Annotated in this window: 53 protein-coding genes and 2 pseudogenes (1 of these 55 cut by a window edge); 34 read left to right on the top strand and 21 right to left on the bottom strand. The window is 39.6% G+C overall.

The window, feature by feature from the left end:
• From ppiD to bolA, 7 genes are all read right to left on the bottom strand, one after another.
• A protein-coding gene (gene ppiD, locus HMPREF3129_RS15185; RefSeq protein ID WP_004247230.1) for a peptidylprolyl isomerase crosses the window boundary here: on the bottom strand, nucleotides 1-1220 show its 5' portion. The gene continues 658 nt to the left of window position 1, outside the view; only the first 1220 of its 1878 coding nucleotides appear in the window; it begins with the start codon at nucleotides 1218-1220; the stop codon falls past the left edge of the window.
• Between the two features lie 467 nt (nucleotides 1221-1687).
• Nucleotides 1688-1963, bottom strand: coding sequence for a nucleoid-associated protein HU-beta (gene hupB, locus HMPREF3129_RS15180; protein ID WP_004247229.1), 276 nt, complete (start codon nucleotides 1961-1963; stop codon nucleotides 1688-1690).
• A gap of 221 nt (nucleotides 1964-2184) precedes the next feature.
• The gene (gene lon / locus HMPREF3129_RS15175; RefSeq protein ID WP_004245086.1) at nucleotides 2185-4539 is read right to left on the bottom strand and encodes an endopeptidase La; all 2355 of its coding nucleotides are present in this window, start codon (nucleotides 4537-4539) and stop codon (nucleotides 2185-2187) included.
• 257 nt (nucleotides 4540-4796) lie between these two features.
• Nucleotides 4797-6068 carry an ATP-dependent protease ATP-binding subunit ClpX gene (clpX, locus tag HMPREF3129_RS15170; RefSeq protein WP_004245087.1) on the bottom strand — a complete coding sequence of 424 codons (1272 nt, stop codon included), beginning with the start codon at nucleotides 6066-6068 and terminating at the stop codon, nucleotides 4797-4799.
• Nucleotides 6069-6212: 144 nt separating this feature from the next.
• Nucleotides 6213-6836 (bottom strand): ATP-dependent Clp endopeptidase proteolytic subunit ClpP, encoded by a 624-nt coding sequence (gene clpP, locus HMPREF3129_RS15165; RefSeq protein ID WP_004245088.1) that lies wholly within the window; start codon nucleotides 6834-6836, stop codon nucleotides 6213-6215.
• A gap of 256 nt (nucleotides 6837-7092) precedes the next feature.
• Entirely contained in the window at nucleotides 7093-8397 is a 1305-nt protein-coding gene (gene tig / locus HMPREF3129_RS15160) for a trigger factor (protein ID WP_004245089.1), read from the bottom strand.
• Nucleotides 8398-8719: 322 nt separating this feature from the next.
• The gene (gene bolA, locus HMPREF3129_RS15155) at nucleotides 8720-9034 is read right to left on the bottom strand and encodes a transcriptional regulator BolA (RefSeq protein WP_004245090.1); all 315 of its coding nucleotides are present in this window, start codon (nucleotides 9032-9034) and stop codon (nucleotides 8720-8722) included.
• 330 nt (nucleotides 9035-9364) lie between these two features.
• On the opposite strand from bolA, the gene HMPREF3129_RS15150 reads away from it, so the two are divergent.
• Together HMPREF3129_RS15150 and ampG are read left to right on the top strand one after the other, a co-directional pair.
• A complete protein-coding gene (locus HMPREF3129_RS15150) occupies nucleotides 9365-9943 on the top strand; it encodes a YajG family lipoprotein (protein WP_036919782.1) in 579 nt (192 codons plus the stop codon).
• Nucleotides 9944-10000: 57 nt separating this feature from the next.
• Complete coding sequence (gene ampG, locus HMPREF3129_RS15145; RefSeq protein WP_036919780.1) at nucleotides 10001-11521, top strand: muropeptide MFS transporter AmpG; 1521 nt, start codon at nucleotides 10001-10003, stop codon at nucleotides 11519-11521.
• Between the two features lie 99 nt (nucleotides 11522-11620).
• Here ampG and dbpA read toward each other — a convergent pair whose 3' ends face one another.
• The gene (gene dbpA / locus HMPREF3129_RS15140) at nucleotides 11621-12994 is read right to left on the bottom strand and encodes an ATP-dependent RNA helicase DbpA (protein ID WP_012367479.1); all 1374 of its coding nucleotides are present in this window, start codon (nucleotides 12992-12994) and stop codon (nucleotides 11621-11623) included.
• 355 nt (nucleotides 12995-13349) lie between these two features.
• Here dbpA and HMPREF3129_RS15135 point away from each other — a divergent pair.
• The 7 genes and pseudogenes from HMPREF3129_RS15135 to HMPREF3129_RS15105 all read left to right on the top strand — a co-directional run bounded on the left by HMPREF3129_RS15135 (nucleotide 13350) and on the right by HMPREF3129_RS15105 (nucleotide 20927).
• Nucleotides 13350-14110: pseudogene (locus HMPREF3129_RS15135) on the top strand (nucleoside-specific channel-forming Tsx family protein).
• Between the two features lie 496 nt (nucleotides 14111-14606).
• On the top strand, nucleotides 14607-15557 hold the full coding sequence (cyoA, locus tag HMPREF3129_RS15130; RefSeq protein WP_004245101.1) for a cytochrome o ubiquinol oxidase subunit II: 951 nt from the start codon (nucleotides 14607-14609) through the stop codon (nucleotides 15555-15557).
• Nucleotides 15558-15561: 4 nt separating this feature from the next.
• A complete protein-coding gene (cyoB, locus tag HMPREF3129_RS15125) occupies nucleotides 15562-17544 on the top strand; it encodes a cytochrome o ubiquinol oxidase subunit I (protein WP_004247222.1) in 1983 nt (660 codons plus the stop codon).
• Entirely contained in the window at nucleotides 17544-18155 is a 612-nt protein-coding gene (locus tag HMPREF3129_RS15120) for a cytochrome o ubiquinol oxidase subunit III (protein WP_004245104.1), read from the top strand. The genes cyoB and HMPREF3129_RS15120 overlap by 1 nt, the downstream gene beginning before the upstream one ends.
• Nucleotides 18155-18487, top strand: coding sequence for a cytochrome o ubiquinol oxidase subunit IV (locus HMPREF3129_RS15115; protein ID WP_004245105.1), 333 nt, complete (start codon nucleotides 18155-18157; stop codon nucleotides 18485-18487). The genes HMPREF3129_RS15120 and HMPREF3129_RS15115 overlap by 1 nt, the downstream gene beginning before the upstream one ends.
• 11 nt (nucleotides 18488-18498) lie before the next feature.
• A complete protein-coding gene (gene cyoE, locus HMPREF3129_RS15110) occupies nucleotides 18499-19383 on the top strand; it encodes a heme o synthase (RefSeq protein WP_004247221.1) in 885 nt (294 codons plus the stop codon).
• Between the two features lie 173 nt (nucleotides 19384-19556).
• On the top strand, nucleotides 19557-20927 hold the full coding sequence (locus tag HMPREF3129_RS15105; protein ID WP_036919778.1) for an MFS transporter: 1371 nt from the start codon (nucleotides 19557-19559) through the stop codon (nucleotides 20925-20927).
• A gap of 63 nt (nucleotides 20928-20990) precedes the next feature.
• Here the strand turns inward: HMPREF3129_RS15105 and HMPREF3129_RS15100 are convergent, their stop codons facing one another.
• Nucleotides 20991-21482: a YajQ family cyclic di-GMP-binding protein gene (locus tag HMPREF3129_RS15100; RefSeq protein ID WP_004245110.1), complete on the bottom strand. Its 492-nt coding sequence runs from the start codon at nucleotides 21480-21482 to the stop codon at nucleotides 20991-20993.
• A gap of 256 nt (nucleotides 21483-21738) precedes the next feature.
• Here HMPREF3129_RS15100 and panE point away from each other — a divergent pair, with 256 nt between their 5' ends.
• The 4 genes from panE (at nucleotide 21739) to HMPREF3129_RS15080 (ending at nucleotide 24383) form a co-directional block, all read left to right on the top strand.
• Nucleotides 21739-22659, top strand: coding sequence for a 2-dehydropantoate 2-reductase (panE, locus tag HMPREF3129_RS15095; protein ID WP_004247218.1), 921 nt, complete (start codon nucleotides 21739-21741; stop codon nucleotides 22657-22659).
• Nucleotides 22628-23245 (top strand): protein deglycase YajL, encoded by a 618-nt coding sequence (gene yajL / locus HMPREF3129_RS15090; RefSeq protein ID WP_004252560.1) that lies wholly within the window; start codon nucleotides 22628-22630, stop codon nucleotides 23243-23245. The genes panE and yajL overlap by 32 nt, the downstream gene beginning before the upstream one ends.
• 170 nt (nucleotides 23246-23415) lie before the next feature.
• Nucleotides 23416-23997 carry a hypothetical protein gene (locus tag HMPREF3129_RS15085; protein ID WP_004245114.1) on the top strand — a complete coding sequence of 194 codons (582 nt, stop codon included), beginning with the start codon at nucleotides 23416-23418 and terminating at the stop codon, nucleotides 23995-23997.
• Nucleotides 23998-24002: 5 nt separating this feature from the next.
• A complete protein-coding gene (locus tag HMPREF3129_RS15080) occupies nucleotides 24003-24383 on the top strand; it encodes a type II toxin-antitoxin system YafO family toxin (protein ID WP_036919776.1) in 381 nt (126 codons plus the stop codon).
• 106 nt (nucleotides 24384-24489) lie between these two features.
• Here HMPREF3129_RS15080 and thiI read toward each other — a convergent pair whose 3' ends face one another.
• Nucleotides 24490-25941: a tRNA uracil 4-sulfurtransferase ThiI gene (gene thiI / locus HMPREF3129_RS15075; RefSeq protein WP_004245118.1), complete on the bottom strand. Its 1452-nt coding sequence runs from the start codon at nucleotides 25939-25941 to the stop codon at nucleotides 24490-24492.
• A 199-nt stretch (nucleotides 25942-26140) separates the two neighbouring features.
• On the opposite strand from thiI, the gene xseB reads away from it, so the two are divergent.
• The 12 genes and pseudogenes from xseB to HMPREF3129_RS15020 all read left to right on the top strand — a co-directional run bounded on the left by xseB (nucleotide 26141) and on the right by HMPREF3129_RS15020 (nucleotide 36985).
• On the top strand, nucleotides 26141-26404 hold the full coding sequence (gene xseB, locus HMPREF3129_RS18570) for an exodeoxyribonuclease VII small subunit (RefSeq protein ID WP_004247215.1): 264 nt from the start codon (nucleotides 26141-26143) through the stop codon (nucleotides 26402-26404).
• Nucleotides 26405-27328 carry a (2E,6E)-farnesyl diphosphate synthase gene (gene ispA, locus HMPREF3129_RS15065; protein WP_036919774.1) on the top strand — a complete coding sequence of 308 codons (924 nt, stop codon included), beginning with the start codon at nucleotides 26405-26407 and terminating at the stop codon, nucleotides 27326-27328.
• Between the two features lie 66 nt (nucleotides 27329-27394).
• On the top strand, nucleotides 27395-29269 hold the full coding sequence (gene dxs / locus HMPREF3129_RS15060) for a 1-deoxy-D-xylulose-5-phosphate synthase (RefSeq protein WP_036919772.1): 1875 nt from the start codon (nucleotides 27395-27397) through the stop codon (nucleotides 29267-29269).
• A 340-nt stretch (nucleotides 29270-29609) separates the two neighbouring features.
• Nucleotides 29610-30029 (top strand): D-ribose pyranase, encoded by a 420-nt coding sequence (gene rbsD, locus HMPREF3129_RS15055; RefSeq protein WP_004245122.1) that lies wholly within the window; start codon nucleotides 29610-29612, stop codon nucleotides 30027-30029.
• 7 nt (nucleotides 30030-30036) lie between these two features.
• Nucleotides 30037-31545, top strand: coding sequence for a ribose ABC transporter ATP-binding protein RbsA (gene rbsA, locus HMPREF3129_RS15050; protein ID WP_036908360.1), 1509 nt, complete (start codon nucleotides 30037-30039; stop codon nucleotides 31543-31545).
• Nucleotide 31546: 1 nt separating this feature from the next.
• A complete protein-coding gene (rbsC, locus tag HMPREF3129_RS15045) occupies nucleotides 31547-32512 on the top strand; it encodes a ribose ABC transporter permease (protein ID WP_004245124.1) in 966 nt (321 codons plus the stop codon).
• 39 nt (nucleotides 32513-32551) lie between these two features.
• On the top strand, nucleotides 32552-33442 hold the full coding sequence (gene rbsB, locus HMPREF3129_RS15040; protein ID WP_070487114.1) for a ribose ABC transporter substrate-binding protein RbsB: 891 nt from the start codon (nucleotides 32552-32554) through the stop codon (nucleotides 33440-33442).
• A 76-nt stretch (nucleotides 33443-33518) separates the two neighbouring features.
• Nucleotides 33519-34445 carry a ribokinase gene (gene rbsK / locus HMPREF3129_RS15035; protein WP_036919770.1) on the top strand — a complete coding sequence of 309 codons (927 nt, stop codon included), beginning with the start codon at nucleotides 33519-33521 and terminating at the stop codon, nucleotides 34443-34445.
• A 4-nt stretch (nucleotides 34446-34449) separates the two neighbouring features.
• Nucleotides 34450-35457: a ribose operon transcriptional repressor RbsR gene (rbsR, locus tag HMPREF3129_RS15030; RefSeq protein ID WP_012367471.1), complete on the top strand. Its 1008-nt coding sequence runs from the start codon at nucleotides 34450-34452 to the stop codon at nucleotides 35455-35457.
• A gap of 102 nt (nucleotides 35458-35559) precedes the next feature.
• Nucleotides 35560-35802, top strand: a complete 243-nt coding sequence (gene vapB / locus HMPREF3129_RS15025; RefSeq protein ID WP_004247212.1) for a type II toxin-antitoxin system VapB family antitoxin — start codon at nucleotides 35560-35562, stop codon at nucleotides 35800-35802.
• Nucleotides 35795-36221: pseudogene (gene vapC / locus HMPREF3129_RS18425) on the top strand (type II toxin-antitoxin system tRNA(fMet)-specific endonuclease VapC). The gene vapB and the pseudogene vapC overlap by 8 nt, the downstream one beginning before the upstream one ends.
• Nucleotides 36222-36649: 428 nt before the next feature.
• A complete protein-coding gene (locus HMPREF3129_RS15020) occupies nucleotides 36650-36985 on the top strand; it encodes a zinc ribbon domain-containing protein YjdM (protein WP_004245134.1) in 336 nt (111 codons plus the stop codon).
• Nucleotides 36986-37070: 85 nt separating this feature from the next.
• Here HMPREF3129_RS15020 and thiL read toward each other — a convergent pair whose 3' ends face one another.
• The 10 genes from thiL to queA form a co-directional block, all read right to left on the bottom strand.
• Entirely contained in the window at nucleotides 37071-38051 is a 981-nt protein-coding gene (gene thiL, locus HMPREF3129_RS15015; RefSeq protein WP_036919768.1) for a thiamine-phosphate kinase, read from the bottom strand.
• A gap of 93 nt (nucleotides 38052-38144) precedes the next feature.
• On the bottom strand, nucleotides 38145-38558 hold the full coding sequence (gene nusB / locus HMPREF3129_RS15010; RefSeq protein WP_004245136.1) for a transcription antitermination factor NusB: 414 nt from the start codon (nucleotides 38556-38558) through the stop codon (nucleotides 38145-38147).
• Between the two features lie 28 nt (nucleotides 38559-38586).
• Nucleotides 38587-39057 (bottom strand): 6,7-dimethyl-8-ribityllumazine synthase, encoded by a 471-nt coding sequence (gene ribH, locus HMPREF3129_RS15005; RefSeq protein WP_004245137.1) that lies wholly within the window; start codon nucleotides 39055-39057, stop codon nucleotides 38587-38589.
• Between the two features lie 212 nt (nucleotides 39058-39269).
• Nucleotides 39270-40427 carry a bifunctional diaminohydroxyphosphoribosylaminopyrimidine deaminase/5-amino-6-(5-phosphoribosylamino)uracil reductase RibD gene (gene ribD / locus HMPREF3129_RS15000; RefSeq protein WP_052124581.1) on the bottom strand — a complete coding sequence of 386 codons (1158 nt, stop codon included), beginning with the start codon at nucleotides 40425-40427 and terminating at the stop codon, nucleotides 39270-39272.
• A 48-nt stretch (nucleotides 40428-40475) separates the two neighbouring features.
• Entirely contained in the window at nucleotides 40476-40925 is a 450-nt protein-coding gene (gene nrdR, locus HMPREF3129_RS14995) for a transcriptional regulator NrdR (RefSeq protein WP_004245139.1), read from the bottom strand.
• Between the two features lie 118 nt (nucleotides 40926-41043).
• The gene (gene secF, locus HMPREF3129_RS14990; RefSeq protein WP_004247209.1) at nucleotides 41044-42012 is read right to left on the bottom strand and encodes a protein translocase subunit SecF; all 969 of its coding nucleotides are present in this window, start codon (nucleotides 42010-42012) and stop codon (nucleotides 41044-41046) included.
• A gap of 10 nt (nucleotides 42013-42022) precedes the next feature.
• Nucleotides 42023-43870, bottom strand: coding sequence for a protein translocase subunit SecD (gene secD / locus HMPREF3129_RS14985; protein ID WP_012367466.1), 1848 nt, complete (start codon nucleotides 43868-43870; stop codon nucleotides 42023-42025).
• Between the two features lie 32 nt (nucleotides 43871-43902).
• Nucleotides 43903-44238, bottom strand: a complete 336-nt coding sequence (gene yajC, locus HMPREF3129_RS14980) for a preprotein translocase subunit YajC (RefSeq protein ID WP_004245142.1) — start codon at nucleotides 44236-44238, stop codon at nucleotides 43903-43905.
• An 86-nt stretch (nucleotides 44239-44324) separates the two neighbouring features.
• Nucleotides 44325-45467 carry a tRNA guanosine(34) transglycosylase Tgt gene (gene tgt / locus HMPREF3129_RS14975; RefSeq protein ID WP_004245143.1) on the bottom strand — a complete coding sequence of 381 codons (1143 nt, stop codon included), beginning with the start codon at nucleotides 45465-45467 and terminating at the stop codon, nucleotides 44325-44327.
• 181 nt (nucleotides 45468-45648) lie between these two features.
• Nucleotides 45649-46722, bottom strand: coding sequence for a tRNA preQ1(34) S-adenosylmethionine ribosyltransferase-isomerase QueA (queA, locus tag HMPREF3129_RS14970; RefSeq protein ID WP_004252586.1), 1074 nt, complete (start codon nucleotides 46720-46722; stop codon nucleotides 45649-45651).
• Between the two features lie 107 nt (nucleotides 46723-46829).
• Here queA and HMPREF3129_RS14965 point away from each other — a divergent pair, with 107 nt between their 5' ends.
• The 9 genes from HMPREF3129_RS14965 to ydhT all read left to right on the top strand — a co-directional run bounded on the left by HMPREF3129_RS14965 (nucleotide 46830) and on the right by ydhT (nucleotide 57201).
• A complete protein-coding gene (locus HMPREF3129_RS14965; protein ID WP_036920158.1) occupies nucleotides 46830-47417 on the top strand; it encodes an acyl carrier protein phosphodiesterase in 588 nt (195 codons plus the stop codon).
• 473 nt (nucleotides 47418-47890) lie between these two features.
• Nucleotides 47891-48493, top strand: a complete 603-nt coding sequence (locus HMPREF3129_RS14960; protein WP_004247207.1) for a peroxiredoxin C — start codon at nucleotides 47891-47893, stop codon at nucleotides 48491-48493.
• A gap of 302 nt (nucleotides 48494-48795) precedes the next feature.
• Nucleotides 48796-50556 carry a gamma-glutamyltransferase gene (gene ggt, locus HMPREF3129_RS14955; protein ID WP_036919766.1) on the top strand — a complete coding sequence of 587 codons (1761 nt, stop codon included), beginning with the start codon at nucleotides 48796-48798 and terminating at the stop codon, nucleotides 50554-50556.
• 614 nt (nucleotides 50557-51170) lie between these two features.
• The gene (locus tag HMPREF3129_RS14950; RefSeq protein WP_004245149.1) at nucleotides 51171-51800 is read left to right on the top strand and encodes a ferredoxin-like protein; all 630 of its coding nucleotides are present in this window, start codon (nucleotides 51171-51173) and stop codon (nucleotides 51798-51800) included.
• Nucleotides 51801-51852: 52 nt separating this feature from the next.
• Nucleotides 51853-53955 (top strand): aldehyde ferredoxin oxidoreductase, encoded by a 2103-nt coding sequence (locus tag HMPREF3129_RS14945; RefSeq protein WP_017827756.1) that lies wholly within the window; start codon nucleotides 51853-51855, stop codon nucleotides 53953-53955.
• 18 nt (nucleotides 53956-53973) lie between these two features.
• Nucleotides 53974-54687 (top strand): YdhW family putative oxidoreductase system protein, encoded by a 714-nt coding sequence (locus tag HMPREF3129_RS14940; RefSeq protein ID WP_230506972.1) that lies wholly within the window; start codon nucleotides 53974-53976, stop codon nucleotides 54685-54687.
• Nucleotides 54688-54753: 66 nt separating this feature from the next.
• Entirely contained in the window at nucleotides 54754-55425 is a 672-nt protein-coding gene (locus tag HMPREF3129_RS14935; protein WP_036919762.1) for a 4Fe-4S dicluster domain-containing protein, read from the top strand.
• Nucleotides 55422-56219, top strand: a complete 798-nt coding sequence (gene phsC, locus HMPREF3129_RS14930) for a thiosulfate reductase cytochrome B subunit (RefSeq protein ID WP_004245153.1) — start codon at nucleotides 55422-55424, stop codon at nucleotides 56217-56219. The genes HMPREF3129_RS14935 and phsC overlap by 4 nt, the downstream gene beginning before the upstream one ends.
• Nucleotides 56220-56226: 7 nt before the next feature.
• Nucleotides 56227-57201, top strand: coding sequence for a protein YdhT (gene ydhT, locus HMPREF3129_RS14925; protein WP_017628261.1), 975 nt, complete (start codon nucleotides 56227-56229; stop codon nucleotides 57199-57201).
• Between the two features lie 171 nt (nucleotides 57202-57372).
• Here the strand turns inward: ydhT and HMPREF3129_RS19035 are convergent.
• A partial coding sequence (locus HMPREF3129_RS19035) for a DUF943 family protein (RefSeq protein WP_254668259.1) occupies nucleotides 57373-57671 on the bottom strand: 299 nt, incomplete at its 5' end.

The raw sequence follows: 57671 nt of genomic DNA, 5'->3' as shown, positions 1-57671 counted from the left end.
GCTGTCGCTAGCGTGTCGTTATCATTTGAAGCGGCTTGACTCACTTTTTGCTGCAATGCGAAGAAATCATCAATGGCTTTGTTTTCACGCATTTTTACTAATAAGTCAGCTTTAATGTCATCAAAAGGTTTTACCACCGAAGGTTTAATATCATCAAGACGGAAAATAGCATAACCGTTGCTGATTTTAACTGGCTGTGAAATTTGCCCCTTCTCAGTCAAACTCGCATTTGCTAATTCTGGTAGCTCTTGACCAATAGTGATCCAGCCTAATGAACCATCTTGTTTAGCAGAAAAAGTATCAATGGATTTTTCTTTTACTAAGGTGACGAAGTCAGCGCCATTTTTCAACGCATCTTCAGCTTCTTTCGCAGCGGTTTCATCTGCTAAGACAAGTAGACTGTATTTTTTTTGTCCGGGAACAGTAAATTCACTGATATTACTATCGTAATAAGCTTTAACTTCATCATCTGAAATAGTGATGTTGCTTAAATCTTTTTGGGCTTCTAACTGAATATAGCTCACTTTAACTTGTGCTGGAGCGATAAACATAGAGGTATTTTGGTCATAAAAGGCTTTTAATTCTTCATCTGATACCGTCTCTTTTTCAAGGAATGGCTGAATATCTAATGAAGCGAGACGCACATTACGGCTTTGTAGCATTAAGCCGGCAAAGTCTTTAACTTCGCTCTCTAAAGCAAAGTCAGTGCCTTGAATAGAATAACGTAATTGTTGATTAATCAGATTTTGACGAATTCCTTCAGCAAAGGCATCCGCGTCAATATTATTCGCCGTTAATAACTCAACGTATTTTTTGTTATCAAATTTACCATCAGTTTGGAAATAAGGTAGCGCAAAAATCGCGTCTCTGATTTGCTGGTCGCCAGCAGAAATACCTAACTCTTGAGCAAATTGATCCAGCAAAGCTTGGTTAATCAGCACATTCAATGCTTGTTGGCGGATCATTTTTTGTCCCTCATCTGATGATGCGAGGGAAGCAAAATTGTCACCCATGTCTTTTTGTAGTTGTGCTCGGCGTTGTTGATAAGCTTGCTCTAACTGAGCACGACTTATTTTATAACCGTTAACTTCAGCGGCATCATTAACACCAGAACTAAAGAGATATCCGCCCACACCAGTTAGGACGAAAGAGAGGATGATCACAGCTAATAGTATCTTAATAAAAGGATTATTAGCAGTTGAACGAATGTTGTCCATCATAACGAGACTAGGCTCCGTTTGGTGAAAAAATTATTTTTTATTGGTGTTACACGACTATTTTGAGCACAGCTAATTTAACATGCTCATCGCTGGCTTAATATCAAAATGTCGCAACACGCGACAATCCTTAGAAATAGCCAATCCCGTATAAAATTTGAGTCTTAACACACATCTTACAGATACAAAATAAACAGCTCTAATTGACTCATTGGTCAGTTAAGTCTTTAGCTAACCATGAGATGCTTTCATGTTGTCTATTTCAGTTATAGAACAACGCGCTATTCTATCAAATGACTACTTTAGTTTCACGTCTTATCACCAGAGAATACTCGGTTTAATCCCCTTTTCTGTGGTAAAAAAGAAAAGCGCATCCTTTAAAGATGCGCTTTATTTCTTAATCGATTCGTTTTCTGTTTATCCATAACGTCAACCCAATAACACATTAGGCAGAAAAACGATTTACTCAATTATTGATTTACTGCGTCTTTTAGACCTTTACCCGCACGGAATGCAGGCACTTTGGCCGCAGCAATTTGAATTTCTTTACCTGTTTGTGGATTACGGCCAGTACGTGCTGCGCGATCACGTACGGTAAATGTACCGAAGCCCACTAATGCAACGTCATCACCTTTTTGTAAAGATTCAGTGATTGAAGCTACCATTGCATCTACAACACGACCCGCTGCCGCTTTAGTGATATCTGCATTCGCAGCAATTTTGTCGATCAGTTGAGTTTTATTCACGCTTTTCATCCCCATAATTTATGCGTTATTTTTTACCATTAATGGCAAATTTTGCAAACGTCGTTATATCAAGCCTTTTTATATATAGCAAGACTGATAAAACAGGACTATTAATTAATAAACCCCATTAAATTAACGACACAAAAAAAGACTGGCAAGCTTTTATTGCTTATCCAGCCTTTTTTTTAGTGAAATATTATGATTCACATCACGATTTAGTGTTATTTGTTAGTCACTACTTCGATGCCAAATGGCGATTTCTCTAGGGCTAACGTTAAAACTTCCTCAATTGTTTTCACTGGGTGAATATCCAGATCAGCAACAATGTTTTCAGGAATTTCTTCTAAATCACGTTTATTTTCATCAGGGATAAGAACTGTCTTAATTCCGCCACGATGTGCCGCAAGTAACTTTTCTTTTAATCCACCGATTGGCAATACTTGACCACGTAAGGTAATTTCTCCCGTCATTGCAACATCTGAACGAACTGGATTACCCGTTAAACTGGAAACCAACGCGGTACACATTGCAATACCCGCACTTGGACCATCTTTTGGCGTCGCGCCTTCTGGTACGTGTACATGAATATCACGTTTTTCATAGAAGTCGCCATTAATGCCCAGTTTGTCAGCTCGAGCACGAACCACAGTCATCGCTGCTTGAATCGACTCTTGCATAACTTCACCTAACGAGCCAGTGAAGGTCAGTTTACCTTTACCCGGTACACTTGCCGTTTCAATCGTCAGTAGGTCACCACCAACTTCTGTCCAAGCAAGCCCTGTTACCATACCAATACGATTTTCTGTATCAGCACGACCATAATCGACTTTACGTACACCTAAATAATCTTTCAGATTATTTTCATCGATTTCAATATGCTTGATAGTACTATCCATCAGCAGTTGTTTAACCGCTTTACGACATAATTTAGAAATTTCACGCTCTAAGCTACGTACACCCGCTTCACGCGTATAATAGCGAATAATGCCCATAATCGCGCTATCGTGGATTGTTAGCTCATTCTCTTTCAGTGCATTACGTTCAATCTGTTTTGGTAACAGATGCTGTTTTGCAATGTTGAGTTTTTCATCTTCGGTATAACCCGATAAGCGGATCACTTCCATACGATCGAGTAATGGCGCCGGAATGTTCATGGAGTTAGATGTCGCCACAAACATAACATCGGATAAGTCGTAGTCCACTTCAAGATAGTGGTCATTAAAGGCGATATTTTGTTCTGGATCTAACACCTCTAATAGTGCTGAAGCTGGATCACCGCGCATATCTGATGACATCTTGTCGATTTCATCTAATAAAAATAGCGGGTTTTTAACGCCAACTTTGGCCATTTTTTGGATTAACTTACCAGGCATCGACCCAATGTAAGTACGACGGTGACCACGGATTTCAGCTTCATCACGTACCCCACCTAATGCCATACGCACATATTTACGCCCTGTCGCTTTCGCGATAGATTGACCTAGCGACGTTTTACCTACCCCAGGAGGCCCTACCAAACACAGGATTGGCCCTTTAATTTTGCTGACACGAGACTGAACCGCGAGATATTCAAGAATACGCTCTTTCACACGTTCTAAGCCATAATGATCCGTATCAAGTACTTCCTGCGCTTTCACTAAGTCTTTTTTCACTTTGCTACGGCTATTCCAAGGAACTTGTACCATCCAATCAATATAGCTACGGACTACTGTTGCCTCAGCAGACATTGGCGACATCATTTTTAATTTCTGAAGTTCAGCTTCTGTCTTTTCTCTCGCCTCTTTGGGCATTTTCGCCGCTTCAATTTTGCGTTTTAACGACTCCATTTCATCAGGTGCATCATCCATCTCACCTAATTCTTTTTGGATCGCTTTCATCTGCTCATTGAGGTAGTACTCACGCTGGCTTTTTTCCATCTGCTTTTTAACGCGGTTACGAATGCGTTTTTCAACTTGCAGCAGATCGATTTCTGATTCCATCATCGCCATTAAATACTCTAGGCGTTCTGTTACATCAGACATTTCAAGCACAGCTTGCTTATCTTTTAATTTCAAAGGCATATGCGAAGCAATGGTATCAGCTAACTTCGCAGATTCTTCAATCGCATGCAATGAGGCTAATACCTCTGGCGGAATTTTTTTATTCAGCTTGATATAACCTTCAAACTGATTGATCGCCGTGCGATTTAGTACCTCTTGTTCACGCTCATCAACAACGGGCGTGTCTAGATATTCCGCTTTAGCTTGGAAATACTCACCATTATCAGATAATGTGGTAATTTTTGCGCGGCGAATACCTTCAACAAGCACTTTTACGGTTCCGTCAGGCAGTTTCAGCATCTGTAAAACAGAAGCCACTGTCCCCACAGAAAAAAGATCATTAACACCTGGTTCGTCAGTAGATGCATCTTTCTGCGCAACCAGCATAATTTGTTTGTTGTCGTTCATCGCAGCTTCTAAGCAATGAATAGATTTTTCACGACCAACAAACAACGGGATCACCATATGTGGATATACAACGACATCACGTAATGGCAATACAGGTATTTCAATACGTTCTGGACGCTCAGGATTCATAGAGCTCTCTCTTCGTTTTTAGCTTAACGCTTTTACAGGTAATTTTATTCGCATCTCACCAAATAAAATTAATTCTACGGATTGTCAAAATATATAAGGGCAGTTTTCCGACATTCAATAGCATTCCCTATTAAAAAAACAAAATGAGGGAAAATTCCCTCATTTTTATTGCGTTGGCACGCGTTATCCTATTTTTTTGCCCTAAAAGGGAGAAAATAGATAATATCAGACAAGAGGTATTGCTGATTTTCGCTATATTATTCACCCGATGCCTGATTTTCAGGTTGACTATATATAATCAGCGGTTCAGATTTCCCATTGATTACATTTTCATCAATAACCACTTTCTCTGCATTTTCAAATGAAGGAAGATCGTACATTGTATCAAGTAATGCAGCTTCTACAATGGAACGTAAACCACGCGCCCCTGTCTTACGCGACATCGCTTTTTTAGCAATCGCGGTTAAAGCATCTTTACGGAACTCTAAATCTACACCTTCTAATTTAAACAATGCTTGATACTGTTTAGTCAGGGCATTTTTAGGCTCTTGCAGAATTTGAATTAACGCATCTTCATTGAGCTCACCTAATGTTGCAACAACAGGCAAACGACCAATAAATTCAGGGATCAGACCAAATTTAATCAGATCTTCTGGTTCAACTTGCGCTAATAACTCCCCTTCACTCGCTTTCTCATTTTGGCTTTTCACTTCTGCACCAAAACCAATACCTGAATGGGTATTTAGACGTTGCGCAACTACTTTATCCAGTCCGGCAAAAGCACCACCACAAATAAAGAGGATCTTCGAAGTATCTACTTGTAAGAATTCTTGCTGTGGATGTTTACGCCCGCCTTGAGGAGGTACAGAAGCTACTGTCCCTTCAACTAATTTCAATAATGCTTGCTGTACACCTTCGCCAGAAACATCACGTGTAATTGATGGGTTTTCAGATTTACGAGTGATTTTGTCAATTTCATCAATATAAACAATACCACGTTGTGCTTTTTGCACATCGTAATCGCATTTTTGTAGTAGTTTTTGAATGATGTTTTCAACATCTTCCCCTACATAGCCCGCTTCTGTTAGCGTTGTCGCATCGGCCATGGTAAAAGGTACATCAAGATAACGTGCTAACGTTTCTGCTAATAATGTTTTACCACTACCTGTCGGGCCAATCAGCAGGATATTACTTTTCCCTAGCTCAACACCATCGGCTTTATCGCCATTACGCAGACGTTTATAGTGATTATAAACGGCAACTGCCAATACTTTTTTCGCCAGCTCCTGACCGATAACATAATCATCAAGATGTTTACGGATTTCATGTGGCGTTGGCAATTCACTGCGTTCATGATGAGGTGCTAATTCTTTTATTTCTTCACGAATAATATCAACACAAAGGTCGACACATTCATCACAAATATAAACCGACGGGCCAGCGATTAATTTCTTTACTTCATGCTGGCTTTTACCGCAGAAAGAGCAATACAGAAGCTTCCCAGAGCTATCTTTGCGCTTATCTGTCATCAGTTAACCTCACTTAGTTATTCCTCTTATCAGCGAATAAGAGGAAGAAAGACTTTTTTATCTAGAGATTAATAGCAGCTTTCTTTATATCAATCTATAACAAAGAAAACCTGTTAACTCCATAGCTATTACAACGGAATATGACTAGCTGCGTTGTGTATAAACTTTATCAACTAAACCATATTCTAACGCTTCGTTAGCGGATAAGAAACGATCACGCTCAGTATCTCTTTCTATTTCTTCAATAGATTTCCCCGTATGTTGAGCCATTAACTCATTCATACGCGATTTCACTTTCAAAATTTCTTGAGCGTGGATTTGAATATCTGTCGCTTGGCCTTGGTATCCACCTAAAGGTTGGTGGATCATGACACGTGAGTTAGGTAGACAAATACGTTTACCTTTTGCACCTGCAGATAATAAAAATGCACCCATGGAACAAGCTTGTCCCATACAAATAGTGCTAACATCCGCTTTGATATATTGCATTGTGTCATAAATCGACATACCTGCAGTGATCACTCCACCCGGTGAATTAATGTACAGGTTAATATCTTTTTCTGGGTTCTCAGCTTCTAAAAACAACATCTGAGCAACAATGAGATTGGCCATATGATCTTCAACTTGGCCAGTCAGGAAAATGATACGTTCTTTTAATAAACGTGAATAAATATCGTAAGAGCGCTCACCTCGTGAAGTCTGCTCTATAACCATCGGCACCAAAGCCATATTAGGTGCGAATTGTTCCTGGGTGTCGTTAAATGACATATCTGTCTCCTATTGCATTCTTATTGGTGCCAATGACAACAATTTTACTTGAGATAATTGATCATGACCATTGCAAATGATCCAATCTCTCACAAGACATTCAAGGCGCCTCGCGAGGAGTGATAAAATGACTATAGAATTATCTGGAGATAATCGCTCAAATTTCAAGACAAAATTTGATAAATATACACAAACTGAAAAAAACCCGTGGTTTTTACCACGGGTTTTTGCTTAAAACCGATATCGCGGTTAAAAATTAACCCATCTGAACTTCGTTCATTAGTTCAGTGAAGTTAGTTTCTTTTTCCGTTACTTTAGCAGTTGCTAAGATTTTTTCTACCGCTTGCTCTTCTAATGCTAAATTACGGATGTTATTCATCAGTTGTTCGTTCTTATTGTAGAACTCAACAACTTCTGATGGATCTTCATAAGCTGAAGCCATTTCGTCGATCAACGCTTTCACACGCTCGTCTTCTGCTTTCAGTTCATTACTATTGATCACTTCACCTAACAGTAATCCAACGATAACACGACGTTTTGCTTGTTCTTCGAACAATTCACGTGGTAATTGCAGAGCTTGTTTTTCATCACCACCGAAACGTTGTGCTGCTTGACGTTGCAGAACTTCAATTTCGCTATCTACCGCAGCTGCAGGTACGTCAACTTCGTTAGCTTTCACTAAGCCATCGATAACTTGTGATTTAACACGTGTACGGATCGCATTTTTCAGCTCACGTTCCATGTTTTTACGTACTTCGGCACGTAAACCATCAACTGAACCATCTGCAATACCGAAGCGTTTGATGAACTCTTCAGTTAATTCTGGCAGTTCACGCTCTTCCACTTTTTTCAGGTTGATAGCAAATTGTGCTTTTTTACCTTTTAGGTTTTCAGCGTGGTAATCTTCTGGGAAAGTCACATCGATAGTGAATTCTTCACCTGCTTTATGACCGATAAGACCTTCTTCAAAACCTGGGATCATACGGCCTTGGCCCATTGCTAGTACGAAATCTTCAGCTTTTCCGCCTTCAAATTCTTCACCGTCAATAGAACCATTAAAATCAACAGTTACACGATCTTCTGCCGCAACTTCACCTTCTTTATCTTTCCACTCGGCTTGTTGTTTACGCAGAGTTTCTAGCATGTTATCAACGTCTTCGTCTTTAACTGTCACGATAGGTTTTACCACTTCAATGCTTTCCAGATCTTTCAGTTCGATTTCTGGGAAAACTTCGAATTCTACAGAGTATACAAAGTCTTCACCTTCTTTGTATTGCTCTGGTTTGTAATCAGGTGCACCTACTGGGTTAACTTTGTTTTCGATGATAGCGTTGATGAAATTACGCTGCATCAGATCACCCAGAACATCATTCAGAACAGACATACCGTAACGTTGTTTAACCATAGACATTGGTACGTGTCCTTTACGGAAACCATCAATGCGAACAGTTTTAGCAGCTTTTTTCAGTTCGCTGTCTACAGCTTTTTGGATATCAGCGGCTGGTACGGTGATTGTGACACGACGCCCTAGGCCTTGAGTCGTTTCAACAGAAACTTGCATCTTGTTACCTCAAAATAAGTTTTAGTGCTCGGTCTACTTTAAAGGAAGCTAATCTACGGCAAGTAGTATTAGACTTAATACTCCTTTCAGAACCGGGGCCGCCACATTTAAAAAAACGAGGATCCCTGATATCAGAAGCATCCCGAAACCTTACTGAAAATTAGACGCGACATTATAACGATCTAGAGGGGTTGAGTCGAGAAAGAGCCGTTTTATTCCTCAATTTTTTCATAAAAACAAGGTTAACACTGCTTTTTAGCCCCATAAAGAACAAAAAATACGCATCTTAGTCATCATTTACTCACGATTAACAATCTTCTGATTAATCTTGTTGGCTTCCACCACGACATCCTGGAGAGTGTAATGCTTTATCTTGTTGTTCATCCCACTCGCTCAAGGTAAAAGTGTGCAGAGCTAAAGCATGAACGCCATTATCTAATTCATGAGATAACGTTTGATAAACATCACGATGACGTGACACACTGCGTTTATCATTAAATAAGTCACTCACAATAACGACTTTAAAATGGCTCTCCGAGCCTGCAGGTACATTATGACGATGGCTTTCGTTAATGACTTGCAAAAAATGGGGAGAAAAGCGTGAAATCAGCTTATTCTCAATATCATCACGGATCATCTCAGTCCTTATAACATAACAATCAAAAAAAGAAGTTATCTGTTAGTTAAGTGAATAAATAACTTTTCGTAATACAGATAAATGGCTTTCTTGTCTTAAACATTACCTATGATAATCGCTTATTTTTTCTCTTGAGTAAAATGCTCACCTTAACAAGAGAAATGGCGTGAGTTATAAATCTGTTCTTATCACAATAAAACGTATTGATAAAAATCAGATAATTTCGTTCATTAAAGGGATATTAGCTACGCTTTTGCAGTGGTATGATAGGCAAAATAGCCACCCTTATCTGCTGAGAAAACGGCAGAATTACTTAATCGAGACACTATCATGATAAAAAATTTACTTTGTGCCGTGTTTGCGCTGACACTGCTAGCAGGATGTGCAACACCAAGCAATAAATTATCGATTGAGCCAGTGATATCTGTACCACCATCAGATCCAACTATGCGCCCAATTACACTTAGTATCACCAGCCAAGATAAACGACCTTCGAAAAACTTAGCGGAAATGAGTCGTAATGGTAAGTTAGAGGTTTTAGTACCTACACGTGATTTAGCTTTTCTAATGCAAGAAATCGTTCAAAAACAGATGATGGCACGTGGCTATACTTTTGGCTCTCCAGCCGCAGCTGACGTAATTGTGGTGATAAATAAACTGAACGCAGATATTAGTGAAGGAAGTCTACGCCATAATATTAGTGCTAAAGCAGATATTTCCGTTGTTGTCAGCATGCCTAATGGCAGTACAAACACCAAAACCTATCGTACTAGCTACAATGTACAAGGCCCATTTGGCGCATCCAATGATAAAATAGCGGCAGCGATTAATAATGTTTTATCTGAGCTTGTCAGTGATATGGCAAAAGATCCTTCTGTCAGCCAATACATCAAATCTAACGCTCGTTAATTAATAAAAAACGGCTTGTAAAGATAGCAAGAAACAAGCCGTTAAAAGGAATTTTGCATGCTTCAAGCCGCCTTTAAACAGACCACTTGGTATAAATCTTTTATTTTACTGTTACTTGGTTTCACTTCGGGCTTACCCCTTGCATTAACAGCAGGAACCTTACAAGCATGGATGACAGTAGAAAATATCGATTTAAAAACGATTGGTTTTTTCTCATTGGTTGGCCAAGCTTACGTGTTTAAATTCCTCTGGTCGCCGTTTATGGATCGCTATACACCTTCATTCTTAGGTCGTCGCCGAGGATGGATGTTATTAACACAAATCGGTCTTGTGTTAGGTATTGCGGGTATGGGCTTTTTAAACCCTAGCCATCATTTATGGTGGTTAGCCTCGTTAGCCGTCATCGTCGCTTTCTGTTCTGCCTCACAAGACATCGTCTTTGATGCCTATAAAACCGATATCTTAAAAGCCGATGAACGAGGCACAGGTGCAGCAGTCTCTGTGCTGGGCTATCGAATAGCGATGCTGGTTTCTGGGGGCATGGCACTATGGCTTGCAGATAAATATATTGGCTGGCAAAACATGTACTGGCTAATGGCTGCCTTAATGGGTATTGGTATTATCGCCACGCTATTAGCTCAGGAGCCAGAAACCGCCGTCAAACCTCCACGTACACTCTATGAAGCCGTTATAGAGCCTTTATATGAGTTTTTCTCTCGTAATAATGCATGGTTAATTTTACTACTTATTGTGCTATACAAAATGGGAGATGCCTTTGCGTTAAGCTTAAGTACCACATTCCTTATTCGTGGCGCCGGATTTGATGCAGGTGAAGTGGGATTAGTCAATAAAACGCTTGGATTGGCAGCAACCATTGTCGGAGCCTTATTAGGCGGTTTATTAATGCGCCGTTGGACTTTATTCAAAGCGCTGATGATCTTTGGTATTTTGCAAGGGGGGTCAAATATCGGCTATTGGTATTTAGCTATCTCTGAGCAAAATATTTATAGCATGGGAGCGGTAATCGCTTTCGAAAATATTTGTGGTGGTATGGGAACGGCGGCTTTCGTTGCTCTACTAATGACACTATGCCATCAATCTTTTTCAGCAACACAATTCGCCCTTCTTTCCGCCTTAGCGGCTATCGGCCGAGTCTATGTCGGTCCTGTTGCAGGCTGGTATGTAGAATCCCATGGCTGGGAAGCGTTCTATCTTTTCTCTATTGTTGCCTCTGTTCCCGGTATTCTTTTGCTGATGATCGCTAAAAATACACTCACTTATACGCAAAAAACTGGCGAATTCTTACAACGAACATTATTTATTAAACAATACCGTTTAGCGATTTATGGTTTACTCTTTGCCGTATTACTATTTTTGTGTAGCTTAATATTACTTATTATTAATTCGCTACCAAATTTAGAGATGTTTCAGTCAGTTGATTTTATACAATCTATTAATAGTGAATTATTAAGCGAGCTTACTTCTACACTCTTCTTATATGGTGTCATTATTGGCGCCGTTAGCTTAATTATCGGGACTATTTTAGATTACTTGGCACTGAAAAAAACGGCTAATTAAGTTGCCTCAATCTATTATCTATTCAAGGACAGCCTAGGCTGTCCTTTTTCTATGTTATCTCTTTATGCTCAAACAGAAAATGATAGGTGATATAACAAATTATCTAAACAGTCTGACTTTTACTGATTTACCTTTAATTTTACCTTGTTGAAGGCTTTTCCATACCTGTTTAGCAATGGACTGTTTTACCGCTACATAGGCATGAGTTGGATGGATATTTATCTTACCAATATCTTCTCCACTAAACCCTAAATCTCCAGTTAATGCACCAAGGATGTCCCCTGGACGCATTTTTGCTTTTTTACCGCCATCAATACATAGTGTTGCCATTGTCGCAACCAATGGTGTGATTGATAAACCTGAAGGGGCTGATTGCCAATCCAGTTTTATATTCAACATTTCTTCCAGAGCATTGGCGCGAGGGATCTCTTCTGGTGCGCAAAAACTAATCGCTAAACCACTTTCTCCCGCTCTGGCTGTTCGTCCAATTCGATGTATATGAACTTCCGGATCGTGTGATAATTCATAATTAATCACCATTTCTAGCGCTTTGATATCTAAGCCTCGCGCAGCGACATCTGTGGCGACTAACACTCGACAGCTACCATTAGCAAAACGGATCAATGTTTGGTCGCGCTCTTTTTGCTCCATATCGCCATGTAACGCAAGGACACTTTGGTTGCTTTCGGTCAAAGCTTCATACACATCTTGGCAATCTCTTTTGGTATTACAAAATACCACACAAGAATTAGGTTGATGATGACTCAAAAGCTTTTGTAATAATCCCAATTTGCCATAACGGGAGATCTCATAAAATTGTTGTTCAACCGCTGGCAATTCATCCGGTGAATTAATCTCAATAGTGACAGGATCTTGTTGAATTTTTCGACTAATTTTAGCGATTTCATCCGGCCAAGTTGCAGAAAAGAGCAAAGTTTGACGTTGTGTCGACATTTGAGAAATGATGTCGCTAATATCATCAAAAAATCCCATATCCAGCATTCTATCTGCTTCATCAAGTACTAATGTTTTTACATCAGCAAGTGTGACAGTCTGCTTGTTTAAATGATCTAACAAACGCCCCGGAGTCGCGACAATAATATGAGCAGCATGAATTAATGAATCCCGTTGAATGCTAAAAGGCACCCCACCACACAGAGTCAGAATTTTAATGTTAGGCAGAAAACGAGCCAGTCGACGTAACTCATTAGCGACTTGGTCAGCTAATTCTCGTGTTGGACATAATACTAATGATTGAGTATTAAATTGTTTTGCATCAATACGTTGCAATAAACCTAAGCCAAAAGCTGCTGTTTTGCCACTTCCGGTTTTTGCTTGGGCTCGAACATCTTTCCCGGCAAGAATAGCAGGTAAAGACGCTTCTTGGACGGGAGTCATCGTTAAATAGCCAAGCTCATTAAGATTAGTAAGTTGCTCAGCAGGAAGTGCATGAAGATCAGCAAATGAGGTCACAATAAAATTCCGAATTAATAATAAAAAAACAGTTATCTGCCATGATACTATCCCTTTTTTATGGTGTCGTGAGATATTTCGCCTCACCTTCGTCATTTCTGTTAATTAAAACTTATTGCCATCATTATTCTTCTTCTCTCACTCTATATTCTTTTCATTAACATACCAAAATAATAAAAACAAACTAATCAATACTAAACTTCCGATAAAGAAAACCCAGATCAATATTCTAGAATGTGATCATATTTTAGATACAAAACACTATAAAAAAACACTTTATAAATTATAGTATCAAAACAAACAGTGAGAATAATTCACACCACAAACAATACAACAGAAAAACTAATTATACATTATGATAAGAAAATCAATTTTATTGTTTATTACAACAACATGCACTTTACCTGCACAGGCTAATTATCTCGGTGGATTTGCTAATATCAGTATCAATTATCTTGACTGGACGACACATACCACCCATAAAACAGGCCAAACTTCCCATAAAGATGATTTTGCTTATTTAGAACTTGAAGGGGGAGCCCACTTTTCATGGGGTGAGTTTTATGGCTTTTTTGACTTAGAAAATCCTTTTAATAATCGACAAACACAGCCCGGCGATAATCAGCGCTATACCGTCAAAGGAACTAGTCGTATTTATTTAGCTGACAGTGGATTAAACCTTTATGGCCATATATATGGTACTTGGTCACTGCCCGGAAAAGAATATGGCGGTAATTTCCATGAGGTTAATACACTTTATGGTATTGGGTATAACACACAATTAGCAGATATCTGGTTTAAACCTTTTATAGCTTTACATTATGTCGATCAAACTTATTATTCAGGAAATAATGGCTATGTGGTTGGTTGGGTTGCCGGTTACGATTTTAACCTGGTAAATCAAAATTTAGCATCACAAATTGGCATGAGATGGAGTTTGATCGTAATAAACGTTATGGCAATGGCGGAAAAAATGGCTTTAATGGAGCTGTCGCTATTTGGTGGCACCCCACGGCTTCCATTACTACAGGCATTCAATACCGCTATGCTTATAAAAAGTTAGGAGAAAACTTTTTACAAGATGGTGTGATCTATAGCTTAAAATATAACTTCTGATGGCTAATTGTTAATTTTTGTGGCAGCGAATCACTTTTTATTCGCTGTTTGTCATTTTTAGCAGTTAATAAAAAAATTTCTTCTATAATAGAAATATTCAACAAACAATCAATCTGCGATATAAAAAATCATATAGCGATTAAATAAAGATACGAAACATCAAGATAAAACGAAATTTGCTTTCTAATACTCCTCAGACCTGTATTGTGTTTACTTTTTAGACAAAAAACATTTTCTTACACTTTTTGCTGTAATTTTTTTTGTAAAAATATGTATTTATTTTAAAAACATGCTACTTTATGAAATTATAGTTAATTCACAATAATTAAATTAACATTTATTTAATAGTTTAATTACTTGTGATCACATTAACACAAAAGACTAACCAATCACTTACTTACCATTACAATTGTTTACACTGTCGCAACCTTACCGTAAAATGTCCTTACTGATACTGATGAAACAACAATAGAACCTTTATCATTTGGGTCGTTGGATGAGACTTATGAAATACATAAAAAGTATTGGGACACTCTCGCTATTAGCAGCCGCTGTTCTTTTAAGTGGTTGCGATATGGCGTTAATGAATCCCAAAGGCGCTATCGGCGCTGAGCAAAAAACATTAATCCTCATTGCGCTTGGTTTAATGTTGATTGTTGTGATACCGGTAATTCTGATGGTGATTGTTTTCGCTTATCGCTACCGTGAATCCAATACTAAAGCAACTTATCGCCCTAATTGGGCTCACTCAAATAAAATTGAGCTTGTCGTATGGACCGTGCCGATTATCATTATCGTGATATTGGCAACCATCACATGGAAAACAACCCATGAACTTGATCCCTATAAACCACTAGTTTCAGATGAGAAACCGGTTACCATTGAAGTGGTTTCAATGGACTGGAAATGGTTGTTTATCTATCCAGAACAAGGTATTGCAACCGTTAACGAACTGGCTTTCCCAACCAATGTTCCTGTTAATTTCAAAATTACCTCTGATTCTGTCATGAACTCATTCTTTATCCCGCGCTTAGGTGGACAAATCTATGCCATGGCTGGAATGCAAACCAAACTTCACTTAATTGCTAATGAACCAGGTGAATACCAAGGTATGTCAGCAAGTTATAGCGGACACGGTTTCTCTGACATGAAGTTTACCGCCATTGCGACACCTGATCGTGCAGGCTTTGATGCATGGGTTGCAAAAGTAAAACAGTCATCAGATACGTTAAATACCACCGCTGCATTTGATGAACTTGCTAAACCAAGCCAGAAAAATCCAGTGACCTACTATTCAAGCGTGAAGCCGATGTTATTCCAAGAGACCATCTCTAAATTTGGTCATACAGGTCATGGCGCTCACACCGGTAGCAATCAGACTGAACACTCTGATGCAACAATGAATATGAACATGAGCCACGCGGCACATGCAGGAGCAGAGGAATAAAGGCATGTTCGGAAAATTAACTCTCGATGCAATCCCGCTACAAGAACCCATTGTTGTCGTAACCCTAATCGGCATCATTCTTGGCGGTCTTGCTGTTGTTGGCGCTTTAACCTATTTCCGTAAGTGGAAATGGCTATGGAGCGAATGGTTAACTAGTGTTGACCATAAAAAAATTGGTATTATGTATATCATCGTTGCAATGGTCATGATGTTCCGTGGCTTTGCCGATGCCATTATGATGAGAAGCCAACAGGCACTCGCCTCAGCGGGTGAAGCCGGTTTCTTACCACCTCATCACTACGATCAGATTTTTACCGCACACGGCGTTATCATGATTTTCTTCATGGCAACACCTTTCGTTGTCGGTCTGATGAACCTTGTTGTACCTTTACAAATTGGTGCGCGTGATGTGGCATTCCCATTCCTAAACTCACTGAGTTTCTGGTTCTTTGTCGTCGGTGTACTGCTTATCAATATCTCTTTAGGTATTGGTGAATTCGCACAAACAGGTTGGTTAGCTTACCCACCACTTTCGGGCTTGGAGTACAATCCTGGGGTCGGGGTCGACTATTGGATATGGAGTTTACAGATATCCGGTATTGGTACGCTTCTGACGGGGGTTAACTTCTTCGCCACTATCCTGCGTATGCGTGCACCAGGCATGACAATGATGAAAATGCCAGTGTTCTCATGGGCTGCATTATGTACTAACGTACTGATTATCGCTGCATTCCCAATTTTAACTGTCACTATCACACTACTGACGTTAGACCGCTATCTTGGTACACACTTCTTTACCAATGATATGGGCGGTAACATGATGATGTACATCAACCTTGTTTGGGCTTGGGGTCATCCAGAAGTTTATATTCTTATTCTGCCAGTCTTTGGTGTGTTCTCTGAAGTTACCGCGACGTTCTCTAAAAAACGTCTATTCGGTTATACCTCTTTAGTCGGTGCGACCGTTGTTATCACCGTCTTATCATTTATCGTTTGGTTACACCACTTCTTTACCATGGGCTCAGGTGCCAACGTTAATGCCTTCTTCGGTATAGCCACCATGATCATCGCTATACCCACAGGGGTTAAAATCTTTAACTGGCTGTTTACCATGTATCAGGGCCGTATCGAGTATAAAAGCCCTATGCTATGGACAATCGGTTTCTTAGTCACCTTCTCAGTAGGGGGGATGACTGGGGTACTATTAGCGGTTCCTGGCGCAAACTTTGTATTACATAACAGCTTGTTCTTAATCGCTCACTTCCACAACGTCATTATCGGTGGTGTGGTGTTCGGTTGTTTTGCTGGTATGACTTACTGGTTCCCTAAAGCATTTGGCTTCACGCTTAATGAAAAATGGGGTATCCGCGCATTCTGGTTCTGGTTTATCGGTTTCTTTATGGCCTTTATGCCACTGTATATCCTTGGTTTTATGGGTATGACTCGCCGTTTAAGCCAAAATATCAACCCAGAATTCCACCCAATGCTGATGGTTGCTGCTGGTGGTGCCGCTCTGATTGCTCTTGGTATTGTTTGCCAAGTTATCCAAATTTACGTCAGTATCCGCGATCGTCACTTAAACCGTGATTTAACAGGTGATCCATGGGGTGGACGTACTCTGGAATGGTCAATTTCTTCTCCTGCACCTTTCTATAACTTTGCCGTTGAACCGCAAGTGAAAGCTCGTGATGAGTGGTGGGATCAGAAAGAAAAAGGTACTGCTTATCAGCGCCCTGCAAAATATGAACCTATCCATATGCCAAAAAATACCGCAGCAGGCGTCATTATCTCTGCATTTAGCTTAGTGTTTGGCTTTGCCATGATCTGGCATATCTGGTGGTTAGCTATTGTTGGGTTCGCAGGAATGATAGTCACTTGGATCGCGAAAAGCTTCGATACAGATGTTGATTACTATGTCCAAGTACCTGAAATTGAAGCCATCGAGAATAAGCATTATGAAGAACTGAAAAAAGCAGGTGTGAAATAATGTCAACTCAAACTTTAAATAACGCAAACGCCCATGAGCATCATGGGCACCACGATGCAGGAGCGACGAAAGTTTTCGGCTTCTGGATCTATCTAATGAGCGACCTTATCCTGTTTGCCAGCTTATTCGCCACTTATGCGGTGCTTGTTAACGGGATTGCTGATGGTCCTTCTGGTAAAGAAATCTTTAGCCTGCCTTTTGTTTTAGTTGAAACCTTCTTACTACTGTTTAGTAGTATCACTTTTGGTTTCGCCATGCTTAGCATGAATAAAGGTAGTGTTAGCCAAGTCAATCTGTGGCTATTCGTTACCTTCTTATTCGGTTTAGGCTTCGTGGTAATGGAAGTGTATGAGTTCCATGAACTTATCGCTGAAGGTTATGGCCCAGATCGCAGTGCATTCTTATCGGCATTCTTTGCCTTAGTATCAACACACGGTCTGCACGTAACTGCGGGATTAGTTTGGATTATTATTATGATGATCCAAGTATCACGCCGTGGTTTAACTGATGTTAATCGCACTCGTTTAAGTTGCTTAAGCCTGTTCTGGCACTTCCTTGATGTTGTCTGGATCTGTGTGTTCACCGTAGTTTATCTGATGGGAGCGATGTAATGAGTCATCCAAATACTTCTCCTTCAGGCGCAAGCCACGGCAGCATGAAGTCCTATCTGATTGGCTTTATTCTGTCCGTTATCCTCACCGTGATCCCATTTTGGATGGTGATGGAAGGAACAGCTACAACCTCAACTATCTTATGGACAGTCGTTGGTATGGCCGTCGTACAGATTGTTGTTCATTTAGTCTGTTTCTTACATATGAACACGTCCTCAGAAGAGCGCTGGAACGTTATCGCATTCCTATTCACCTTGTTGATTATCGGCATTGTTGTGATTGGCTCACTGTGGATTATGTACAACCTGAACATCAATATGATGATGGATTAAGAGTTGTCGCTATGATTAAGCAATACCTACAAGTCACCAAACCAGGAATTATTTTCGGAAATTTAATTTCTGTGATAGGTGGTTTCCTTCTCGCCTCAAAAGGCGAGATTGACTACCCCCTATTTTTCGCGACTCTACTTGGGGTGTCTCTGGTCGTTGCTTCTGGTTGTGTTTTTAACAACTATATTGACCGTGATATTGACCGTATCATGGAAAGAACGAAGAATCGTCCATTAGTTCAAGGATTAATCGACCCGCAAATTAGCCTTATTTATGCCTCAGTATTAGGTATTGCAGGTGTTGTGCTGCTCTATGTAGCAGCCAACCCACTTGCAATGTTTATCGCTGTATTCGGCTTTATTATTTATGTTGGGGTTTATAGCCTCTATATGAAACGTAAATCTGTTTATGGCACACTGATTGGTAGTTTATCAGGCTCTGCACCACCAGTAATCGGCTACTGTGCTGTTAGCGGTGAATTTGATGCGGGTGCAGCAATTTTATTACTTATCTTTAGTTTGTGGCAAATGCCTCACTCTTATGCCATTGCGATTTTCCGTTTTAAAGACTACCAAGCAGCCAATATCCCCGTATTACCTGTTATTAAAGGGATCTCAGTCGCTAAGCGCCATATTATTCTCTATATTCTGGCCTTTATGGTTGCAACGCTGATGCTGACTTTAGTGGGATATGCAGGGTATAAATACCTGATTGTTGCCTCTGCAGTCAGTATCTGGTGGTTGGGCATGGCATTATCTGGTTATAAAGCAACCAATGATAAAGTGTGGGCAAGAAAATTATTTATATTTTCTATCATTGCCATTACATCATTAAGTGTAATGATGTCTGTTGATCCCACCAGTTCAACAGAAACGGTTCTCGCTTATCTGAGATAATGTAATTTCAATTGCAAAAAATGCTAATGCCAGTCAATCATGACTGGCATTTTTAGTTTAAATATCATATTCAGCCTTATCAGTACAATTTCGTCTTTTTTTGTATCCCATTTATTGATTAACCTCGTGACAAAATACTATTACAATGAGGTATCAGTAATACGAGGTAATCCATGAATGATAATAAAATGACTCCATTAGAGCGCAAAGCGACATGGGGACTAGGAGCTGTTTTCTCTCTTCGCATGCTTGGCATGTTTATGGTACTTCCCGTTTTAACCACCTACGGACTGCAACTACAACATGCGACAGAATCGCTAATTGGATTAGCTATTGGTATTTATGGATTAACTCAAGCAATCTTCCAAATTCCTTTTGGATTTTTCTCAGACAAATTTGGCCGAAAATCAATGATTGTTTTCGGCTTAATTATTTTTATTGTTGGTAGCCTTATTGCTGCTTTAAGTGACAGCATTTATGGCATTATCATCGGGCGAGCATTACAAGGTGCTGGAGCTATATCTGCCGCAGTGATGGCTCTGTTATCTGATCTGACCCGCGAACAAAATAGAACCAAAGCAATGGCCTTTATTGGCATTAGCTTTGGTATTACGTTTGCCTTAGCCCTTGTTTTAGGGCCAATACTCACACATATTTTTGGCTTACAAGGTCTATTTTGGGGCATTGCCCTACTCGCTTTCGGCGGGATTATGATCACCCTCATTACCGTACCGAATAGCGAACATCATATACTTAATCGAGAATCAAGTTTTGTACGAGGAAGTGTCAAAAAAGTTTTATTTGATGCGCAATTATTAAAGCTTAATGTCGGGATTTTTTCACTACACACTTTATTGATGGCCGCTTTTGTCGCACTTCCTTTGATCATGCATAATGCCGGATTAGTTAATGAGAAACATTGGGTTGTCTATCTAGTCACTATGCTGATTGCCTTTATTTCAGTATTACCCTTTATTATCTATGCAGAAAAAAAACGTAAAATGAAACAAGTGTTCTTACTGTGTATCTTTCTGCTGATTATTGCTCAAGCTATTTTTATGATTTCAGGAACCAGCTTGTGGCTAATTATTTTAGGTATTCAGATATTCTTTATTGGTTTTAATATTATGGAGGCACTGCTACCTTCATTAATTAGTAAAGAAGCACCGGCAGGTTATAAAGGCACGGCAATGGGGATTTATTCCACCAGCCAATTTCTAGGTGTAGCATTAGGTGGTATTTTAGGTGGATGGCTCTACCAACATTACGATGCTCAAGCAGTCTTTGCAGGATGTTTATTGATTGGCTTAGTTTGGTTTGCCATTAGCTTAACATTACGTCAACCACCTTATGTTAGTAGCTTACGTATAGAATTGCCGGCACATTTATCAAATGCTCAACAACAACAATTAGAGCAGAAATTTAAGCAACAACCTGGTGTTAATGAAGTGGTAATTATGGCACACGAACAAAGTGCTTATATTAAAGTGGATACCAAGCAGACACCAAGAGCGACATTAGAATCGTTAGTGCTCGGCGTTTAAACCTCATATACCCTGTAAATGCGCTGAATAAACCAAACAGCGCATTTTTTTATACTTTCGTCATTAATCACGAAAATTGGTAAATTGGAAAGGCTGACCTAATTCACCCTCTCTAACTAATTTCATCACAGCTTGCAAATCATCACGTGATTTACCTGTTACTCGTACTTGCTCACCTTGGATCTGTGCTTGTACTTTTAATTTGCTGTCTTTGATCATTTTAACGATTTTTTTCGCTAAAGGAGTATCAATACCTTGTTTTAAGGTCGCTTCTACACTGTATGTTTTTCCGCTGTGAGTCATCTCTTCAGGGATATTTAAAACAGCACCATCAATCCCTCTTTTTGCCATTTTCTCACGCAGAATATCTAATAACTGCTGCACCTGAAATTCAGATACACTAGTTGTTTTTACTGACTCAGTTTTTTCGTTTAATTCAAAACTTGCTTCAACATTACGAAAATCCCAACGAGTAGTCAGTTCACGTTGTGCGTTCTCTACCGCATTGCGCACTTCATGTAAGTCAACTTCAGATACGATATCAAAAGATGGCATTCGTTCTTCCTCAATAAATAAAAACAACCTGAATAATAGCTGTTTTTCACTCAGCAAAAAAGCCATACTCATGTCATTACTCTTGACTTTCCATATAACAAAGCAGAGATAGCTTCAGCAAGTGAAGATAAACGATGTTATAATTTGATATAGCTCTCAATTTGCATTGATAAAATTACCGAACTGTTAATAATATTAGGTTAATGTTAGATGAATAATATGGAGCGCCTGTTTACCATTTAGCAGGAGAAAAATGATGAAAATAACCGTATTAGGATGTGGTTCAATTGGTAAACTTTGGATTGCAGGATTAACGCAACAAGCCCATGAAGTACAAGGATGGTTAAGAATACCTCAACCTGATTTTGACGTTAACGTTGACTCCATTAATGGTATCCCATTTCAACAACGCATTATAGCCAACCAAAAAACATGGCTACAACACAGTGAGTTACTGCTTGTTTGCTTAAAGTCTTGGCAAGTTTCAGACGCGGTTAATGCACTTATCCCTCACCTCTCTGCTGATTGCCCGATTTTACTGATCCATAATGGTATGGGAACACTAGATGAACTCACCCTACCTGAAACACCGACTAAAAGAGCGATATTACAAGGTATAATAACTCATGGTGCTTATCAACAAGATCAAAAAGTGCTCCATACAGCAGAAGGGATCACCCACATTGGCCCACTAAATACAACAGCACGTCAATACGGTTATTTAGCTGAAATTTTACATCAAGCTTTACCGGATGTAGCTTGGCACAATGATATTCATACTATTAGCTGGCTAAAATTAGCCGTAAATTGTGTTATCAACCCTTTAACGGTGTTTTATCAATGTCGCAATGGTGATTTATTAAAATACCCTGAGCATATCCAGAAAGTCTGTGATGAAGTTTATCAGGTAATGGAGCGAGAAGGTGTTATACCTACCTCTAGATCACATTTACATGGTTATATTATCGATACCATAGAGCAAACTGCTAATAATTACTCATCTATGTATCAAGATGTGAAATATCAACGCCATACCGAAATCGATTATATTACAGGCTATCTATTACGTAGGGCATCAGAGCAAGGACTCGTGTTACCCGAAAATAAGCGACTTTTTCAATTTATAAAACAGAAGGAAGGCAATTATGACCATATCCGCACTCATCTGTCTAGCTAATGGTAGTGAAGAAACAGAGGTTGTTACCACCGCTGATTTACTCGTTAGAGCTGGAATTAAGGTCATACTTGCTAGTGCTGAAGATGATGTTGATGACTTAGTGATCACCTGCTCACGAGGGATCAAATTAATTGCTGATGTCCCATTAGTTCGTGTTGTTGATCACCATTATGATGCCATTATTTTACCCGGAGGATTAATAGGTGCAGAAACCTTACGAGATAGTCCTCTTGTGGTTGAAAAAGTACGCCGCATGCACAGTGAAAATAGACTAGTTGCCGCTATTTGCGCAGCTCCTGCGATCATCTTAGAGTCTCATAACCTCTTTCCAATAGGCAATATGACAGGTTTCCCCGGCTTAAAAGATAAAATCGAACCTAAAAAATGGGTTGATTATCGGGTTTACTTTGACGAAAGAGTCAATCTGATTACTAGCCAAGCCCCTGCTACCACTATAGATTTCGCACTTAAAATTATTGAGCGCCTAAAAGGTAAAGCAGTTGCAGCTGATGTCGCTAAACAACTTGTATTACCACCAGGTATTTATAATTATCAAGATGAATTTACTGGGTTTGGGGATAGGTAAATACCATATATAGGATCTCTTACTTAACACCTAATCTTATTAATAAACATATTATTTAATAGTTATAAATCTATTTTTAAGACTTATTTCAATGTTTGTTTCTTGTTTTTGATTTCAAAAAACATACTAACAGGTTAAAATGTAAAATAACTTCTGGAGGATAAGGCATAATGAAAACTCTCCAATATCACAAGAACTTACCCAAACTTGTTACTTTAATTTCTATGGGATTAGCCTCAGTGCCAGCAGAAAGCTTCAAACATAACCAACTATCATTTACACCGGATATCCAATATTCTTTCAGTTCAGCGCAATTTAACCAATTCGTTGCTATCCCTATTGATGAAGCTACTGAAAAAATGAATATTTTAGCCGAATCAATTAATAAACATTTAATTCATTTAAAAGAGAAATGGATAAATCCTCCTCATTATTTTATTAATGAAGATGATTATTATCAAATAAACAAAAGTATAAAACGTTTAGATAATTCTTTAACTGATATCAAAAATATTCTTCTTTCATTACCAAAGAGTGATACACAAAAAAAACAAAGTGTACTCTTATTTGGTCGTTCTTTAGCTCATTATCGGAGTGTATTAACAGAGTTTATTTCATTTATAGAACAAACTCATCAACCATCAAAAACAACTAATAAGAAACCTAATATAATAAGTGCTGATATGCAAAGATTAATACAAACAGAGCATAAAAAGTTAGGTCTAAGTAAACCTAAATTTAATAACCATTAATAAATATGATCGAAATTTCAATACATCCTGATATTGAAAATAAAACTATTGCTAATGAATACGCTAAATTATTAAAACTTTGGAAAGAAAAAAAAGTATTATCTTGTTATTTAGGTGCTGATGGTAAATGGGAAAATAGTGCGAAATTATGTCAATCTCTCATTTCTAAAATACATATTAGAATACCTAATGAACCTAAGTGGCATGAAAATATGCCTCAAATACAAAGAAAATCAAATCATTACTTAGTTTATTGTCAACATTGGCTTTACCCAAATAGATATCAAATTATTGCTATTATGTCACCTAATGCACACGAGTTAGCAAAAACATCATTCCTAGCAGAGTTGGGAAAAAGGGCTGAAGAATTTCAAAATAATTTTTAATAAACACTGCATTTTAATATATCCCCCCAAAATCATATTAGCATCCTAATTATTGGGGGGTATCTCTATTATATTATTAATACGACTTTCATAAAAAATAACTATATTACTTCTTACGATACACTTTTACGTTATTAAAGCCTTGTTCACGTAAATATAGTGCTTGTAAACGACTCATCATACCTCGCTCACAATAGAGCAAATAAGTTTTGCTGTTATCTAAATCACCAAATTGTGTACTTAATTTATAAAATGGTAATTCTTTAACATCTACACCCTCTAATTTTAATGGTGAGTTTTCTTGCTCTTCTGGAGAGCGGATATCCAGTACAACGTCATTCGTTGCAAACTCAGAGACCATTTCAACTTCTGTTACTTGCTGTACCGTCTCTTCAGCAATACGGCGAATATCCATATTCTTAGCATTTTCAACAACACTATCGAGAATAGAAAAATCAAATTTTTCTTCTTCAGCTTCGATTTTGGCTTTAACCGCTTTTACTGTAGGATTCTTGGAGATAACACCACAAAACTCTGGCATAGTACGAGCAAAATCTTCCGTACCAATTTGGCGAGCGATATTAATGATATTTTCTTTATCGTGTGTGATAAGAGGACGCAGAATTAAGGTATCCGTCGCATTATCAATTAAACGTAGATTGGTTAATGTTTGGCTAGAAACCTGCCCTAATGCTTCACCTGTTACAATAGCTTGTACGCCATAACGTTCAGCAACACGAGATGCCGCACGCACCATCATACGTTTCAGAACAACCCCCATCTGGCCATCATCAATTTTCTCTAAAATTTCTGCCACAACGGGTTCAAAATCAACGGCAACAAAATGTACTTTATGAGAGCGTCCAAAGCGGTTCCAAAGATAATGTGCAACTTGTTTAACGCCAATTTCGTGGGCTGAACCACCAAGATTAAAAAAGCAGTAATGAACACGACTACCGCGGCGCATCAACATATAACTTGATACACCAGAATCATAACCACCAGAGATAAGTGATAATACATCTTCTTGTGTACCAATAGGGAAACCACCAATACCTTCATAGCGAGCATTAACTAGGATCAGCTTATCATCTTCAATTTCTAGATTAATGGTCACATCCGGACGAGTTAATTTTACTTTTGCACTTTCAACGTGTTGGTTAAAACCACCACCCACATAACGCTCTACTTCATTAGAAGTAAAACTGTGTTTACCACGGCGTTTAGCTCTTACGCAAAACGTTTTGTTTTCAACTAAATGACCAAAGGCAGCAAAGGTCTGTTCAAAAATATTATGTAAATCGGTATAGCTATGCTCTTCAACTTGTAAAAAGTGATGAATACCTGGGATACGAGTTAGCGCATCACACACCGCTTCGCTTTTACTTTCGTCTTTACTGACAACCACAATGTTGTCCCAGTGGCGAACAACCGTGATATCATCACCTAATGTACTTAATACATTGCGAATATTACTGGTCAGAATTTTGATAAAACGTATACGAACAGATTGGCTTTTGATCGTGATTTCGGGGAATAATTTAATAATAAACTTCATAGTCAATGGTCATAGGTTATTAAGTAGAGACATAAACTACAGTGATATTAATTGACTGGAGTTTATAAAAGTCACAAAGTATATCACCAATATTTAGGCCTCACCCGCAAAAATCGCTGACTGAATAAGAAATTTTCTTCTCAATTGTAGTAAGATGATCACTATTATTCAGCTAACATGCTTTATCATCAAAAATATTATGGCTAAAAAAACGACATCAATTAACCAAGACACCACGCAAACTCCAAGTTTTGAAGCTTCGATGCAAGAACTTGAGCAAATAGTTAACCGCTTAGAATCAGGTGAATTACCTTTAGAAGAGGCCCTTAATGAGTTCGAACATGGTGTTCGTTTAGCTCGTGTGGGACAAAAAACATTACAAGATGCTGAACAACGTGTTCGCATCTTACTCAAAGAGGATGATGACGCTACACCTGATGATTTTATCCAAGAGGCTGAATAATTGAGTAACGCAACTTTAAGTACGGATGCGTTCCGTCAAAAATTACATTCTGCACATCAGCGTGTTGATGAAGCACTCAACCAAGCGCTACAAACGTTGCCTTTTTCTGATATGCCACTCAGCCAAGCAATGCGCTACGGAGCACTCTTGGGGGGGAAACGTTTACGCCCATTTCTTGTTTATGCGGTAGGAGAAATGTTTAACGTACCTGTTGCTAATCTTGATGTGCCAGCAGCCGCTATTGAGTGCATTCATGCATATTCACTGATCCATGACGACTTACCGGCAATGGACAATGATGATTTACGTCGAGGAAAACCCACTTGTCATATTGAGTTTGGCGAAGCCAATGCCATTTTAGCGGGTGATGCATTACAAACCTTGGCCTTTGAAATTTTAGCCAAAAATGCGATGCCTGATGTCGCCATTGCCGATCGCGTAGCCATGATTGCTGAATTAGCCACAGCCAGTGGTTTAGCGGGTATGTGTGGTGGACAGGCACTTGATCTTGATGCCGAAGATAAATCAATTGATCTTGTCGCTCTTGAGAAAATTCATTTACATAAAACAGGTGCGTTAATTCGTGCAGCGGTTCGCCTAGGGGCACTTAGCGCAGGGCAAAAAGGGCACGATGTGTTACCTGCACTGGATAAATATGCCCACTCTATAGGCTTGGCTTTCCAAGTTCAGGATGACATTTTAGATGTTATTGGGAACACTGAAGAGACTGGAAAGCGACAGGGAAGTGATCAAGAAGCTGGAAAAAGTACTTATCCGGCTCTACTTGGTTTAGCACAAGCACAAAAGAAAGCACAGGAATTGTATAACGAAGCATTGGATGCCTTAGCGTTTCTTGAACAATACGAGTACGATACCTCTACGCTAAAACAATTAGCGAATTTTATCGTAGAACGGAAAAACTAATAAAAAATAAAAAGAGCAGCTTACCTGCTCTTTCCCTATTACAAGTCATTAATTAATAGGCATCACATGAGCATTGATATCGAAAAATATCCCACATTGGCGTTGGTTGAAACACCCGAAGATTTACGCCTATTACCAAAAGAGAGTTTACCTAAACTCTGTGATGAGCTAAGGCTATATCTTCTTAACAGTGTCAGCCGCTCAAGTGGTCACTTCGCCTCAGGTTTAGGTGCTATTGAGTTAACGGTTGCGCTTCATTACGTTTATAAAACTCCCTTTGACAATCTGATTTGGGATGTGGGCCATCAGGCTTATCCTCATAAAATATTAACGGGTCGTCGTGATCGCATTGATACTATTCGTCAAAAAAACGGCTTACATCCCTTCCCTTGGCGTGATGAGAGTGAATATGACAAACTCTGTGTTGGTCATTCATCCACCTCTATCAGTGCTGGACTGGGTATGGCTGTTGCTGCAGAGCAAGAAAAACTAGGCAGAAAGACTGTTTGTGTGATTGGTGACGGTGCAATTACGGCAGGAATGGCATTTGAAGCCATGAATCATGCCGGTGATATTAATCCAGATATGCTAGTGGTACTTAACGATAATGAAATGTCGATTTCAGAAAATGTCGGGGCACTAAATAACCACCTTGCACAACTTCTATCTGGCAAACTGTATACCACGCTACGTGAAGGTGGCAAAAAAGTCTTTTCTGGTATTCCCCCAATTAAAGAATTACTGAAAAAGACAGAAGAACATATTAAAGGCATGGTTGTGCCCGGCACCATGTTTGAAGAGTTAGGTTTTAACTATATTGGTCCAGTTGATGGTCACGATGTTATTGCTTTAGTACAAACGCTCACGAATATGCGCGATCTAAAAGGGCCGCAACTTTTACATATTATGACCAAAAAAGGTCGGGGTTACGCTCCCGCAGAGCAAGATCCAATCAGTTGGCATGCGGTACCTAAATTTGATCCAAAGACCGGTACTTTACCTAAAAGCCCGAATGCACGCCCGACGTTTTCAAAAATTTTTGGGGACTGGTTATGTGAAGAAGCCGCCACTGATGAAAAGTTAATGGCAATCACCCCTGCTATGCGTGAAGGCTCTGGTATGGTGCGCTTTTCTAAAGAGTACCCCGCACAATACTTTGATGTCGCAATTGCGGAGCAACACGCCGTCACCTTCGCTGCTGGATTAGCCATTGGTGGTTATAAACCGATCGTGGCTATTTACTCCACCTTCTTACAACGCGCTTATGATCAAGTGATCCACGATGTGGCTATCCAAAAACTCCCGGTACTCTTTGCTATCGATCGTGGTGGCATTGTTGGTGCGGATGGTCAGACCCACCAAGGAGCTTTTGATCTCTCTTTCTTACGCTGTATCCCTAATATGATTATTATGGCACCTAGCGATGAAAATGAGTGTCGCCAAATGTTGCACACAGGTTACCATTATCAAGAAGGGCCTGTCGCTGTACGTTATCCTAGAGGATCAGGGGTTGGTGCGCTATTACAACCGCTGAGCGAACTTCCTATAGGAAAAGGTATTATTCGTCGCCAAGGTAAAAGTATTGCAATTTTAAACTTCGGAACCTTATTACCCGAAGCCTTAGATGTTGCAGAAAAACTGGATGCAACAGTTGCAGACATGCGCTTTATCAAACCACTAGATAAAGAACTGATCCTTTCTCTTGCCAAACAACACGACATACTGGTCACCTTAGAAGAAAATGCCATTATGGGTGGCGCAGGTAGCGGCGTTAACGAGTTATTAATGCAAGAGCGTTGTTTAGTGCCCGTACTCAATTTAGGGTTACCTGATCTTTTTGTGCCACAAGGTGGACAAGAAGAGATCAGAGCCGATTTAGGACTTGATGCAACAGGCATTGAAAAATCGATTAAAGCTTATCAGGCTCATTCTTTGAGCTAATATTTCAAAAGTCTCTCTTGCTTGTAAAGCCGGAGAGACTATTGATAAGGTTAATAAATTCTGACTTTATTTTCTTGTAAAAACTGCCCTTATTTCTTTTCTTTTTTAATTATTTTCAAATCTTGTTAAAGATCACTTTTTAATGAAATTAACTGTAATTTATCAATTTTAAAATTGAATCCATTCAGCGTTAATTGATTCAATCAGTTAGATTTTTCCTTTTTTCTTTCCTTTAACGAAACGTTTCGATCACCTTCACAATATAAATAAATCCAACTTGTTTTCCTATTTTCATTTCCTACTATGTAGAACAGCGAAACGTTTCGCTGAGGAGGCAAAGATGAAAAAAGGTGTATTACTTAATAGTTCAATTTCTAGCGTAATTGCACGTTTAGGACATACTGACAAAATAACGATTGCAGATGCTGGATTACCCATACCCTCCTCTGTTGAGCGTATCGATCTTGCTTTAACTCAGGGGATCCCTGACTTTATGTCAGTGTTACAAACGATCACCCATGAAATGCAAGTCGAAGCCGTTATGCTTGCCATAGAAATTAAAAATATAAACCCACTTCTTTTTAGTGAGATAACCCGTTATTTGCATTTATTAGAACAACAACAAAAAAAACCTATCGAGATCATTTATGTCACTCATGAAGAATTTAAAACACAACTTCCAGATAATAAAGCGGTGATAAGAACAGGTGAATGCTCTCCTTATGCCAATATCGTGCTGTTTTCTGGTGTGACTTTCTGAGGCCAATATGGAAGCATTACTTGAATTAAAAAATATTGATAAATCATTTCCAGGCGTAAAAGCATTATCTGGTGCGACGTTACGAATTTATCCTGGCCGAGTGATGGCACTTGTTGGTGAAAATGGCGCAGGTAAATCCACACTAATGAAAGTGCTAACAGGTATCTACCAAAAAGACGCAGGTGAAATTATTTATCAAGGGGAACGTTGCTCTTTTAATGGTCCTAAGTCTTCTCAAGAAGCCGGAATAGGTATTATCCATCAAGAACTCAATCTTATCCCTGAATTAACCATTGCAGAAAATATCTTTTTAGGTCGCGAGTTTACCCGTGCATTTGGTGCCATTGATTGGAAAAAAATGTATGCAGAAGCGGATAAATTACTTGCTCGCTTAAACCTTCCTTATCGCAGTCATCGCTTAGTTTCTGAATTATCCATTGGTGATCAGCAAATGGTTGAAATTGCCAAAGTACTCAGTTTTGGCTCTAAAGTGATTATTATGGATGAACCGACAGATGCATTGACAGACACCGAAACTCGCTCTCTGTTTAGTGTGATAACTGAATTAAGAAATCAAGGTTGTGGCATTGTCTATATCTCACATCGATTAAAAGAAATTTTTGATATTTGTGATGATGTAACTGTGTTGCGCGATGGTCAATTTATTGGCGAAAAGCCCGTTTCTTCATTACAAGAAGAGACACTTATTGAAATGATGGTAGGCCGTAAATTAGAAGATCAATACCCTCGCATCCATATTCCTGCAGGAAAAACTAAACTTAATGTCTCTCACTTAAGTGGTGCAGATATACATGATGTCAGCTTCTCCCTACATGAAAATGAAATTTTAGGTATTTCAGGGTTAATGGGCGCAGGCCGTACTGAATTAATGAAAATGATTTACGGTGCATTGCCAAAAACACAAGGTAGCGTGGCGTTAGAAGGTAAAATTTGTCAGATCAAAAAGCCTGCAGATGCACTTGCCCAAGGTATTGTTTATATCTCTGAAGACAGAAAACGCGATGGTTTAGTGCTAGGTATGTCAGTAAAAGAGAATATGTCACTGACGGCGCTACCTTATTTTAGTCGCACTATGGGGATCTTAAATCATAAAGAAGAGCAATTAACTGTCAGTGACTTTATTAAATTGTTCAACATAAAAACCCCGTCCATTAATCAGATCATTGGTTTTTTATCAGGCGGTAATCAACAAAAAGTCGCTATTGCTCGCGGACTAATGACCCGTCCTAAAGTACTTATTCTTGATGAGCCTACCCGCGGTGTCGATGTGGGGGCGAAAAAAGAGATTTACCAATTAATTAATAAGTTTAAACAAGAGGGATTAAGCATCATTTTGATCTCTTCAGAAATGCCAGAGGTAATGGGAATGAGTGACCGCATTTTAGTTATGCATGAAGGTCGTATCAGCGGTGAGTTTTCTGCCAATAATGTCACACAAGAGATGCTAATGGCGGCGGCTGTTGGTAAACAATATGGTGCTACAGTAGGAGTTTGAGATGAGTACAAAATCAATACCAGCGTCAAAACGATGGTTCTCTAAGGCTTGGTTATTAGAACAAAAATCACTCATTGCCTTATTGTTGCTTATTGTCGTGGTTTCAACACTCAGCCCGAATTTTTTTACCTTAAATAATATTTTTAACATCCTACAACAAACCTCTGTTAACGCGATTATGGCTGTGGGTATGACATTAGTCATTTTAACTTCTGGTATCGATTTATCGGTAGGCTCATTACTCGCTTTAACCGGTGCTGTTGCTGCTTCTATGGTAGGGGCTGATGTTAATGCGTTAGTGGCTGTTGTCGGTGCTTTAGCATTAGGAGCCGCTATTGGTGGCGTTACAGGTGTCATTATCGCTAAAGGTAAAGTGCAGGCATTTATTGCCACATTAGTGATGATGCTGTTATTGCGTGGTGTCACGCGTGTTTATACTGATGGCAGTCCAATAAATACAGGATTTAGCGATAATGCCGACCTGTTTAGCTGGTTTGGTATTGGACGCCCCTTTGGGATCCCCACCCCTATTTGGCTGATGATGATTGTCTTTTTAAGCGCGTGGTATGTATTGCATCACACACGCTTGGGTCGCTATATCTATGCCCTTGGAGGAAACGAAGCAGCAACCCGTTTATCTGGTATTAGTGTCGATAAAATCAAAATTATTGTTTATGCGCTTTGCGGTTTATTAGCGGCCCTTGCCAGTGTCATTGAAGTTGCTCGTCTTTCTTCCGCCCAACCAATGGCAGGCAATGGTTATGAACTGGATGCTATCGCCGCTGTCGTCTTAGGTGGTACCAGTCTTGCTGGCGGTAAAGGACGCATAATGGGCACACTTATTGGTGCGTTAATTTTAGGCTTTCTCAATAATGCACTCAATTTATTAGGCATATCATCCAATTATCAAATGATAGTCAAAGCTGTTGTCATCTTACTTGCCGTGCTGGTTGATAACAAAAAATAATACGCTTTCTCTTAATCCGAACCCCGACAGGAATATATTATGAAACTAAAAAAAATAGCAACGCTTCTCTCAGTGGTTGCTCTAAGCGCTACCATAAGTGCCAATGCATTAGCAAAAGAGTCTATCGCCCTCGTTATTTCAACGCTCAATAATCCTTTCTTTGTCACCATGAAAGACAGTGCACAAAAAGAGGCGGATAAATTAGGTTATGACTTAGTCGTGCTTGATTCAATGGATAATCCAGCCAAAGAATTGGCAAATGTGCAGGACTTAACCGTAAAAGGCACCCGTTTAATGCTCATTAATCCAACGGATTCTGATGCTGTAGGTAATGCCGTGTTAATGGCAAATAAAGCTAAAATTCCTGTAGTAACCCTAGATAGAGTAGCCAATAAAGGTGAGGTTGTTAGCCATGTTGCTTCTGATAACCGTCTAGGAGGAAAAATGGCGGGAGATTATATTGCGGAAAAAGTGAGTAATGATGCCAAAGTGATCCAACTAGAAGGGATCGCCGGAACCTCCGCTTCTCGTGAGCGTGGAGAAGGCTTTAAACAAGCTGTTGATGCTCACAAACTTAATATATTAGCAAGCCAACCTGCTGACTTTGACCGTACTAAAGGCCTTAATGTTATGCAAAATCTATTAACCGCTAATCCTTCAGTGCAAGCGGTATTTGCTCAAAACGATGAAATGGCATTAGGGGCATTGCGTGCATTACAAACTGCAGGTCGTACCGATGTCTTAGTTGTTGGCTTCGATGGCACAAATGATGGCATTAAAGCGGTTAACCGAGGTGTTTTAGGTGCGACTATTGCACAACGCCCCGATCAAATTGGTATTATTGGTATTCAAACCGCTGATAAAATTCTGAAAGGGGAAAAAGTGGATCCCACTATTCCTGTTGAGCTTGAATTAGTCACTCAAAAATAATCACCCATCTAACCACGTAGTACTTTCACTGCGTGGTTAGTTTCGTTATAAACTAGGTTTTCAAAGGATAAAGGCTATGACAACTCCCCGCCTTGCTGTTTTAGGTAGCATCAACGTTGACCATATTATGAATATTGCACAATTTCCCAAGCCCGGAGAAACCGTGATTGGTCATGACTATAAAATAGCATTTGGTGGTAAAGGGGCAAATCAAGCCGTCGCTTGTGGACGTAGTGGTGCCGATATCACGTTTATAGCCTGTGTGGGAGATGATGCTATTGGTCGCGAAATCATCGCTCAATTAAAAACAGATAATATTGATACTGATGCAATTCGTATTATTCCCAAGACACCTACAGGTGTAGCAATGATCCTAGTTAATGAACAAGGCGAAAATGTCATTAGCATTGTTGCCGGAGCAAATAGTGCTCTCACTCCAAGCCATTTGCATCAGTATCGTCATATTATTGAACAAGCAGATGCTTTATTAATGCAATTAGAATCCCCTCTAGACACTGTCTTTGAGGCAGCAAAACAAGCCAAAGCACATCAAACAAAAGTGATTTTAAATCCCGCTCCTGCACAGCCGTTATCTGATGAATTTCTGAGTTTTATTGATATTATTACGCCAAATGAGACAGAAGCCGAAATATTAACCGGTATTTCTGTGCATGATGAAGTGGGTGCAGCTAAAGCGGCTAATATTTTGCACAGTAAAGGCATAAAACACGTTTTAATCACTTTAGGCAGTCGTGGCGTATGGTTTAGTGAACAAGGCACCGGTATGATCATTCCCGGTTTTCGTGTTGAAGCAGTTGATACTATTGCCGCAGGTGATACCTTTAACGGTGCATTTGTTACAGCGATATTAGAAGGTAAATCAGCTCATGATGCGATCCGTTCCGCCCATGCAGCCGCGGCAATTGCAGTGACACGTCATGGCGCGCAATCCTCCGTCCCTTGGCGTGATGAAATTAAGTCATTTTTAGCAGAGCGAGCATAATATTTTGGCAACAATGAAAGATGTCGCCCGTTTAGCGGGTGTTTCAACATCCACCGTTTCCCATGTTATCAATAACAATCGTTATGTGAGTGAAGGTATCCGCGCAAAGGTTAATCATGCAATAGCAACCTTAAATTACGCCCCTTCAGCATTAGCTCGTAGTTTAAAAATGAACTGCACACGTACCATAGGGATGTTAGTTACCGCCAGTAATAACCCCTTTTATGCTGAAGTCGTTCGAGGTGTTGAACGAAGTTGCTATGAACAAGGCTATAGCCTCATTTTATGCAACACCGAAGGCGACTATGAGCGCATGGATACTAGCCTTGAAACCTTGCTACAAAAGCGTGTCGATGGGCTGTTATTAATGTGTACTGAAGCCCGCGCACCATCAAGTGAAGTATTAAATCGTTATCCACGGTTACCCATGGTGATGATGGATTGGTCTCCATTTGAATACAGTAGCGATATTATTCAAGATAACTCCCTATTAGGGGGAGAATTAGCCACGAATTATTTAATTGAAAAAGGTTTTACTGACATCGCCTGTATTGCGGGTCCCCAAGATAAACTTCCCGCTAAACATCGCCTACAAGGCTACTATAATGCGATGCAACAAGCTGGGTTACCCATTCGTAAAGAGCTAGTTTTAACCAGTGATTTTGAGTTTGCAGGTGGCTTTAGTGCAATGCAAACACTGCTCTCACTCCCTATACAACCACAGGCCGTATTTACCTGTAATGATGCAATGGCGGTCGGTGCTTACCAAGCGATTTATCAAAAAGGACTACGTGTACCTGATGATATTTCTATCGTCGGTTATGATGACATCGATTTAGCCTCTTATATGATCCCCCCTTTAACGACTATTCATCAACCCAAAGATGAATTGGGCAAACTTGCTGTAAGCCAATTATTACGTCGTATGGAAGATATTGAAGCACAAGCCAATCTATTAGTGTTAACACCCAAACTGATTGAACGAGGCTCGGTGATAGCTCATAGGAAATAATCTTTTACATTAATAGGTTAATAGGTTGTGTATATATTTCACACAACCTATTTGGTATCCTATAAAAACTGCTATATGGCAGTTTTTATAGGAGCTATTACTATGATCCAGTATGGCAAAGTATTTATGAGCAATAGAACACAAAATGTTCGATTACCCGCTGAGACTCGATTTCCGGATGATGTAAAAGAAGTTTTTGTTCGCGTCAAAGGCAAAGAGAGAATAATCACACCTATACAAAATGCATGGGATAGCTTTTTCTTATCAGAAAAGTCTGTAACAGATGATTTCTTATCTGAAAGGCCTGATCAAGCCACAAGTGAAAGAGGATCCTTTTATGATTAAATATCTATTAGATACAAATTATTGTTATATTCACTATTAAACGCAAGCCTGAGTTTTTATTACCAAAATTCAACCAACATGCTGAACAATTAGCTATTTCTACAATTACACTCGCTGAGCTCATTTTTGGTGCTGAAAAAAGTGTAAATCCAGCCAAAAACTTAGCTACGGTTAACGACTTTGTTTCTCGACTGACTGTTTTATCTTACGATGACTTAGCAGCTTTTCATTATGGAGACATTAGAGCAACACTAGAAAAACAGGGAAAACACGTTGGTGATAACCACTTACATATAGCAGCACATACTAGAAGTAAGGGGCTAATAGTCGTTACCAATAATACTCGAGAATTTGAAAGAGTTGATGGTTTAAGAATTGAGGATTGGACCGTTATTAACTCAGACCCCCAAACTGATTGAACGAGGCTCGGTGATAAATTTTATAAAATAACAACAAGAAGATTAACACTATTATTACTGATACTCTCTTTTAAAGAGAGAGTAGTTATTTTATCTAAGTTAACAAAATAAATAATTATAAAATCAATAAGTTAATTTATGTTTTTAAATGATATTATTTCTTATTATTTTGTGTATTACCTTCTATATTTAACCTACTTTTTCTCATCTTTTATCTAATAATCCATGAAAGATGCAAAACTCTATCAGATCTATTATACTCTTATTCTTTCGCATTATCTGTGGCAATACTATTTTTGGTCATTTGGGTCATCATATTAGACTTTTTACGCTAAAACGATAATGTGTCCTTTTGTTTATCGGGCAAGTGTTATCCTCTTTGTGACGATTAATCACTTCCCATTTTGAAAAAATTTGAGAGTATTATTATGTCATTACCTTCTTGTCCTAAATGCAACTCAGAGTATACCTATGAAGATGGGGCAATGTATGTCTGCCCTGAATGTGCCCACGAATGGAACGATGCTGAGCCAACAACTGATAGCGATGAGCTGATTGTTAAAGATGCCCATGGTAATTTATTAGCCGATGGGGATTCAGTGACAGTCATTAAAGATCTAAAAGTAAAAGGTAGCTCAACGCCGCTCAAAATTGGTACAAAAGTTAAAGGGATACGTTTAGTGGAAGGCGATCATAATATTGATTGTAAAATTGACGGCTTTGGACAAATGAAATTAAAATCTGAATTTGTGAAGAAAAGCTAATCTTGAATTATCATTAAAATGATTAATAACATTATTTTGATTTTAGAGGCGCTCATTAAGCGCCTTTTGTTTATAGCGATATGATTTATTTATTATCACCAAAGTGATCAAACCCTTTCAGATTAGGGTGCACTTCTTTACCTTCACGTAAATAACGTATACCTTCTGCAATTGGCATAATTTGCCCTATGCAATGAAAGTCAGCTCCCGTATGGGCTAAAGCAATATCTAAAGCCCCACGATTTATTTCAGGCACGGTAAAGCATAGTTCATAGTCTTCGCCACCACTTAATGCCCAAATTTCAGCTTGCTCTTTACTCACCTGTGATTTCATTGCCGCAGAATAAGGCAACGCATCTAAGTTAATACGAGCACCACAACCACTTGCCGTTAAAATATGGTTTAGATCTGAAATAAAACCATCAGAAATATCAATAGCTGCACTTGCTAAAGATCTTAATGCTTGCCCCTGTAAAAGACGAGGCTGTGGACGCAAATGCCTAGTAATAAAATAGTCTCGGCTTTCTGGTTGACTAGGTTGTAATCTATTTTGTAAAACCGCGAGTCCTGCCGCGCTATCCCCTAAAAAGCCTGTAACATAGATCCAGTCACCAATTTTCGCCCCAGAGCGTAATAGTGCCATACCTTGAGGAACTAAACCTTGTATTGTGATGGTTAAGCTCAATGGCCCTTTGGTTGTATCCCCACCAATCAATTGAATAGAATAATACTCTGCTAATGCAAATAGAGAGCGACTAAAGGCCTCAAGCCAATCATTATCGACTTTTGGCAATGTTAAAGCTAATGAAGCCCAAGCAGGATCTGCCCCCACCGCGGCTAAATCACTAATATTGACCGCTAATGCTTTATACGCTAAATCTTCAGGGGAAATGGTTGGTAGGAAGTGTATTCCACTGACTAAGGTATCAGTACTAATTGCCACTTGTTGCTTTTCAGGTACAGTCAATATTGCACAGTCATCCCCAATTCCCGTACTCACATCTTTGCGTTTAACTGGCTGAGAAGTGAAATATTGTTTAATGAGGGAGAATTCACCACAAGGCATTATCAATTTCCTATGAAGCAATGCTTATTAAATAAAAGGCCGGAGTAACCGGCCTTGGATTATTAATTTACCATAGAGGAAACGTGAAGAACGTTATTTTTTACGTACAGTTGGTGCAGCTTTATCTAACACGCCATTGACAAATTTATGGCTGTCATCAGCACCAAACACCTTAGCCAATTCAATCGCTTCGTTAATGGCTACTTTATAAGGAACATCTTCACGGAAGCTGAGTTCAAACATAGCTAAACGTAAAATCGCTTTTTCAACTTGGCCTAGCTCTTCCAGTTGACGTGATAAATAAGGCTCCATCGCCTTATCTAAACGTGCTGCATTGATTGCAACACCCACTAAAAGCTCACGGAAATAAGCAATATCTACACCTTGGGTATCCTGCTCGGATAAAAACTCCAATTCCACATCCGCGATGTCATTTCCGGATAATTGCCATGAGTAGATAGCTTGTACAGCACACTCACGAGCACGACGACGAGCAGCAGGTTTCACAAAATTCCCCTTTAGTTAAAACAGATGATTAGCCTTTAATGGCTTTAAGTACATTGATCATTTCAAGTGCTGTCATTGCAGCTTCAGCACCTTTATTGCCCGCTTTAGTACCAGCTCGTTCAATTGCCTGCTCAATGCTTTCAGTGGTTAATACACCAAAAGTCACAGGGATCTCACTTTGCATTGCAACATGAGAAAGGCCAGAGCTGCATTCGCCAGCAACGTATTCAAAATGTGCGGTTCCACCACGGATAACAGTACCTAACGCGATAACTGCATCATATTTGTCGCTTTCTGCTAATGCTTTTACAGTTAATGGCAACTCATAAGCGCCAGGAACCCAAACGACGGTAATATTTTCTGAGGAAACTTGTCCGATACGCTCAAGTGCATCAACGGCACCTTCTAACAAGCTATCATTAATAAAATTATTAAAACGGGCAATTGCAATCGCTACACGTGCGTTTGGCGCCGCGACAACACCTTTGATTACGTTCATAGGTTACCTTTTTCTCCTATCCGCGGGGCGCGGATTTTATCACATTCTTTCCTTTACTGCGCTCAGTTTTATGATAACACAGCAAAGGAGCCAAAAATCCTTGATAAATCAAGGTAGTTAGTTGGCTGATAACAATGTCGTAACGACAGGGAATAACACACACGGCGCTATTTTACTACAAATAGCGCCATAGACACACATATTTGCATCTATTAATAACGAGGTTTTAAACAAACGCGGATATCAGGGCCGATTTGTTGAAGAGAATCTATTGTAAATTCAGGGGCTTCAGATAATGACGACAGTGGTGAAATGGATAATAAACCTCGAGCATCATCGCCTAAAATTTTCGGAGCAATATAAATGATAAGCTCATCAACAAGACCAAGCTCTAATAGTGCGCCAGCAAAATGTGCGCCACTTTCAACCCATACACTATTAATATTGCGTTTACCTAACTGCATCATTAATAACACTAAATCGACACTACTATTTTTGCCATTAGTAGGAAGCAAAATTTCTGAGACATCACCTTGCCAAGCTTCTTGCTGAGAGTGAGTCCGAGCAAGCAAGCACTCACCTGCAAGTTGTGTAATTTTATAGTCGGGAGTTACCCTATTTTGGCTATCGGTAATAATACGAATAGGCTGGCGCAATGACTCTAGTGGATAAATCGCTTTTATCTCATCGGATAATGCTTCCCAACGCACATTCATTGCAGGATCATCGGCTAAAACAGTGGCACTCGTTGTTAAAATAGCACTAGCTTGCGCGCGAAAGTTTTGCACATCTTGTCGCGAAGCTTTAGAGGTTATCCATTGACTTTCCCCTGATGCTAATGCCGTTTTACCGTCTAAAGAGGCGGCCAGTTTTAATTGGATATAAGGAAACCCTGTTCTCATACGTTTAAAAAAGCCGATATTCAATTTTTCAGCTTCTTGCATTAATACGCCATGAGAAACATCAATACCTGCAGCGACTAATTTATGTAAACCACGTCCTGCCACTTGAGGATTGGGATCTTGCATTGCAGCAACAACACGTTTTACCCCGGCGTTGATTAAAGCATCAGCACAAGGAGGCGTTTTACCAAAGTGGCTACATGGCTCAAGCGTAACATAGACGGTAGCACCTTTGGCATTTTCACCCGCCATATTTAATGCATTCACTTCGGCATGTGGACCACCTGCATGATGGTGATAACCTTCACCTATAATCTTCCCTTCTTTCACAATCACGCATCCCACATTTGGGTTAGGTGATGTTGTAAAACGTCCTAATGCAGCTAACTCTATCGCTCGACGCATATAGGTTTCATCATTAGCCGGCTCATTGCCCGTAGGATTGTTGCTGTTGTTAATTGTCATCATAGATTTATTATTTATCGTTATTTTCAAATAGTCGTGTGAAGCGAATGATTAATCTTGTAATTTTGCAATTTCTTCGCCAAAATCGCGCACATCTTCAAAACTGCGATAAACCGAAGCAAAACGGATATAAGCAACTTTATCCAGTTTCTTTAGTTGTTCCATAACAAAATTACCGATCTGTTTGGAAGGTATCTCTCTTTCGCCCGTTGCCCTTAATTGTGATTTGATATGATTAATGGCAGCTTCAACATCATCAGAACTCACAGGACGTTTTTCTAATGCTTTGAGCATTCCTCTACGTAGCTTTTCTTCATCAAAAGGCTCACGGATTTCATCACTTTTCACAACACGAGGCATCACAAGCTCTGCGACTTCAAAGGTAGTAAAGCGCTCATGGCAAACAAGGCATTGACGACGACGGCGCACTTGTGAGCCATCACCAACAAGTCTCGAATCAATTACTTTGGTATCTACGGCTGTGCAAAATGGACAATGCATAGTTATTCCTACTGTTGACAAAACTCCTAAACAGTGTACCTGTTCAGTGAACAAAAAACACCCTGTCAGTCATTAACTGGCAGGGTGTTTGCGATGTTTATGTCAGAAAAACGCTCTATTAAGGTAAGAGTGTTGTCTGATCTGCACCCTCTTTTTCCACTTTTTGAACAATCAGGTGTTCGCGTTTCATGCCCATTTTCAGTGCTAATGCAGAAGCCACATAAATAGATGAAACAGTACCGAATGAAACACCGATTAACATCACTAAAGAGAAGCCTTTAAGCATTGAACCACCAAAGATATAGAGCATCAACACAACTAATAATGTTGTTGCTGATGTCATGATGGTACGGCTTAATGTCTGTGTTAGTGAAACGTTCATGATCTCATAAGAGGTACCACGACGAATTTTACGGAAATTCTCACGAATACGATCTGATACCACGATACTATCGTTCAAGGAATAACCGATAACAGACATCAATGACGCGACAATGGTTAAATCAACCTCAATTTGGAAGAGTGATAAAATACCCAGAGTGATCACCACGTCATGGGCAAGTGAAATAACAGCCCCTAATGCTAGACGCCACTCAAAACGGAATCCAACATAGATCAGAATACAGATAAGTGCAGAAAGTAACGCCATTGCCCCTGTTTGAGCCAATTCACTCCCGACACTTGGCCCAACAAATTCAATACGTTTGACTGTTGCATCATTATCAATTTCAACATTGATAATATCGATGACTTTCTTACCTAATTCTTGACCAGCCTGTCCTTCAACAGGAGGCATACGCACCATAATATCGCGGCTGCTACCAAAGTTTTGTAACAGAGGATCTTTATAGCCGGCGGCTGCCAAGCTATCACGCATTTTATCTAGATCGGCCGGTTGACTGAGATTGATCTCAATAACCGTTCCTCCAGTAAAATCTAATCCCCAGTTAAATCCTTTCACGGAAATGATAGCGATAGATGCTACCAAAAGCAGAAACGAAATAGTAAAGGCGACGTTGTCCCAACGCATAAAGTCAATGACTTTACGACCATGGTTTAATTGTTCAACAGTATAATCCTGTGCCACAACGTGCTCCTTAAATAGACAGTTTCTTGATGCGTTTACCGCCATACAGCAGGTTTACAATCGCACGTGTACCCACAATAGCGGTAAACATGGATGTCGCAACCCCGATAGCAGTTGTGATAGCAAACCCTTTAATGGAGCCAGTACCGACTGCATAAAGGATCACGGCAGTAATTAACGTGGTTAAGTTCGCATCAATAATACTGGAGAAGGCACCTTTATAACCTTCATGGATAGCTTGTTGTACTGAGCGACCATTACGTAACTCTTCTTTAATACGCTCGTTGATCAGTACGTTAGCATCGACCGCAACCGCAAGGGTTAAGACAATACCCGCAATACCAGGCATGGTTAACGTTGCACCGGGTAATAATGACATGACCCCCACAATTAACACCAAGTTTGCTAATAGCGCCGTACTCGCGATCACACCAAATTTACGATAATAAATAATCATAAAGGCAACAGAGGCTATCAGACCCCATAAACAAGCTTCTAAACCTTGAGTTATGTTCTGAAGACCTAATGTTGGCCCAATGGTTCTCTCTTCAACGATTTGAATAGGTGCAATCAATGCCCCAGCACGTAATAACAGAGATAATTGACGTGCTTCATTCGCATTAGAGATACCAGTAATGCGGAAGTTATTACCTAAACGGGTTTGAATATTAGCCACGTTAATAACTTCTTCATTTTTTACCAAAATTGCGCGATCGTTTTCATCACGTTTACCGCTGTCTTTATACTCTACAAAAAGAGTAGCCATCGGTTTACCGACGTTATCTTTGGTAAAGTTAGACATAATAGAGCCACCAGCACTATCAAGTGAAATACTTACTTGAGGCTGGCCGTACTCATCGGCTTGTGACGTTGAATCGGTAATATGGTCACCGGTCAATACAACACGTTTATAAAGAATGGTTGGTCTACCATCACGAGTGTATTTCACTTCTGAGTCACCCGGGATGCGTCCTGTTTCTAAGGCTGAAGGATCAACGTTAGTATTCACTAAACGGAATTCTAATGTTGCTGTTGCACCTAGGATTTCTTTCGCACGAGCCGTATCTTGAATACCCGGTAATTCAACAACAATGCGGTCAGCACCTTGGCGTTGAACTAATGGCTCAGCAACCCCTAATTGGTTGACACGGTTACGTAGGATGGTGATATTTTGTTGTACCGCATAAGTACGCGCATCACGTAAACGCTCGTCGGTAAAAATAGCTTTTAACGAGTTATTATCCCCATTTCTAAAAATGAGATCTTGGTTACGACGCGCAAGATAATCTGATGCTTTAGAACGGTCATCAGCGTTGCGGAAACGGATTTCAACACCATAATTATCCGTTTTGCGGATAGAAGAATATGGAATGCCTTCGTCACGTAATAAAGTACGTAAACTATCAACATTTTGTTCTTGAAGTTTACCTAACGCGGTTTCCATATCAACTTCCATTAAGAAGTGAACACCACCACGTAAGTCTAACCCTAATTTCATCGGCTCACCGCCAATGGCTTCTAACCATTTTGGCGTAGCGGGTGCAAGGTTAAGTGCAACAACGAACTTGTCACCTAACGCAGGTAACAAGGCTTCACGGGCACGTAACTGAATATCAGGGTTACTGAAACGAGCCAAAATCGCACCATTTTCAAGGGCGATTGATTTCGCTTCAATTTTTTCTTTATCTAATAAAGATCGAACTTGATCCAGTGTTTGCTCATTGGCGGCGGTTCCCCGCGCGCCAGTGATTTGAACAGCCGGATCCTCACCATATAGGTTAGGAAGTGCGTAAAGCAGACCGATGAGGATAGCGAATATCAACATCAGATACTTCCACAAAGGATAACGGTTTAGCACGGCAGTTCCCTTTTCCCTTTGGGGAAATCAAATTAAATAGCTTTCATTGTGCCTTTTGGTAATACAGCGGCAACAAAGTCACGTTTGATAGTTACTTCAGTTGTTTCATTCAGAGCAACAACGATATAGCCGTTATCTGAAACTTTAACAACGCGGCCGATTAAACCACCAGTAGTTAACACTTCATCACCTTTACCGATAGATTCCATCAGTTTACGGTGTTCTTTAGTACGTTTTTGCTGAGGACGTAGGATCATAAAATAGAAAATTAAAATAAAGATCACTAACATCGGTAAAATAGACATAAAGCTTGCTTCAGGTGCTGCTTGTCCAGCAGAAGCAACAGCATCAGAAATGAAAAAACTCATTCACTTTTTCCTCATTGTTGTCGATATCGACGATACTCAAGTTATAAGCCCAATATCATACACAGAATTGGGCTTTCTCGTATACATTAATCGCACTTACTCGCACTGCTGTTTAGCGGTGGAACTGGTTTACCAATACGTTCGTAGAACTCATGCACGAAATCTTCGAAACGTGACTCATCAATTGCTTGACGAATTTCAGCCATTAGACGCTGATAATAGCGTAAATTATGGATGGTATTCAGCCTTGCACCTAAAATTTCGTTACAGCGATCAAGATGATGTAGGTAAGCGCGACTATAATTTTTACAGGTGTAGCAATCACAATGTTCATCCAGAGTTGATGTATCTGAACGATGTTTAGCATTACGAATTTTAATGACACCATTTGTTACAAACAGATGTCCATTACGTGCATTTCGTGTTGGCATCACACAGTCAAACATATCGATACCACGACGAACACCTTCAACTAAATCTTCAGGTTTACCTACACCCATTAAATAACGAGGTTTATCCGCAGGGATTTGTGGACAAACATGTTCTAAAATACGGTGCATATCTTCTTTAGGTTCACCAACAGCTAGGCCCCCAACAGCGTAACCGTCAAAGCCGATTTCCACTAGCCCTTTCACTGAGATATCACGTAAATCTTCGTAAACGCCGCCTTGAATAATACCGAATAATGCATTTTTGTTGTTTAATTCATCAAAGCGTTGACGACTACGTTTAGCCCAGCGTAATGACATCTCCATGGAATTTTTAGCATAATCCCAATCTGATGGATATGGCGTACACTCATCGAAGATCATCACAATATCTGATCCAAGATCGTACTGAATTTCCATTGATTTTTCTGGGCTTAAGAAAATCTTTTCACCATTAATTGGGTTACGGAAATGCACACCTTCTTCTTTAATTTTACGCATTGCGCCTAAACTAAAGACTTGGAAACCACCTGAATCGGTTAGAATTGGCCCTTTCCACTGCATAAAGTCATGCAAATCACCGTGTAATTTCATGATCTCTTGACCAGGACGTAACCATAAATGGAAAGTATTGCCTAAAAGGATTTGTGCACCTGTGGCTTCAACTTCTTCAGGTGTCATCCCTTTAACTGTACCGTATGTCCCTACAGGCATAAATGCAGGTGTTTCAACGACACCGCGTTCAAACTTAAGACGACCACGACGGGCATGACCATCTGTTTTATCTAATTCGTATTTCACTCATCCTCCAAGCATCAGAAAAACAGTCCAATGCATAATAAAAACAGCACATTCTAATCATTTGTTAGACGGCTGTATATGTTACATCAACAAAAGCTGTGCTTAGTCAAAGAGATCAAGCAGCAAAATTGACATAACCGGTCATAAAATGAAAAAAAACGTTAAAAAATAGAATAAAGCCCTACTCTTCACCCACTTTTTCATTGATAGCTAAAGGATTACGCGTAATAAACATCGCATCACCATAACTGAAAAAACGATACTTTTGCTCAACCGCTACGTTATAAGCATTCATGGTATTTTTATAACCAGCAAATGCGGAAACCAGCATAATTAAGGTTGATTCTGGCAAATGGAAGTTAGTTATCAAAGCATCAATAACTTGATATTGGTAACCTGGATAAATAAAAATTTGCGTATCATCAAAAAAAGGAGCAATTAATGCATCTTTGGCAGCTTTAGCCGCACTCTCTAAAGAGCGAACAGACGTTGTACCCACGGCAATCACCCGATTACCTCGTGCCTTACAAGCGAGCACGGCATCTACCACCTCTTGAGGGACTTCAGCATACTCGGAATGCATAGTGTGTTCTTCGATATTATCCACACGAACAGGCTGGAAAGTGCCAGCACCAACATGCAAAGTGACAAAGGCCATCTCAACGCCTTTGTTACGTAGTGCTTCTAATAACGGCTCATCAAAATGCAATCCGGCTGTGGGTGCAGCTACTGCACCGGGACGCTCATTATAGACCGTTTGATAAAGCTCTTTATCGGATCCTTCATCTGGACGATCAATATAAGGAGGAAGAGGCATATGACCGATACTATTTAAAATAGTCAGCACATCTCTTTCATCATCAAAACGGATTTCAAATAGTGTATCATGGCGTGCAATCATGGTTGCTTGTACACTTTCGTCTTCCCCTAAAATCAGTGATGCGCCCTCTTTGGGTGACTTTGATGCACGAACATGGGCTAACACACGATGTTCATCTAGCATACGCTCCACTAATACTTCTATCTTGCCACCGGAGGCTTTACGACCATAAATACGCGCGGGGATCACTCTAGTATTATTAAATACAAGTAAATCACCGGCATTGAGTTTATCTAATACATCCGTAAAGACACCGTGAGATAAATTGCCCGTTTTCCCCTCTAGGGATAATAATCGGCACCCACTACGTTGGGGGTGAGGATAATGAGCAATTAAGGACTCAGGCAGGTCAAATCTAAAATCGGATACACGCATAATTAAACGACTACTTTCATAAAAAACAGGCGCACTAGTCTAGTGCTGCATGTTAATCAGTGCAACAAAGAAGCACTTTTTTATTTAAAAAGCGCTATGATAGTACAATGAACTATCTTGCTCACTTACACCTCGCCTTTAGAGCGAAAAGCTCCTTATTAGGCAATATGATGGCGGACTATGTAAAAGGTACGCCGAGTAACGATTACAGCCAAGCGGTAATTGACGGCATTCACATGCATAGGCGTATTGATGTGCTGACTGATACTCATCCATTAGTTAAACAAGCTCGACAACTTTTTCCGAATGAATACCGCCGCGTTGCACCCATTACTTTGGATATATTTTGGGATCATTTTCTCTCACTACATTGGGATAAATTTGAACCTGACATACCGCTCTTGGAATTTGTTACTTATGTGCGCAATACCATTGAACCGGATTTATGGCGAACTCCGGAAAAATTTCAAGAGCTCAATGAATATTTATGGCCCCAAGCGTGGTTGACTCGTTATGCTGATAAAACTTATATAGCACAGACGTTAAAAGGCATGGCAAAAAGAAGACCGCGTTTAAGTGCGCTTGCAGGCTCTTATATTGCACTAGAAACGCATTATAAAGAGTTAAGTGAGATTTTTTGGCAATTTTATCCACAATTGTTAGAAAGAGCACAACATCATCAGCTGGATGACTGATACATTAAGGCTCTTTTTATTCATCTGTTTGTCATGATTAAGCATTACATTGAATCGAGCAAACAGAGACTACGTCAATTTATCTTTTTATTGGTAACGATCCGTTAACAAGCGTAGTATTCATTTATAAAGTTGATTAGAATAGATAGTTATACAAGGAGTCATAAATAAGTCATTTTTGTTGTATAAAATTCATCGTTATAACCTATCAAATAGATTGTTCTGTATGATTTTATCAATAACGATTGATTATTTATGCTGTATGCATCATTTAAAAACAGGGCATCACCCTAAATTTAAAAACAGGGCATCCCCTTAAATTACTCTAAATAGTTCGAGATGTAGCTAGATGGCAAGTGAATGAGTCACTAGGGGCATACAAAGGTATGTGACTAGTGCGAATGAACGCAGTCAACAACGCGACAACTTGAAATATGACGAGTATAAACTCTTTCAATTTACAGGAGTACATTATGGTTCTGGTTACTCGCAAAGCCCCAGATTTCACAGCAGCTGCTGTTTTAGGTAACGGTGAAATTGTTAATGATTTCAACCTGCATTCATTTATCAAAGGCAAACCTGCGGTTATTTTCTTCTGGCCAATGGACTTCACTTTTGTTTGCCCTTCAGAACTGATTGCATTTGATCACCGTTTTGAAGAGTTCCAAAAACGTGGTGTTGAAATCATCGGCGTTTCTATGGACTCAGAATTCGTACATAACGCATGGCGTAAAACAGCTATCGATGATGGCGGTATTGGTGAAGTAAGATACCCAATGGTTGCTGATATCAAACACGATATCATTAAAGCATACGGTATCGAACATCCAGAAGCGGGTGTTGCACTACGTGGTTCATTCCTGATCGACAAAGAAGGTGTCGTTCGTCACCAAGTGGTAAACGACCTGCCATTAGGCCGTAATATTGACGAAATGATCCGTATGGTTGATGCACTACAATTCCACGAAGAGCATGGTGATGTTTGCCCTGCACAATGGGAAAAAGGCCAAGAAGGTATGGGCGCATCTCCAGACGGTGTTGCTAAATATCTGAAAGCGAACTCAGGCAAACTGTAATATTCCAGTAAGCTAAACAAATATTTGCTAAAAGCCTGTGAAAACAGGCTTTTTTATTAATACTCCATCTATTCTTTTGCCTTTCAACTCAATTTATTAAGATTACTATTTGTACATAACATTATTATTTATTCACTTAAAGATGATTTTGTGATCATCTCTTCAAAAAAAATTCTCGTCATTAATAACTTCTCTCTATACTTATTGTTACGTAATTGTTAACCACATTAATACTAGCGTATACACACCTACTTTCACTTATCTCTATTGAAACTAACCCACTGTTATTAATGGATATAATCATGATTACTATAAAAAAAATGCACCTGCTGTTACTTACCACACTTTTTTCACCTGCACTCTATGCCGCCTATGAGCCAGCGGTTGAAGCACAACAAGGTATGGTGGTCTCTTCACAACATTTAGCCTCACAAGTAGGGAAAGATATTTTACAAAAAGGAGGGAATGCCATTGATGCAGCTGTTGCTGTTGGCTATGCACAAGCTGTGGTAAATGCTTGTTGTGGAAATATTGGCGGTGGTGGTTTTATGACCATACACCTTGCTGATGGCACCAATACCTTTATTAATTTTCGTGAAACGGCGCCTACGGCAGCGTCTAAAAATATGTATTTAGATAAAGACGGTAACTTGATTAAAGAGGCAAGCCTATACGGCTATCTTGCCTCAGGGGTGCCGGGTACAGTGAAAGGACTTGATGCTGCATTAGAAAAATATGGCACACTTTCACGCCAAGAAGTGATGGCTCCCGCTATTAAACTAGCCAGAGAAGGCTATATTTTAACCCGTGCTGATACTGACGTATTAGACACCACCACAGAGCGATTTAAACAAGATCCTGAATCAGCAAAAATTTTCTTAAAGCCTGATGGAACACCATGGCAGCCTGGCGATCGCCTCATTCAAACGGACTTAGCCAATACGCTTGAACTTATCGCCAACCAAGGTGCTGATACTTTCTATCAAGGGGAAATCCCTAAAAAAGTAGAACAAGCTTCAAAACAGCATAATGGGTTATTAACCAAAGAAGATTTTGCGAACTTCACTATTACCGAAACACCTCCCATTACCTGTACTTATCGAGGTTATGAATTTATCTCTGCTCCTCCTCCCAGTTCAGGGGGCGTCACTATTTGCCAAACACTGAATATTTTAGAAGGCTACGATCTAAAATCGATGGGTTTTAACTCTGCCGAATATGTTCACACGCTCACAGAAGCTATGCGTCATGCTTATATGGATAGAAACACCTTTCTAGGCGATCCGCAATTTATAAACAATCCAACAGAAAAGTTATTAAGTAAAACCTACGCCGCAGAGCTTCGCCAACAAATTACACCGAATAAAGCCACCCCATCAGAAAAGGTACAACCCGGAATTGCACCTCATGAAAGCCCTGAAACCACACATTATTCGGTGATTGATAAAGATGGTAATGCCGTTTCAACCACTTACACCATCAATGGTCGTTTTGGTGCTGTCGTTATCGCCCCGGGGACTGGCTTTTTCCTCAATAATGAGATGGATGATTTTACAACTAAAGTTGGCGAGAAAAATCTTTATGGCTTAGTACAAGGTGAACGAAATAGTATTGCCCCATTAAAACGTCCACTGTCCTCAATGAGTCCAACCATTGTGACTAAAGATGGCAAACCCTTTCTTGTATTAGGCTCACCGGGAGGCTCTCGTATTATCTCAATCACCTTACAAACAGCACTTAATATTATTGAGTTTGGTATGTCCCCCCAAGAAGCCGTCAATAGCCCTCGAATTCATCATCAATGGCTACCTGATGAGGTTTATTATGAACAACGAGGATTATCAAAAGATACCTTAGAAAAACTTTCTGCCATGGGATATAAAATGGTCGAACAAACGCCATGGGGCGCGGCTGAATTGATTATGGTCGGCCTTCCAGGAGAACAAGGAGTGATCCCTGCTTCGTCAGGTAATGATTCTGCTGTTTCAGGGGCGATACGCGAAGGTTATCTTTATGGTTCAAATGATGTTCGACGTCCAGCAGGTAAAGCCGTGGGCTACTAACCATAAAATCATATAATACCATTGGCAAAAGAAACCTTCTCTTTATTAGACAAGGTTTCTTTTTTTATAAAAATGATCTCGTCACTGTTTTACAATTTATTAATATCTTTTTTTATTAATAATAATCAAGATTCATTTTTCATTAAATAAATAATTAATATTAAATATCAATTTACCATTAAAATAATAATTTCAAACGTAATATAAGAACAAATGTCTTTATATTCTATTTAAATAATAGAATATATATAAACAATATTAATTATCCTTCGTAATTACAGATAAGAACAATAATCACTTAATTTAATTTTTTAACTAACGATAATTAATTTTATTTCTATGATTGCAGTCACAGAATAAATTTTTTAATAACCACAATATCATAATGGTTAATGAAAAATACGTAAAAACCGAATGTAACATATTGTAAATACAAATATTTAACAATTCACCACAAGCTATTTTCAGTAATAAAAAGTGTTGATAACTATTATATCTATTCTAAATCAATCGTTATTATATTTTATATACAACGAAAAACAAGTAGAGAAAAGAACACATTTATCATCACAACTTATTTCTTATTTAAATTAGTTAAGCGGAGATAAATATTAATGTCTGATACACATCATCGTCCTATATTAGATATTGGACTATCAAGACTAGAGTTTCTGCGAATATCCGGTAAAGGGCTGGCAGGGATCACCATAGCACCCGCACTACTTTCTCTTTTAGGTTGTAAGCAAGAAGAAATAGACAGTGGCGTTATTCAACTGACAACCACACCTAAAGGTGTATTAGTGACTAATCGTGCCCGTTGCACTGGCTGTCATCGTTGTGAAACAGCATGTACAACATGGAATGATGGTAGCGTTGGCTCTTTCTTCTCCCGTACTAAAATCCATCGTCATTTCTATTTTGGTGATAAAGGTATTGGCTCTGGAGGGGGCTTATATGGCGACTTAAACTTTACCACTGATACTTGTCGCCAATGCAAAACACCCGAGTGTATGAACGTCTGCCCAGTAAAAGCTATCCGTTATCAAGAAGAGTTTGGCTGTATTGTCGTTGATACTCGTCGTTGTATCGGCTGTGCCGCTTGTACAACAGCTTGCCCGTGGATGATGGCAACCGTCAATCCACAAACGAAAAAATCCGGTAAATGTAATTTATGTGGTGAATGCGCTTCAGCATGCCCAACAGGGGCATTGCACATTATTGAATGGAAAGAAATTACCGTTTGATTTTTCTTAGCATTCACCTCATTGACCCCTCTTTAGATTAGGAAGCAATATTATGATTAACGGCTGGACTGGCAATATACTAAGAATTAATTTAACTACTGGTGCCATCTCTCGCGAAAGCTCAAGCCAATACAAATCCTTAATTGGTGGTATGGGCTTTGGCTACAAAATTATGTATGAAGAAGTTGCACCCGGTGTAAAACCTTTTGATGAAGAAAACAAAGTGGTATTTGCGGTAGGCCCGCTAACAGGATCAGGCGCACCCTGTAGCTCTCGCGTCAATATCACCTCTCTTTCAACCTTTACTCGCGGTAATTTAGTGGTTGATGCCCATATGGGAGGCTTTTTTGCCGCATGGATGAAATTTGCCGGCTATGATGCGTTGATCATTGAAGGTCAAGCAGATAAACCCGTGTGGATCCATATTGATGATGACCAAGTTTCCATTGAAGATGCCTCTTTTTTATGGGGAAAAGGAACTCGTCAAACAACAGAAGAACTTTGTGCTCAAACAAGCCCTGAAGCGTGTGTTGCTGCTATTGGCCCTGCGGGTGAAAACCTTGTCCCTCTTTCAGGACTTATCAATAGTCGTAACCACAGTGGTGGTGCTGGAATTGGTGCCGTACTTGGTGCTAAAAAATTAAAAGCGATTGTGGTTGAAGGAAGCCGTGGCGTTAATGTTGCCGATCGTAAAGCATTAAAAGAGCTTAACGACTATATGATGACACAACTTATTGGCGCAAATAATAATCACGTCGTACCAAGTACCCCGCAATCTTGGGCAGAGTATTCACATCCGGGTTCACGCTGGACTGCACGTAAAGGGCTTTATTGGGGAGCGGCTGAAGGTGGCCCCATTGAAACAGGGGAGATCCCACCGGGCAATGCCAATACTGTCGGCTTTAGAACCATGAAATCAACCTTCGATCTTGGCCCAGAAGCAGAACAATACACGGTAAAAATGGGGGGATGCCACTCATGCCCTATTCGCTGTATGTCACAACTTAATGTCCCGCAAGCGAAAAAATTTGGCGTACCTCAAACAGGCGGAAACACTTGTGTCGCCAACTTTGTTCATACCACCATTTTCCCTAATGGCCCGAAAGATATTGAGAAAAAAGGCGATGCCAATGTTGTTGGTAATCTTGTCGGCCTCAATATTTTTGATGATATGGGCTTATGGTGCAACTACGGTCAGCTTCATCGTGACTTTACTTATTGCTATACCCACGGCGTTTTTAAACGCGTTCTTTCTGAAGAAGAGTATAACGATATTCCTTGGGATAAACTTGAAGAAGGTGATCCCGCATTTATCAAAGATTTCTATTACCGCTTAGCCCATCGTAAAGGTGAATTTAGTCACCTTGCTGATGGCTCTTATTTAATTGCACAACGCTGGAATTTAGGTGAGGAATATTGGGGTAATAAGAAAAATAAACTTTGGTCACCGATGGGTTTCCCTATTCACCATGCAAATGAAGCTTCTGCTCAAGTAGGCTCCATCGTCAACTGTATGTTTAACCGCGATGCGATGACACATACTCATATCAACTATATCGGTAGTGGTTTACCGCTAAAATTACAAAAAGAGATTGCAGGTGAACTATTTGGCTCTGGTGATGCTTTTGATGAAACCAAAAACTACACGCCGATTAATAAAGCAAAAATTGCCTATACCAAATGGACCATTTTGCGTAGTTGCCTACATGATGCCGTGACATTATGTAACTGGGTATGGCCAATGACCGTATCACCTCATAAAAGCCGCAACTATCGTGGCGATTTAGATATGGAAGCAAAATTTTTCACTGCCATTACCGGTGAACCAACTACTTCTCAAGATCTTGATTTAGCCTCAGAACGCATCTTCACTTTACATCGTGCTTACACGGTTAAGTTAATGAACACAATGGATATGCGTAATGAGCATGACCAAATCTGTTCATGGGTATTTGATAAAGATCCTGATATTCCTGTCTTTACGGAAGGGACAGACAAAATGGATAGAGAAGATATGCAACTCTCTCTCACCCTATTTTATGAAGAAATGGGCTGGGATCCACAATTAGGCTGTCCAACAAAAGCAACTTTAGTACGCCTTGGATTACAAGATGTTGCTGACGATTTAGCATCACGTGGCTTATTACCCAATTAATAGGTAAAGGAGATCATGATGAATAAACAGAATGCATCAGCCTCTATACCACCTGATATTGCTCATGATGCTGATATTATTTTAGAACAACCGGATATTTCTCTTCGTCGTTGGCTATTGCCGTTATCAGAGAGAGGTATTGGGCATGGTACTCACACCTTAACGGATACTACAGAAGAACAAATTGAAGATATCGCGCAATTATCGGCTGAACAACATCTAGCCAATGCAATCCGTCAATGTTCAAAAGAAGGTGAACTATTAGCTATTTCCACGCTGTATGATGCGCCTTATTCACTCTCTGAAGAAGAGGTAATGCAATTAAGAGTCGCGTTGAACGAGGACGCTTTCGTTGATATTACTTATTTAACACATAATGGTGAAGATTATTTCTATTCTGACACTGTTATGTCAGATAACTATGCACAATTACAGCTTCTCAATAGATATACCGATATTTGCACTGCCATTGCAGGTTTAGTTCGCTTTGAATGCGAAACCTACCCTCGTCCATTGAAGCAAAGCATGTTGATGTCGGAGCCTTTTTATTACACCGCTGCAGAAATAGACGATGCATTGACGCTGATGAAAACTCACCCTGATTTTCAAGATATTCAGCAAATATTCGCCTCTAACAATGCCCCTTACCTATTTAGTAGCACCCTAATGAGTTATGGCAAGGCGAGAGGGTTAACAGAATGGCTGGAGGTAGAACAATATGAAAATCCTTAATGCTCTACCCTGTCGACGAAATGTTCTGTGGGTATTACAACAGCATCAGATTGAGGAGCAAAAATAATGCGTGTTTCTCGCCGTAAATTTGTAGCAGGTATAGGTTCTGTGATCTTTTTCAGTGCGCCACTGGGGAGTACCTTAGCGGCAGCCACAGATAAAAAACCGATACGCTATGCCATGATCCATGACGAAACACGCTGTAATGGCTGTAATATTTGTGCCACAGCGTGCCGTCGATTAAATAAAGTACCAACCGGAATGGCGCGAATGGATATTGCACACATTCCATTAAGCTTAAAAGAAGATAACGATAAGTACCATTTTTTTAGACACTCATGTCAGCAGTGTGAAGATGCTCCTTGTATCTCGGTTTGTCCTACGGGCGCATCTTGGCGCGATGAAAGCAATGGTATTGTTCGCGTTAATAAAGAGAAATGTATTGGCTGTAGTTATTGCATATCAGCCTGTCCTTACCAAGTTCGTTATCTTAATCCCGTAACACATGTTGCTGATAAATGTGACTTTTGTCTTGAGTCTCGATTACAAAAAGGGTTCCCACCGATTTGTGTCAGCGCTTGCCCACAAAACGCCCTACTCTTTGGTAGAGAAGATAGCCCACAAATTCAGCAATGGCTAAAAACACATGACTACTATCTCTATCAACTTGATGGAGTAGGAAAACCGCATCTTTATCGACGTGTTGGACCTCATGTACAAGGGGGAGATAACGTATGAGTGCAATAAATATCATGCCAAATGCAGCACAATTTCAAGCCTCACTCAAACAGTATGTCTTAATCTATACACCGGACTATTTGCCACTTTGGTTAATTGTTGCCGGCGTATTATTTGTCGGCATGCTACTTGTACTCGCACTTCATGGTTTTTTACGTTACCGCTTTGCCACACCCCATGGAGAGCATCATCAAGAAGAGAAACTCTATCTTTACTCAAAAGCGGTACGTTTATGGCATTGGAGTAATGCAACTTTATTTATCTTACTCCTTCTCAGTGGCGGGATTAACCATTTCGCCCTACTCTCGGCACATGACACGGCGTTACTCGTCAATGTGCATGAAATTTGTGGTTATCTACTCTTAGTATGCTGGTTGTCCTTTGTGTTAATTAATCTTGTTGGTGGCAATGGTAAATTTTACCGTATTGACAGTAAAAACTGGTTGCAACGAGTATTAATGCAAACGCGTTTTTATCTTTACGGCATTATTAAGGGGGAAGATCATCCTTTTCCAGCCACTCCCAAGGTTAAATTTAATCCACTGCAACAAATGGCTTATTTAGGTGTGATGTATGCATTAGTACCATTACTTTTAATCACTGGGATCTTACTGCAAAATCCCATGTTTATCCCTGCTGATGCTGTGCTATTTAAAGCTTGGTTATTAATAATTCACCAAATACTAGCCGTGTGTAGTGTCTTTTTTATCTTTGGTCACCTTTACCTGTGTACCACCGGAAGAACGCCATTCCAAACCTTTCGCAGTATGGTTGACGGCTACCATAGACACTAATAAATAGATGGATCAAGGAGCTTATATGTCAGTCCCTTCACAGGAAAATATCACACTAACCAAAGAAGACTTACGCCAACTGCATGTTTCAAGTTCACTTTATCGTTGGTTTTTGCGTTATTTTCCCCATGGAGGTACTTACCGTGCTATCCATAATGAATTGATAAAACAACGTCAAACACAATGGATAGAAAGCTTAATTCAATATATTTATCTGCGTCATTTTAGTCAGTCCTCTTTTGCCAAACAGGAACAAGAAGTGATAGAAAACATCTTGTCCCTGTTAGGCAATGAAAAACAAACCGGTGTGACATTACAACGTTTACCCTATCACCAACCGCAATCTAGCGACGAAAACATTCAGTTTTCTACCGAATGGCATCAACTGATTGTCAAAAGCCAGCAATTTAATACCGCCCTCGCATTATGTGGTCGTGATAATATTGTCGCCTTTTCCGGTGATGAAAACAGTATTGCTAACACTGGTTATAGTAACCAATTAATCAACAGCGGATTTGCTGGAAAGATCAGTAATACGGCAGATCAATGTCGTATTGGTAGCTTAGGAGGACGCTCTCGTATTTGTAATAGTGGCAACGATGTTAAAATTTACGCTTCTGGTCAAGGGGCGCATATTGCCAATAGTGGTATAAGAAACTTTATTAATGCGACTCAATCCCGTACAAAAGTCACCAATACTGGTGATTTAGCACATATTACTGTTACTGGCGATAACGCCATTGCTATCAACACAGGTGATAACTGCACACTCTCTGTATCTGGGGATAACAGCGTGTGTATCTCAACAGGGCATCTTCAGCAATTTTGCTTAGGAAAAGGCGGTAGCGCTGTGATTGCCTATCACGATGGAAAACGCACCCGCTTTAACGTTTTCTATGAAGGTGAAGATAATATTGAGGCCGGCATTCACTACTACTTAGATGAAAAACAGCGCCCTGTTGCAATGGATAATATTACTTAACTCAATAATTAATAAAAAATTCTCATAGAAGCTATTGGGCAAACATGGAGACGAAACACGATAACTTCGCATTGTTTCACAAAGATTTAGCGTTATATTTTTAATATAAACAGCAAAATATATTTTTAAGCATAAAATGTGAATAAGCTATTATCACCACTTGTGACCAAGTTATGCATTAGGGACTACTGTGATAGTTGTATTAGTATCCTTGTCTTTCTTTATAAAAGAACCATTTTTATCTTTAATATATTCAGAATTACCTATCCTAATTTCCTCTTCATTTAAAGAATACATTATTGACATCACTTTATCTTTTTCTATACATTTTTTGTTACTTTTAATTTCAGTAAAACATAATCGATCGTATTTTCCTTCTTCTAAATATCCATCACCATAATTCCATATATAAATATAGAAGGAGCTATCTTTAGCTTTAAATAAATCATACTTTTTATCTAAAACATCTT

Origin of the sequence: Proteus sp. HMSC14B05 (assembly GCF_001808035.1) — a bacterium.
In the GTDB taxonomy this organism is placed as follows: domain Bacteria; phylum Pseudomonadota; class Gammaproteobacteria; order Enterobacterales; family Enterobacteriaceae; genus Proteus; species Proteus mirabilis.
The sequence above is the reverse complement of the archived record's forward strand: the minus strand, read 5'-3'. Positions and strand labels throughout refer to the sequence as shown.

Excerpts from the sequence above, each read along its gene's own strand:
- HMPREF3129_RS14935 (WP_036919762.1), top strand. The coding sequence starts at position 54,754 with ATGCGTGTTTCTCGCCGTAAATTTGTAGCAGGTATAGGTTCTGTGATC.
- HMPREF3129_RS15085 (WP_004245114.1), top strand. The coding sequence starts at position 23,416 with ATGAAAACTCTCCAATATCACAAGAACTTACCCAAACTTGTTACTTTA.
- thiI (WP_004245118.1), bottom strand. The coding sequence starts at position 25,941 with ATGAAGTTTATTATTAAATTATTCCCCGAAATCACGATCAAAAGCCAA.
- panE (WP_004247218.1), top strand. The coding sequence starts at position 21,739 with ATGAAAATAACCGTATTAGGATGTGGTTCAATTGGTAAACTTTGGATT.
- yajL (WP_004252560.1), top strand. The coding sequence starts at position 22,628 with ATGACCATATCCGCACTCATCTGTCTAGCTAATGGTAGTGAAGAAACA.
- clpX (WP_004245087.1), bottom strand. The coding sequence starts at position 6,068 with ATGACAGATAAGCGCAAAGATAGCTCTGGGAAGCTTCTGTATTGCTCT.
- HMPREF3129_RS15080 (WP_036919776.1), top strand. The coding sequence starts at position 24,003 with ATGATCGAAATTTCAATACATCCTGATATTGAAAATAAAACTATTGCT.
- vapB (WP_004247212.1), top strand. The coding sequence starts at position 35,560 with ATGATCCAGTATGGCAAAGTATTTATGAGCAATAGAACACAAAATGTT.
- HMPREF3129_RS14950 (WP_004245149.1), top strand. The coding sequence starts at position 51,171 with ATGTCTGATACACATCATCGTCCTATATTAGATATTGGACTATCAAGA.
- lon (WP_004245086.1), bottom strand. The coding sequence starts at position 4,539 with ATGAATCCTGAGCGTCCAGAACGTATTGAAATACCTGTATTGCCATTA.
- nrdR (WP_004245139.1), bottom strand. The coding sequence starts at position 40,925 with ATGCATTGTCCATTTTGCACAGCCGTAGATACCAAAGTAATTGATTCG.
- yajC (WP_004245142.1), bottom strand. The coding sequence starts at position 44,238 with ATGAGTTTTTTCATTTCTGATGCTGTTGCTTCTGCTGGACAAGCAGCA.
- tig (WP_004245089.1), bottom strand. The coding sequence starts at position 8,397 with ATGCAAGTTTCTGTTGAAACGACTCAAGGCCTAGGGCGTCGTGTCACA.
- HMPREF3129_RS14940 (WP_230506972.1), top strand. The coding sequence starts at position 53,974 with ATGAATAAACAGAATGCATCAGCCTCTATACCACCTGATATTGCTCAT.
- rbsK (WP_036919770.1), top strand. The coding sequence starts at position 33,519 with ATGACAACTCCCCGCCTTGCTGTTTTAGGTAGCATCAACGTTGACCAT.
- cyoE (WP_004247221.1), top strand. The coding sequence starts at position 18,499 with ATGATTAAGCAATACCTACAAGTCACCAAACCAGGAATTATTTTCGGA.
- HMPREF3129_RS15020 (WP_004245134.1), top strand. The coding sequence starts at position 36,650 with ATGTCATTACCTTCTTGTCCTAAATGCAACTCAGAGTATACCTATGAA.
- HMPREF3129_RS14960 (WP_004247207.1), top strand. The coding sequence starts at position 47,891 with ATGGTTCTGGTTACTCGCAAAGCCCCAGATTTCACAGCAGCTGCTGTT.
- queA (WP_004252586.1), bottom strand. The coding sequence starts at position 46,722 with ATGCGTGTATCCGATTTTAGATTTGACCTGCCTGAGTCCTTAATTGCT.
- clpP (WP_004245088.1), bottom strand. The coding sequence starts at position 6,836 with ATGTCATTTAACGACACCCAGGAACAATTCGCACCTAATATGGCTTTG.
- rbsD (WP_004245122.1), top strand. The coding sequence starts at position 29,610 with ATGAAAAAAGGTGTATTACTTAATAGTTCAATTTCTAGCGTAATTGCA.
- rbsC (WP_004245124.1), top strand. The coding sequence starts at position 31,547 with ATGAGTACAAAATCAATACCAGCGTCAAAACGATGGTTCTCTAAGGCT.
- ydhT (WP_017628261.1), top strand. The coding sequence starts at position 56,227 with ATGGATCAAGGAGCTTATATGTCAGTCCCTTCACAGGAAAATATCACA.
- HMPREF3129_RS14965 (WP_036920158.1), top strand. The coding sequence starts at position 46,830 with ATGAACTATCTTGCTCACTTACACCTCGCCTTTAGAGCGAAAAGCTCC.
- rbsB (WP_070487114.1), top strand. The coding sequence starts at position 32,552 with ATGAAACTAAAAAAAATAGCAACGCTTCTCTCAGTGGTTGCTCTAAGC.
- HMPREF3129_RS15120 (WP_004245104.1), top strand. The coding sequence starts at position 17,544 with ATGTCAACTCAAACTTTAAATAACGCAAACGCCCATGAGCATCATGGG.
- rbsA (WP_036908360.1), top strand. The coding sequence starts at position 30,037 with ATGGAAGCATTACTTGAATTAAAAAATATTGATAAATCATTTCCAGGC.
- ampG (WP_036919780.1), top strand. The coding sequence starts at position 10,001 with ATGCTTCAAGCCGCCTTTAAACAGACCACTTGGTATAAATCTTTTATT.
- bolA (WP_004245090.1), bottom strand. The coding sequence starts at position 9,034 with ATGATCCGTGATGATATTGAGAATAAGCTGATTTCACGCTTTTCTCCC.
- HMPREF3129_RS15150 (WP_036919782.1), top strand. The coding sequence starts at position 9,365 with ATGATAAAAAATTTACTTTGTGCCGTGTTTGCGCTGACACTGCTAGCA.
- HMPREF3129_RS15105 (WP_036919778.1), top strand. The coding sequence starts at position 19,557 with ATGAATGATAATAAAATGACTCCATTAGAGCGCAAAGCGACATGGGGA.
- xseB (WP_004247215.1), top strand. The coding sequence starts at position 26,141 with ATGGCTAAAAAAACGACATCAATTAACCAAGACACCACGCAAACTCCA.
- dxs (WP_036919772.1), top strand. The coding sequence starts at position 27,395 with ATGAGCATTGATATCGAAAAATATCCCACATTGGCGTTGGTTGAAACA.
- HMPREF3129_RS15100 (WP_004245110.1), bottom strand. The coding sequence starts at position 21,482 with ATGCCATCTTTTGATATCGTATCTGAAGTTGACTTACATGAAGTGCGC.
- ggt (WP_036919766.1), top strand. The coding sequence starts at position 48,796 with ATGATTACTATAAAAAAAATGCACCTGCTGTTACTTACCACACTTTTT.
- ribH (WP_004245137.1), bottom strand. The coding sequence starts at position 39,057 with ATGAACGTAATCAAAGGTGTTGTCGCGGCGCCAAACGCACGTGTAGCG.
- thiL (WP_036919768.1), bottom strand. The coding sequence starts at position 38,051 with ATGCCTTGTGGTGAATTCTCCCTCATTAAACAATATTTCACTTCTCAG.
- ribD (WP_052124581.1), bottom strand. The coding sequence starts at position 40,427 with ATGATGACAATTAACAACAGCAACAATCCTACGGGCAATGAGCCGGCT.
- HMPREF3129_RS15115 (WP_004245105.1), top strand. The coding sequence starts at position 18,155 with ATGAGTCATCCAAATACTTCTCCTTCAGGCGCAAGCCACGGCAGCATG.
- cyoA (WP_004245101.1), top strand. The coding sequence starts at position 14,607 with ATGAGACTTATGAAATACATAAAAAGTATTGGGACACTCTCGCTATTA.
- phsC (WP_004245153.1), top strand. The coding sequence starts at position 55,422 with ATGAGTGCAATAAATATCATGCCAAATGCAGCACAATTTCAAGCCTCA.
- HMPREF3129_RS14945 (WP_017827756.1), top strand. The coding sequence starts at position 51,853 with ATGATTAACGGCTGGACTGGCAATATACTAAGAATTAATTTAACTACT.
- cyoB (WP_004247222.1), top strand. The coding sequence starts at position 15,562 with ATGTTCGGAAAATTAACTCTCGATGCAATCCCGCTACAAGAACCCATT.